At 63.6% G+C, this 56,370-nt stretch carries 52 protein-coding genes and 1 tRNA gene (2 of these 53 cut by a window edge); 23 read left to right on the top strand and 30 right to left on the bottom strand.

The annotated features are described in order from the left end of the window. From ACFELO_RS11305 to ACFELO_RS11370, 14 genes are all read right to left on the bottom strand, one after another. Positions 1-224, bottom strand: the 5' portion of a protein-coding gene (locus tag ACFELO_RS11305; protein WP_440957867.1) for an acetyl-CoA C-acyltransferase. Its footprint begins 979 nt before the window's first position; 224 of the gene's 1,203 nt are visible here — the first part of the coding sequence; its start codon is at positions 222-224; the stop codon falls past the left edge of the window. A gap of 35 nt (positions 225-259) precedes the next feature. Next, a complete protein-coding gene (locus tag ACFELO_RS11310) occupies positions 260-1,183 on the bottom strand; it encodes an SDR family NAD(P)-dependent oxidoreductase (RefSeq protein WP_440957868.1) in 924 nt (307 codons plus the stop codon). 95 nt (positions 1,184-1,278) lie between these two features. Next, positions 1,279-1,809 carry a hypothetical protein gene (locus tag ACFELO_RS11315; RefSeq protein ID WP_440957869.1) on the bottom strand — a complete coding sequence of 177 codons (531 nt, stop codon included), beginning with the start codon at positions 1,807-1,809 and terminating at the stop codon, positions 1,279-1,281. Positions 1,810-2,091: 282 nt separating this feature from the next. Further along, positions 2,092-2,964, bottom strand: a complete 873-nt coding sequence (locus tag ACFELO_RS11320) for a M23 family metallopeptidase (protein ID WP_440957870.1) — start codon at positions 2,962-2,964, stop codon at positions 2,092-2,094. Further along, positions 2,964-3,626 carry a hypothetical protein gene (locus ACFELO_RS11325; protein ID WP_440957871.1) on the bottom strand — a complete coding sequence of 221 codons (663 nt, stop codon included), beginning with the start codon at positions 3,624-3,626 and terminating at the stop codon, positions 2,964-2,966. Before ACFELO_RS11325 ends, ACFELO_RS11320 begins: the two co-directional genes overlap by 1 nt. Before the next feature lie 71 nt (positions 3,627-3,697). After that, a complete protein-coding gene (locus tag ACFELO_RS11330; protein WP_440957872.1) occupies positions 3,698-6,811 on the bottom strand; it encodes an efflux RND transporter permease subunit in 3,114 nt (1,037 codons plus the stop codon). Then, a complete protein-coding gene (locus ACFELO_RS11335; protein WP_440957873.1) occupies positions 6,795-8,039 on the bottom strand; it encodes an efflux RND transporter periplasmic adaptor subunit in 1,245 nt (414 codons plus the stop codon). The genes ACFELO_RS11330 and ACFELO_RS11335 overlap by 17 nt, the downstream gene beginning before the upstream one ends. Before the next feature lie 35 nt (positions 8,040-8,074). Then, the gene (locus ACFELO_RS11340) at positions 8,075-8,398 is read right to left on the bottom strand and encodes a hypothetical protein (protein ID WP_440957874.1); all 324 of its coding nucleotides are present in this window, start codon (positions 8,396-8,398) and stop codon (positions 8,075-8,077) included. Between the two features lie 93 nt (positions 8,399-8,491). After that, positions 8,492-8,568 (bottom strand) — tRNA-Arg (locus tag ACFELO_RS11345). A 172-nt stretch (positions 8,569-8,740) separates the two neighbouring features. Further along, a complete protein-coding gene (locus ACFELO_RS11350; RefSeq protein ID WP_440957875.1) occupies positions 8,741-10,435 on the bottom strand; it encodes a methyl-accepting chemotaxis protein in 1,695 nt (564 codons plus the stop codon). A 135-nt stretch (positions 10,436-10,570) separates the two neighbouring features. After that, a complete protein-coding gene (locus ACFELO_RS11355) occupies positions 10,571-12,568 on the bottom strand; it encodes a TonB-dependent receptor plug domain-containing protein (RefSeq protein ID WP_440957876.1) in 1,998 nt (665 codons plus the stop codon). 25 nt (positions 12,569-12,593) lie between these two features. After that, the gene (locus ACFELO_RS11360) at positions 12,594-13,097 is read right to left on the bottom strand and encodes a hypothetical protein (protein ID WP_440957877.1); all 504 of its coding nucleotides are present in this window, start codon (positions 13,095-13,097) and stop codon (positions 12,594-12,596) included. Between the two features lie 172 nt (positions 13,098-13,269). Then, positions 13,270-14,259 (bottom strand): P1 family peptidase, encoded by a 990-nt coding sequence (locus ACFELO_RS11365; protein ID WP_440959920.1) that lies wholly within the window; start codon positions 14,257-14,259, stop codon positions 13,270-13,272. Positions 14,260-14,458: 199 nt separating this feature from the next. After that, entirely contained in the window at positions 14,459-16,879 is a 2,421-nt protein-coding gene (locus tag ACFELO_RS11370) for a TonB-dependent receptor plug domain-containing protein (protein ID WP_440957878.1), read from the bottom strand. 172 nt (positions 16,880-17,051) lie between these two features. On the opposite strand from ACFELO_RS11370, the gene ACFELO_RS11375 reads away from it, so the two are divergent. After that, positions 17,052-18,002: a LysR substrate-binding domain-containing protein gene (locus tag ACFELO_RS11375; RefSeq protein WP_440957879.1), complete on the top strand. Its 951-nt coding sequence runs from the start codon at positions 17,052-17,054 to the stop codon at positions 18,000-18,002. A 44-nt stretch (positions 18,003-18,046) separates the two neighbouring features. Then, positions 18,047-19,789, top strand: a complete 1,743-nt coding sequence (gene ggt, locus ACFELO_RS11380) for a gamma-glutamyltransferase (protein WP_440957880.1) — start codon at positions 18,047-18,049, stop codon at positions 19,787-19,789. 55 nt (positions 19,790-19,844) lie between these two features. On the opposite strand, the gene ACFELO_RS11385 is transcribed toward ggt, so the two are convergent. Together ACFELO_RS11385 and ACFELO_RS11390 are read right to left on the bottom strand one after the other, a co-directional pair. Further along, positions 19,845-21,314, bottom strand: coding sequence for a RimK family protein (locus ACFELO_RS11385; protein WP_440957881.1), 1,470 nt, complete (start codon positions 21,312-21,314; stop codon positions 19,845-19,847). Further along, positions 21,311-21,790: a GNAT family N-acetyltransferase gene (locus ACFELO_RS11390; RefSeq protein WP_440957882.1), complete on the bottom strand. Its 480-nt coding sequence runs from the start codon at positions 21,788-21,790 to the stop codon at positions 21,311-21,313. The genes ACFELO_RS11385 and ACFELO_RS11390 overlap by 4 nt, the downstream gene beginning before the upstream one ends. 262 nt (positions 21,791-22,052) lie before the next feature. Between ACFELO_RS11390 and ACFELO_RS11395 the strand changes: the two genes are divergently transcribed. Beyond that, positions 22,053-22,238 carry a hypothetical protein gene (locus ACFELO_RS11395; protein ID WP_440957883.1) on the top strand — a complete coding sequence of 62 codons (186 nt, stop codon included), beginning with the start codon at positions 22,053-22,055 and terminating at the stop codon, positions 22,236-22,238. Positions 22,239-22,309: 71 nt separating this feature from the next. Next, positions 22,310-22,480 (top strand): hypothetical protein, encoded by a 171-nt coding sequence (locus ACFELO_RS11400; RefSeq protein WP_440957884.1) that lies wholly within the window; start codon positions 22,310-22,312, stop codon positions 22,478-22,480. A gap of 51 nt (positions 22,481-22,531) precedes the next feature. Here ACFELO_RS11400 and ACFELO_RS11405 read toward each other — a convergent pair whose 3' ends face one another. Genes ACFELO_RS11405 through ACFELO_RS11415 form a run of 3 tightly spaced genes read right to left on the bottom strand, consistent with a single transcriptional unit; the run spans position 22,532 to position 26,198 of the window. Continuing rightward, positions 22,532-23,998, bottom strand: a complete 1,467-nt coding sequence (locus tag ACFELO_RS11405) for a sensor histidine kinase (protein ID WP_440957885.1) — start codon at positions 23,996-23,998, stop codon at positions 22,532-22,534. Positions 23,999-24,024: 26 nt separating this feature from the next. Continuing rightward, entirely contained in the window at positions 24,025-25,446 is a 1,422-nt protein-coding gene (locus ACFELO_RS11410) for a dihydrolipoyl dehydrogenase family protein (protein WP_440957886.1), read from the bottom strand. Beyond that, on the bottom strand, positions 25,443-26,198 hold the full coding sequence (locus tag ACFELO_RS11415; protein WP_440957887.1) for a TVP38/TMEM64 family protein: 756 nt from the start codon (positions 26,196-26,198) through the stop codon (positions 25,443-25,445). Before ACFELO_RS11415 ends, ACFELO_RS11410 begins: the two co-directional genes overlap by 4 nt. 242 nt (positions 26,199-26,440) lie before the next feature. Here ACFELO_RS11415 and ACFELO_RS11420 point away from each other — a divergent pair, with 242 nt between their 5' ends. The 11 genes from ACFELO_RS11420 (at position 26,441) to ACFELO_RS11470 (ending at position 36,615) form a co-directional block, all read left to right on the top strand. Next, positions 26,441-27,115 carry a glutathione S-transferase family protein gene (locus ACFELO_RS11420; RefSeq protein ID WP_440957888.1) on the top strand — a complete coding sequence of 225 codons (675 nt, stop codon included), beginning with the start codon at positions 26,441-26,443 and terminating at the stop codon, positions 27,113-27,115. Positions 27,116-27,243: 128 nt separating this feature from the next. Continuing rightward, complete coding sequence (rpmH, locus tag ACFELO_RS11425) at positions 27,244-27,378, top strand: 50S ribosomal protein L34 (protein WP_022701434.1); 135 nt, start codon at positions 27,244-27,246, stop codon at positions 27,376-27,378. A 23-nt stretch (positions 27,379-27,401) separates the two neighbouring features. Further along, positions 27,402-27,797 (top strand): ribonuclease P protein component, encoded by a 396-nt coding sequence (gene rnpA, locus ACFELO_RS11430; protein WP_440957889.1) that lies wholly within the window; start codon positions 27,402-27,404, stop codon positions 27,795-27,797. A 15-nt stretch (positions 27,798-27,812) separates the two neighbouring features. Then, entirely contained in the window at positions 27,813-29,831 is a 2,019-nt protein-coding gene (gene yidC / locus ACFELO_RS11435) for a membrane protein insertase YidC (protein ID WP_440957890.1), read from the top strand. 96 nt (positions 29,832-29,927) lie between these two features. After that, positions 29,928-30,509: a ribosome biogenesis GTP-binding protein YihA/YsxC gene (yihA, locus tag ACFELO_RS11440; RefSeq protein ID WP_440957891.1), complete on the top strand. Its 582-nt coding sequence runs from the start codon at positions 29,928-29,930 to the stop codon at positions 30,507-30,509. Positions 30,510-30,548: 39 nt separating this feature from the next. After that, complete coding sequence (locus tag ACFELO_RS11445) at positions 30,549-31,526, top strand: DUF1036 domain-containing protein (RefSeq protein ID WP_440957892.1); 978 nt, start codon at positions 30,549-30,551, stop codon at positions 31,524-31,526. Beyond that, positions 31,523-32,239 carry a pyrimidine 5'-nucleotidase gene (locus tag ACFELO_RS11450; protein WP_440957893.1) on the top strand — a complete coding sequence of 239 codons (717 nt, stop codon included), beginning with the start codon at positions 31,523-31,525 and terminating at the stop codon, positions 32,237-32,239. The genes ACFELO_RS11445 and ACFELO_RS11450 overlap by 4 nt, the downstream gene beginning before the upstream one ends. Further along, entirely contained in the window at positions 32,236-33,066 is an 831-nt protein-coding gene (gene dapD, locus ACFELO_RS11455; RefSeq protein ID WP_440957894.1) for a 2,3,4,5-tetrahydropyridine-2,6-dicarboxylate N-succinyltransferase, read from the top strand. Before ACFELO_RS11450 ends, dapD begins: the two co-directional genes overlap by 4 nt. Positions 33,067-33,115: 49 nt before the next feature. Beyond that, positions 33,116-34,288 carry a succinyl-diaminopimelate desuccinylase gene (gene dapE / locus ACFELO_RS11460; RefSeq protein ID WP_440959921.1) on the top strand — a complete coding sequence of 391 codons (1,173 nt, stop codon included), beginning with the start codon at positions 33,116-33,118 and terminating at the stop codon, positions 34,286-34,288. Further along, complete coding sequence (locus ACFELO_RS11465; RefSeq protein WP_440957895.1) at positions 34,285-34,860, top strand: hypothetical protein; 576 nt, start codon at positions 34,285-34,287, stop codon at positions 34,858-34,860. The genes dapE and ACFELO_RS11465 overlap by 4 nt, the downstream gene beginning before the upstream one ends. Positions 34,861-34,908: 48 nt before the next feature. Next, positions 34,909-36,615 (top strand): amidohydrolase, encoded by a 1,707-nt coding sequence (locus ACFELO_RS11470; RefSeq protein ID WP_440957896.1) that lies wholly within the window; start codon positions 34,909-34,911, stop codon positions 36,613-36,615. Positions 36,616-36,732: 117 nt separating this feature from the next. Here ACFELO_RS11470 and ACFELO_RS11475 read toward each other — a convergent pair whose 3' ends face one another. Both ACFELO_RS11475 and ACFELO_RS11480 read right to left on the bottom strand, forming a co-directional pair. Next, complete coding sequence (locus tag ACFELO_RS11475; protein WP_440957897.1) at positions 36,733-37,542, bottom strand: SDR family oxidoreductase; 810 nt, start codon at positions 37,540-37,542, stop codon at positions 36,733-36,735. 113 nt (positions 37,543-37,655) lie between these two features. After that, positions 37,656-38,027 (bottom strand): Kazal-type serine protease inhibitor family protein, encoded by a 372-nt coding sequence (locus ACFELO_RS11480; RefSeq protein ID WP_440957898.1) that lies wholly within the window; start codon positions 38,025-38,027, stop codon positions 37,656-37,658. Positions 38,028-38,134: 107 nt separating this feature from the next. On the opposite strand from ACFELO_RS11480, the gene fmt reads away from it, so the two are divergent. After that, a complete protein-coding gene (gene fmt / locus ACFELO_RS11485) occupies positions 38,135-39,064 on the top strand; it encodes a methionyl-tRNA formyltransferase (protein WP_440957899.1) in 930 nt (309 codons plus the stop codon). Between the two features lie 2 nt (positions 39,065-39,066). Then, positions 39,067-39,828: a tRNA pseudouridine(38-40) synthase TruA gene (gene truA, locus ACFELO_RS11490; RefSeq protein WP_440957900.1), complete on the top strand. Its 762-nt coding sequence runs from the start codon at positions 39,067-39,069 to the stop codon at positions 39,826-39,828. Between the two features lie 3 nt (positions 39,829-39,831). On the opposite strand, the gene ACFELO_RS11495 is transcribed toward truA, so the two are convergent. Continuing rightward, the gene (locus ACFELO_RS11495) at positions 39,832-40,407 is read right to left on the bottom strand and encodes a hypothetical protein (RefSeq protein WP_440957901.1); all 576 of its coding nucleotides are present in this window, start codon (positions 40,405-40,407) and stop codon (positions 39,832-39,834) included. Continuing rightward, positions 40,407-40,934 carry a peptide deformylase gene (gene def / locus ACFELO_RS11500; protein WP_440957902.1) on the bottom strand — a complete coding sequence of 176 codons (528 nt, stop codon included), beginning with the start codon at positions 40,932-40,934 and terminating at the stop codon, positions 40,407-40,409. Before def ends, ACFELO_RS11495 begins: the two co-directional genes overlap by 1 nt. 125 nt (positions 40,935-41,059) lie before the next feature. Here def and ACFELO_RS11505 point away from each other — a divergent pair, with 125 nt between their 5' ends. Further along, positions 41,060-41,965: an alpha/beta hydrolase gene (locus ACFELO_RS11505; RefSeq protein WP_440957903.1), complete on the top strand. Its 906-nt coding sequence runs from the start codon at positions 41,060-41,062 to the stop codon at positions 41,963-41,965. Here ACFELO_RS11505 and rmuC read toward each other — a convergent pair. Next, positions 41,962-43,449 carry a DNA recombination protein RmuC gene (gene rmuC / locus ACFELO_RS11510; RefSeq protein WP_440957904.1) on the bottom strand — a complete coding sequence of 496 codons (1,488 nt, stop codon included), beginning with the start codon at positions 43,447-43,449 and terminating at the stop codon, positions 41,962-41,964. The genes ACFELO_RS11505 and rmuC overlap by 4 nt on opposite strands. 103 nt (positions 43,450-43,552) lie before the next feature. On the opposite strand from rmuC, the gene ACFELO_RS11515 reads away from it, so the two are divergent. Together ACFELO_RS11515 and ACFELO_RS11520 are read left to right on the top strand one after the other, a co-directional pair. Further along, positions 43,553-44,683, top strand: coding sequence for a GNAT family N-acetyltransferase (locus ACFELO_RS11515; protein ID WP_440957905.1), 1,131 nt, complete (start codon positions 43,553-43,555; stop codon positions 44,681-44,683). A 67-nt stretch (positions 44,684-44,750) separates the two neighbouring features. Continuing rightward, positions 44,751-45,875, top strand: a complete 1,125-nt coding sequence (locus tag ACFELO_RS11520) for a PQQ-dependent sugar dehydrogenase (RefSeq protein WP_440957906.1) — start codon at positions 44,751-44,753, stop codon at positions 45,873-45,875. Between the two features lie 18 nt (positions 45,876-45,893). Here the strand turns inward: ACFELO_RS11520 and ACFELO_RS11525 are convergent, their stop codons facing one another. The 5 genes from ACFELO_RS11525 to ACFELO_RS11545 all read right to left on the bottom strand — a co-directional run bounded on the left by ACFELO_RS11525 (position 45,894) and on the right by ACFELO_RS11545 (position 53,472). Next, a complete protein-coding gene (locus ACFELO_RS11525; RefSeq protein ID WP_440957907.1) occupies positions 45,894-46,853 on the bottom strand; it encodes a zinc transporter ZntB in 960 nt (319 codons plus the stop codon). Beyond that, entirely contained in the window at positions 46,850-47,848 is a 999-nt protein-coding gene (locus tag ACFELO_RS11530; protein WP_440957908.1) for a mechanosensitive ion channel family protein, read from the bottom strand. Before ACFELO_RS11530 ends, ACFELO_RS11525 begins: the two co-directional genes overlap by 4 nt. Positions 47,849-48,030: 182 nt before the next feature. Next, entirely contained in the window at positions 48,031-50,676 is a 2,646-nt protein-coding gene (locus ACFELO_RS11535; protein ID WP_440957909.1) for a TonB-dependent receptor, read from the bottom strand. A 339-nt stretch (positions 50,677-51,015) separates the two neighbouring features. Further along, complete coding sequence (gene ctrA, locus ACFELO_RS11540; RefSeq protein ID WP_306015501.1) at positions 51,016-51,717, bottom strand: response regulator transcription factor CtrA; 702 nt, start codon at positions 51,715-51,717, stop codon at positions 51,016-51,018. Positions 51,718-52,026: 309 nt separating this feature from the next. Continuing rightward, complete coding sequence (locus ACFELO_RS11545) at positions 52,027-53,472, bottom strand: KamA family radical SAM protein (RefSeq protein WP_440957910.1); 1,446 nt, start codon at positions 53,470-53,472, stop codon at positions 52,027-52,029. 354 nt (positions 53,473-53,826) lie between these two features. On the opposite strand from ACFELO_RS11545, the gene fliI reads away from it, so the two are divergent. The 3 genes from fliI (at position 53,827) to ACFELO_RS11560 (ending at position 56,358) form a co-directional block, all read left to right on the top strand. Continuing rightward, a complete protein-coding gene (gene fliI, locus ACFELO_RS11550; RefSeq protein WP_440957911.1) occupies positions 53,827-55,137 on the top strand; it encodes a flagellar protein export ATPase FliI in 1,311 nt (436 codons plus the stop codon). A 9-nt stretch (positions 55,138-55,146) separates the two neighbouring features. Next, a complete protein-coding gene (gene fliJ / locus ACFELO_RS11555; protein ID WP_440957912.1) occupies positions 55,147-55,566 on the top strand; it encodes a flagellar export protein FliJ in 420 nt (139 codons plus the stop codon). Between the two features lie 123 nt (positions 55,567-55,689). Next, positions 55,690-56,358 carry a hypothetical protein gene (locus ACFELO_RS11560; RefSeq protein ID WP_440957913.1) on the top strand — a complete coding sequence of 223 codons (669 nt, stop codon included), beginning with the start codon at positions 55,690-55,692 and terminating at the stop codon, positions 56,356-56,358. Positions 56,359-56,365: 7 nt separating this feature from the next. Here the strand turns inward: ACFELO_RS11560 and ACFELO_RS11565 are convergent, their stop codons facing one another. After that, a protein-coding gene (locus ACFELO_RS11565; RefSeq protein ID WP_440957914.1) for a CheR family methyltransferase crosses the window boundary here: on the bottom strand, positions 56,366-56,370 show its 3' portion. Its footprint extends 826 nt past the window's final position; 5 of the gene's 831 nt are visible here — the last part of the coding sequence; its start codon lies beyond the right edge, outside the window; it ends in the stop codon at positions 56,366-56,368.

Consider the following 56,370-nt stretch of genomic DNA (forward strand, 5'->3'; position numbering starts at 1 on the left):
GCGCGGATCGCGGCCTGGCGGCCAATGTTCTGGAAGGTCGAGCCCTGCTGCATGGCGGCGCCGATGATCACGTCCTCGATCTCGTCGGGCGCGACCTTGGAGCGTTCCACGGCATGCTTGATGGCGTGGCCGCCCAGTTCCTGGGCCTGGGTGTCGTTAAAGGCGCCGCGATAGGCCTTGCCGATCGGCGTACGGGCGGTGGAGACGATAAGCGCTTCACGCATGGTGAGGCTCCTTTGCTGGCTTAAAGGACGAGGACCTAGCCCAGGGCGAGGTCGAAATGCTTGGCGGCGTACTGGATGAATTTGAAGGTCTGGCGGGCGCCCTCTTCAAACTCTTCCTGGCCATGATCAGAGGTGATCTTGTCGATATTGGCGAGAACGTTCTCCGCCGTCTGGTCTTCCGGCGGCAGGTAGATGCCCGGCGTCTCATAGATCTTGGTGGCGGCGTAACCGCCTGCGCCGGCGCACAGAATGGTGCGCTCGGGCGCGTTTTCGGCGCACAGGGCGACCAGGCCCGCGGTGACGCTTTCGGGCGTCATCAGCTTGGCGGCCTCTTCAGGGATCAGCCCTTCGGTCATGCGGGTATGGGCGGTCGGGGACAGGGTGTTGACCTTGATGTTGTTCTTGCGCCCTTCCAGATGGAGGACGTTCATCAGGCCCACAACCCCCATCTTGGCGGCGCCATAGTTGGACTGGCCGAAATTGCCATAGATTCCAGAGGATGAGCTGGTCATCACAATCCGGCCATAACCGGCCTCTTTCATGTGATCCCACACCGCCTTGGTGCAGACGGTCGTCCCCCACAGGTGAACTTCCATCACCGCGCGGAAGTCATCCAGGGTCATTTTCGAGAAGCTCTTGTCGCGCAGGATCCCGGCATTGTTGACCAGGATGTCGACCTTGCCCCAGGTCTCGCGCGCGGCGTCGACCATGGCGGCGACTTCATCAGGCTTGGTGACATTGGCGCCGTTGGCGATGGCTTCACCGCCGGCGTCCTTGATCTCTTCAACGACGGTTTCAGCAGCGCTCAGCGAAGAGCCGGTGCCATCCACGGCGCCGCCCAGATCGTTGACGACCACCTTGGCGCCGCGACGCGCCAGTTCCAGTGCGTGAGAACGGCCCAGACCCGCGCCCGCGCCGGTTACAATGGCGACGCGGCCATCAAAACGAATATCGCTCATGGCAAAATGCCTCCCTGATCAATCGGTCTTTTCGCGTATGCGAACCGGTTTTGATCAGGAAAGCAATTGCTGCGGCGCCGCGCAAGGTACTTAAGCTATAAAAGAAAGGCCGGTTCAGACACAGTGTCAAAGCCGCTGCGGCAGATGAAGGCCTGCACGGAGGCGTTTGAAAGCCCTGAAATGAAAGCCGAATCGGTCAGCGGATGGCGACCGTCGGACGAGGGTTTCACGCTGCTGCGTTCATCGGACTTGCCGCCCACATGACGCTCCCAGTCATCGAGCGCCTCATCAACGATCTGCGGATCAAGATTGAGGGCGTCGACACAGGCGGACAGACGCGCGCCGGTCGTATGGCGCAGGTCGAGCACGATCTGCAGCTTGAGCACTTCATCAATCGGCCAAAGGCGCATCCGACCGCCATGGGGGCGAACGCCGTGAACGGCCTTGATGAAGCCCAGACGCTGAAGGTGGCGAAGGACACCCGTCGAGACGGGCCGGTCCACCGCTTCGGTGATCACTTCGTCATCGGTGAGAAGCTTGCGCAGGCGCCAATCGTAAACGAGCAGAGCGCCCAGGGCGCCCGGGTCCCGCAGGGTAAAGTCCGTCCGTTCTGCCAGTGCTGCCATATCAGCCCCCTATGCACACGCCTATTCAAATCTGAATGCGTATATTGAGTTCGTCTAATAAACATATTCGTCGAATTGTCTTAATGAATAATTTCGAGATTTTCTGAGACATATGAGAATAACTCGCAGAGGGATCCCGCAAGTATATGAATTATATATCTTTTGAAAATCGGCGTTCCGACCTGGCACATAGACCTTGGTAGAAGACGGGACCGCCTTCCCTTCAGGATTGCACTCAGCGAATCAATTCACCCAAGAACAGGGCAAACCGACTGAATGCAGTCAGCCGGCCTCACCATCCGAAGCTGACAGAAGCGCCTGATAACTTTCGACCAGCGCCAGATAGGGCGGGACATGGGTGTTCTGAAGCCCGCTTCCGGTCTCGACCGCCATGCGGATCTCGAAATGCAGGTGAATGGTGGTGGCGTTGCCGCCAAACTCGTTCGAGACATACCCGATCCGCTGACCGCGCTCGACCTCATCGCCGGGTGAAACCCGAAGCGTGTCCCGATCCAGATGCAGATAGGTGTAGCGCACGCCGTCCGCCGTCATCAGCCTGACCGAGTAGCTGCCGACCGAAGTGATCACGCCATCATCCGCCGCCACAGCCCAGTGCAGGGCGTCCTCGCAGCTGGCAGGGCGGATATCCTGCCCCTGATGCCCGGTTCCGGCCGGACACATGGGCGTGGCATAGCCCCGCGTCTCGCAGAAATTGTCCCGCCAGGCATAGCTGTAGTTTTCCGAGGCGCACTGCCCGCCTCCGGGACCCAGATAGCCGCCATGCCCATAAACCTGGGAATTGGCGTAGGCCTGCCCCGCCTCAAGCGGAAAGCGCATGCCCGGCGCATAATTGATCTGGGCGATCTGCCCCACCCCGCTCTCGGGGATCAGGTCTCCGGGCGGCAGGAAGGCGACCGGGGCAAGGCCCTCATCCATCAGGGGGCCATCAGGCTCGGGCTCGGGCTCGGACTCGGGCTCGGGTTCCGGTTCGGGTTCGGGTTCCGGTTCGGGTTCAGGATCTGGCGTAACGGGCTCTTCTTCCGCCGCAGGTTCAACAGGCGTTTGTGGCGGAGCCTCAAACGGCCAGAAGACCAGAAGCGCGCCGCCAAGACCTGCGACCAGGCCGGCAAGGATGATCTCGACAGGACGCGGCATCACGGTGCCTCCCTGTCCCGCGTGCCGGGCATGAGCTGCAGCGACGCGTAAAGGCCATCGCCATACGCCGGAGCGCTGCAACGCGTATCCGTCTCGGGCGCATCGCATTCCAGCGTGATCGAGTAGGCGGCGTTATAGCGGTGGAACGTGATCTCCCGGCCATACGCCGTCGGCGTGCTGCGATACCCCTCCTCGCCGGTCCCGCGCAGATGACGGGCGCTCAGAGGGTCAGGCGGCACGGCATGCGCCAGACGCGTGCCGAACACCTCGATCAGCATCCCCTCGGCTTCAATGACAAGGGTATAGAAATCTCCACGAGGGAACAGGCGCGCGTTCGCCAGAGCCTCAAACCCCAGCGCGTCCTGCGTTGGCGTCAGGATCGGCACTTCTGTCGCCACGCCTTCTTCGGCCGTGACATTGCCCGGCACGACCGGGCGCGGCACGGCGCGAACAGCGGTGAAGCTGGCGCGCTGACGCTGCAGAACATCCCGACGCACGGCCTGCCAGTCCACCTCGACGGCGACCGGAGCATCAGGCTGGGGTTGGGTTTGCTGGATCGCGCCCAGACGCGTGGGCTGAGCGCTGGCGGCGCACGTCATCACCCCCGCCAGACCGCATCCGGCGATGAGGATTGTCACGTGTCGCGCCACCAGTCCCAGCATGCGCCCCTCCCGAGCCTCGGACGCATTTTAATATATTATTAACGACGTGGCGACGCCTTTCAGAGCACGCGTCAAACTGCTTTGGGTTCAGGTGCTTGCTCTGGCGCAGGCGCAAACCAGGCGTAAACCGCGGGCAGGATGAACAGCGTCACCAATGTCGAACTGACCAGTCCGCCGATAACCACGACCGCCAGTGGACGCTGGACTTCAGAGCCCACGCCGCTGGCGAACAGCAAGGGCGCAAGCCCCAGCATGGTGGTCGCCGCCGTCATCAGGACCGGCCGCACGCGCAGCAGCGCGCCCGTCACGCTCAGCCGGTCCCGGTCCCCGCCTTCCAGCGCCAGACGGTCCAGGAAAGAGACGAGCACCATGGCGTTGCCCAGCGCGATGCCGAACAGGGCGATAAAGCCCACGGACGCCGGCACAGACAGGTTCAACCCGGCCAGCCAGAGCGCGACAAGCCCGCCCACCAGCGCCAGCGGGATGTTCAGCACGATCAGAAGCGCACTCATCATCCGGCCGAACGCGGCCAGGAGCAGCAGGAAAACCAGTCCCAGCGTCACCGGCACGATCACCGCGAAGCGGGCATTGGCCTGTTGCTGCAGCTCGAACTGCCCGCCCCATTCCAGAAGATAGCCGGGCGGCAGGTCGAGTTCTGACGCCACAGCGGCCTGCGCCTCCCGTACAAACGACCCTATATCACGGTCACGCACATTGGTCTGGATGGTGATGAACCGCCGACCATTCTCACGCGTCACCTGACGCGGGCCTTCGATCCGCTCCACCCGCGCCAGCGCCCCCAGAGGAAGACGCTCGCCATTGGGGCCTTCGATCAGGGTGCGGGCAATGCGTTCGGGCGTGTCCCGATCCGCCTCGGCATAGCGGGCGATGATGTCGAACCGGCGCACGCCGTCAAACACCTGGCCGGCTTGCGCCCCGCCAATGGCGTCCTGCACCGTTTCCAGAACGTCAGCGACCTGCAGCCCGTAGCGGGCGATGGCGGCGCGATCCACCTCGATGCTGATCTGCGGCGCGCCGCCAACCTGTTCGACCTGCACATCGGCGGCGCCACGAACAGAATTGACCACAGCCGCGATCTCACTGGCTTCCCGCGCCAGCACCTCCGTGTCTGGTCCAAACAGCTTGATGGCGATCTCGGCGCGCGAGCCGGTCAGAAGCTCGTCCGTTGCGGCCGCAATGGGCTGGGTGAAGTTGAACTGGGCGCCGGGGAAGTCCTCGAACGCTTCACTCATGTGCGCCAGCAAAACTTCCTGATTGCGCACCGCCCCCCATTCCGAACGCGGTTTGAGCGCCAGAAAGGATTCCGCATTGTTGACCGGGTCCGCATGGGCGCCGACCTCACCGCGACCCACGCGCGTCACCACGCGCTCGACCTGGGGGAAGCGTTCAAGCACCTGCTGCTCGAACCGGGTGACGGTGTCCCGCGCCGCATCAAGCGAGATCGAGGGCGCCATGGTCATACGCACCAGAATGTCGCCTTCATTGAGCCGGGGTGAGAATTCCGATCCCAGCCGGGTGAAAGCCAGCGCGCCGGTTACAAGCATCAAAGCCGCAAAACCGGCTGCAAGGCCGCGACGGGCCACGAAAAACCCGATGGCGTCTCCCAGACGGGACCGGCTTATCCCCGCGTCCTGCCCGTCCGCGGACACTCGCCCCAGAAGCCGGCTGGCGGCAGGCGCAATCAACACGGCGAAGACCAGCGATCCCGCCATGGCGAGGATCACGGCAAAGGCCAATGGCCGGAAGGTTTTCCCCTCCACCCCCTGCAAGGTGACGATGGGCAGGAAGACCAGCATGACGATGGCGATCGAGAAGCCGAGCGGTTTGATCACTTCAGACAGCGAGGCGGCCAGCACAGCCGTCCGCCCGTCCTGCGCACATCCGGCCAGTCGGCGGCGGGCGTTCTCCACGATCACCACGGCCCCGTCCACCATCATGCCGATGGCGATGGCGACGCCGCCCAGCGACATCAGGTTCGCTGACACGCCCAGAAGCCGCATGGCGATCAGCGCAAAGGCGACCGAGAACGGGATGGAGGCCGCCACGATCAGCCCCGGCCGCCAGCCGCCCATGAACACCATGAGCAGGACGACAACCAGCAGCGCCCCCTGCCACAGGGCCGTCGTCATGGTGGAGACGGCCTGGTTCACCAGTTCGGACTGATCGTAATAGGGCCGCGCCACCACGCCTTCGGGCAGGGCTGCATTGACCGCGTCGAGCCGGTCCGTGACCGCATCGATGACCGCATTGGTATTGGCGCCGGTAAGCTTCAGGACGAGACCGGCGACCACTTCGCCCTCCCCGTTCATGGTCGCAAGCCCCTGACGCGGCGCGCCGCCAACGGCGATGTCAGCGATCTCGCTCATCACCACCGGAACGCCGTTCACGGCCTTCACCACCACCTGACGCAGATCCGCCTCGCCATGCAGCAGGCCTTCGGCGCGCACGGTGTACTGCTCGTTATTCTCGACGATGTATTGCGCCCCGGCATTCAGATTCGCCCGCTCAAGCGCGGTGATGACATCGCGCATGGACAGGTCATACTGAATGAGCGCCTGGGGGCGCACATTGACCTGATACTGGCGCTCATACCCGCCCAGCGACAGCACTTCGGTGACGCCCGGAACCGTCTGCAGATCAAGCTTCACCAGCCAGTCCTGCACCGTCCGCAAGCCGATTAGGTCCGCATCCGCGCTTTCAAGATAATAGAACAACACCTGGCCGAGCCCGGTGGTGATCGGGCCCAGCTCGGGCTCGCCAAAGCCCGACGGAATATCCTCCCGCGCCGCCGACAGGCGTTCAGACACCAGCTGGCGGGCCAGATAGATGTCTGTCCCGTCCTCGAAATAGACGGTCACCACCGACAGGCCGAAGGTGGAGTTTGACCGCACCTGCCGAAGCCCGGGCAGCCCGCTCATCGCGGTTTCCACCGGGAAGGTGACATAGCGCTCCACCTCCTGCGGGGAGAGACCGTCCGTCACCGTGAAGACCTGCACCAAAGGCGGGGTGATGTCTGGGAAGGCGTCCACAGGCAGGCTCCGCCAGGAGACCGCACCCGCCAGCACCACGGCCAGAAAAGCGATCATCGCCACACCGCGCGCGGAAACGATGCGAACGGCCCAGCTCAGGCCGACCGCAGGGGAGGCGTTAGTGGTTATGGCCATCGCCGAACGCCCCCTTCTGGAGTTCAGATTTCAGGGCGAATGCGCCTTCAACAACGATCGGGTCGCCCTCGTCCAGACCCGACAGGATCTCGACATAGGCGGCGCCCCGCCGACCCAGCCGGACCGGGCGCGGCTCAAACCCGTCTTCTTCAGGCACAAAGACGACGCTCTGCCCTTCCAGGGTCTGGATCGCGCTCGTCGGCGCGCGCAATAACTGCCCGGCCGCGCCATCTTCGAGCTCCACGGTGACAAACGCGCCCGGCATCAGGCGGGACGCCTCGTTCTCCACAATCAGGCGGGCAAGACCCGTGCGCGTCTCCGCGCCGATCTGGGGCGCAACGAAGCTCACTTCGGTGTCGATATACGCGTCCGTCGACAGGCGGATTCGCGCGCGTGCGCCCGGCCGGACCCGCATCAGGTCCGGGCCGTAAATCGCAGCGTCCACCCACACCTGGCTGGCGTCTGCGATGGTAAAGGTGGGCATGACATCGCCAGCTTCGGCGAACTCGCCCCGCACGGCGTGCCGCTGGGTGATCACCCCGCTCATGGGCGCGCGCAGGGAATACCGGCTCAACGCCCCCGTCTCGGGATCGGCCAGCGTGTCGCGCGCCGCTTCATCAATGCCCAGGGCATCAAGCTGGAACTCGGCGCTTCGCACCGCGATCCGCGCTTCCTCGAGCGCCCGCCGCGCGGTCTGGAACCGGCTCTCGGTGGACACGCCGCGATCAAAGAGCTCCCGCTCGCGATCAAACTCGGGGCGGACCAGCTCCAGTGAAGCCAGAGCGGACAGATAGGCGGCCTTGGCTTCGGCCAGTTCCCGACTGTCGAGCACGGCCAGCAAATCGCCCGCCTCCACCTCATCGCCCATGCTGGCGTAAACCTCGCGGATCACGCCTTCCACAGGGGCGGACACGAGCGCGATCCGGTTCTCGTCAAACCGAACCTCGCCGGGCAGCTCGATCCAGCCGCCAACCGGGCCGGTGCTGACCTGGCCCAACGCGATGCCCAACGCCTGCCGCTCCTCGGGCGAGAGGCTGACAAGGTCATGGGTTTCGCCGTCCTCATGATCATGGGCGTGCTCGCCTTCATGGTCTGAAGCGGCGTCATCATGGTCGTGCGCTTCCGGCCCGGAAGGCGCATCCGTGCAGCCCGCAAGCGCGAGCGAGATCGCTGCAAGGCATGCAGCGAGGGGGAAGGCGAAACGCCCTCCGTCAATCTGGTAAGTCATGGGTATCCCTGAAGGTCAGTGCGTCGTGAAAAGGTTCAGACGATGACGCTCCGGGGCGGAGAGTAAGGGGGCGCAGTGGCGCGCGTGCTGAAGCCCATCGGCTGGTCAACACGCTCCAGCCCGCTCTCGGACAGGCCGGCAGGCTCGATCAGGCTCGGCAGCAGCACCAGGTGATGGGTGACGCAGGCGTCCTGACAGGGCGCTTCAGCGTCATGATGATCATGATCCGCATCCAGGTGATGGACGGAATGCCCCTCGCCCGCCTCGATCACCATGTCATCCACCGCACACGCCAGCTGCGCACTGACCATCAATGCGGTCAGCGCCAGAAGCACGGTATGGAAGAAGCGATGCGCCATGTTGCGAACGATACTCAACACCGCCCGCGCAAACAAGCGCGCAAGGTGCGGCGAAAAGCGCAAGCCCTGTTCTCGTCTCGATTTTAAGAAGAATGGCGCGCCGGGGAAGATTCGAACTCCCGACCCCCAGATTCGTAGTCTGGTGCTCTATCCAGCTGAGCTACCGGCGCCTGTTTCGTCGTCGGGACCGCGTCGGTCCTTGTCGGCGAGGCGCGGAAACTAGCCAAGGCTTGACGGATTGGCAAGCGTCCTGACTGCGCTTTTCTCACCTTTGATGCAGCGAGGCCGGAACCGCCTGAATCCTCAAGGATCAGGCGCAGATCCGGCCTCGTCGCGTCTTGCTTATGCGGCGCGAACCGCAGAGAGGAAGTCCCGCACACGACTGGCCAGACCGCCCGCTTCCTGGCGGACCGTGGCGGCGGTTTCCTGAACCGTGCCGGCCTGAGAGCTGGTCTCGTCGGCGGAGCGGCTCACCTGCTCGATATTGGCGGACACACGCTGGGTTTCGGCCGCAGCGCTTTGCGCCGAGCTGGCGATCTCGGTCGAGGCGGCGCGCTGCTCGTCAACGGCCGCGTTGATGGCCGAGGCGACATTGAGCATTTCATCAATCACGCCGCGCACTTCCTGCATGGCCGATTCCACCGCGCCGGTTGCGGACTGGATCTGGGTGATCTGATTGTTGATCTGTCCCGTCGCGCGGCCCGTCTGTTCAGCCAGCGTCTTCACCTCGCTGGCCACAACCGCGAAGCCCTTGCCGGCTTCGCCGGCGCGCGCGGCCTCGATGGTGGCGTTCAGCGCCAGAAGATTGGTCTGCTCTGCGATGTCGGAGATCAGCTTGACCACCTGGTCAATCTCGTTGGCGGCGGCTGTCAGTTGGCTCATCTCGGTGGAGGCGCGCTCCATCCGTTCCTTCGCCTGACCGGACACGTCGCTGGAGCGTTCAACCTGCGCCGCGATTTCAGAGACAGAGGCGGACAGCTCTTCAGCTGCAGACGCCACGGTCGCAACGGCTTCGGACGCCACCGCGCCTGCGCCCGACACTTCACCCGCGCGCGTCGTTGTGTTGGCGGATGCGCCCACCAGAACCTCTGCGGTTTCCTGAAGCGCGCTGGCGGACATGGTCACCGCCTCCAGCGTACGCTCCACAGCCGCGTCAAAGTCGGCGGCCAATTGTTCGATCTTGCGGGCGCGTTCAGCTTCCGCCTCGCTGGCGCGCTGGCTTTCACGTTGCAAGCGCGCGGCTTCCTCACCGCTATTGCGGAAGGTTTCCAGGGACTCAACGATCGCCCCCAGCTCGTCGGCGCGCTTGAGGTCGCTCACATCGACAGAGAAATCGCCCGCCGCCAGTAGTTGGGTGGCGCGTGCGATGGATTTCACAGACCGGCTGACGGCGCGCCCGAAACCGAAAGCGACAGCGGTCAGGCCCAGCGCCACAACCAGCGTGGCGACCGCGAACAACCATTTGGTCCGATCGGCGGAGGCATTGGCGGCCTCGGCGCGGGCATTCGCGCGGCTCACAGCGGTTTCGCTCAGGCTGACAATGTCAGCGTTCATCTGATCGAACACTGCGTCAAACGGCTCGATAAAGCTCACGGCGCTGGCGAAATCCATTTCCAGCATGGAGCCCACGACTTCAAGACCGCCGGAATAAAGCTCAAGCTGTTCGTCCAGATTGGCGAAGACCTCTTCATTGGCGCCGCCAGACCGCTGGTGAATTTCCGCAAAGCGAGAGCGCAGCTCACCTACCCGCGCCGTATAGCCGTCAAAGCGGGCGAACACATCCACCTGACGCCCTGCGGCGACGGCGGTCAGGGTCTGATAAACGTCCGCGTTCAGGGATTCCGTCTCGGTGCGCAGGGAATCCAGCTCGATCACATTGGTCAGACGCTCGACCGTCTCGCGCTGGCTGTTCGCGACGCCATTCAAGGCGAAACCGCCCATCAGGGCGATGCCGATCAGGGCCAGAACCGCAAAAGCCGGCGCAACGCCGAACTTCAACGAGAATGGCCAATCATTAAAACTCAGACGCTTGAACATCGTTTTGCGACCCCTTTAAATCCCAGCGTGAGCATATGGTTATTACCAACCTAAGCCTGATTGTTTAATAGGTTATGCATGCTCACCTCTGCAGTCCGCCGCCCCGCGAGAGCGAGGCGGCGGAACAGGCAGGCTCTAGAAATTCGCCCGCAGGCTGACCCAGTACCGGGCCTCGGTCTCGTAGACCGGCGTCGTCAGCTCGCCGTCATCGAAGTTGACGTTCTGGGCCGTGAAGGACAGGTCCAGATTGTCAGACAGCGCATAGCCAGCGCGCGCCGAGAACGAGATATGACCGTCAACATCCCGGGAAGCCACAGCGCCGAAAGCCGGCTGGAACGGCATGGTCGTTTCCGACACATAGTTCGCATAGCCATCCAGGTTGACGCGTCCGGAAGTCCAGCCCAGATGAGCGTTGAAGGTGTGCTCTGGCGTCACGCCTTCAAAGTTAAGCATATGGTCCAGAGCGAAGTCCGGAAGGCTGTCGTCCACCGACTTGTAGGTGTAGCTGAGGTCCCAGCGCACCGCCTCGCCAACCATGCCCGCCAGCGAGCCTTCAAAGCCCCACAGCTTGGTTTCGCCATGATTATCAAAGGTGTAGGCCGGAAGCGGCGCAGCTGGCGGCAGCATGTTCGGAGCCGTGCCGAACGCGCCTTTCACATCATCGGTATTCTGCCAGAACAGCGCCGTGCGCAACTGAACGCCATTGGACAGGCTGCGGTCATAGGCGAGCTCGATATTGTCAACGATGGACGGCTGAATGTTCGGATTGCCGATCAGAGTCACAGCGCCTGCGGGCAGCAAGAAGCCCATGTCAAACATGGTCGGCGCCTGCACGCCACGCGCGGCGGACAGACGAACCGTGCCGCCGAATTCAGGCTTGTAGACAAGCGCCGCGTTGTAGCTGAACTCCTCAAAGCTGGCGTCGTAGTCAGACTGGGCCCAGGGATAGAGCGCCGGGTTCGGAGAGCCGTCACGGCTCCAGTCCACCATGTCGTAGCGAACCGCCAGCGTCGTCTCGAGCGAGCTGGAGAATTTGTGGTTCCACATGCCCGAGAAGGCGAGCGTTTCATAGTTGAGGTCGCCGGCCGTCGGATCGGGGAAGGACGCCGTCTCGGCGGTGCGGAATTCGACCGCCACACGCACCGTGTCACTCGAGCCGATCTTGATCAGATCCTGCAGCTTGAACGAAGTCAGTTCGCCATTGAGATCACCGAAGCTGTAGCCGATCTCGGATTCATTGCGGTAGGCGCTCAGCGTGATGTAACCGAAATCGGTGTCCGCGCCGAATTCACCCTGATAGGACGTCAGATCATAATCCGTAGCGATCGAGGTGTAGACCGAGCCCAGCTCCAGCGTGGTCGCTTCAGACTGGGTAAACTCGAAGGTCAGGCCGATCTTGTCGGTGAACTTCACCGAACCTCCGAGTGCAAAATGCTCACGCTCGAAGTCAGGATTGGCCGCCCGCTGGTTGTTGGCTTCGATGGCATCCGGCTCCGCGTCAAAGTCACGGCCATCCGTACGGCCATAGCTGAAGCGCAGGGCGATCTGGTCATTCAGCGCGCGGCCGCCGGACAGGCGATACTGCTGATAGCCATTGGTGCCGTATTCCGCGGCGCCATTCGCGTAATCGCCATAGGCGGGATTGCGGGTGATGATGTTGATGACGCCAGCCACCGCGTTGAAGCCGTAGAGCGCCGATTGCGGGCCCTTGACCACTTCGATCTGCTGGATCTCATCCAGGCTGACCGGTAGGGTCGACCAGGCGGTATAGCCATAGCTGTCGAGATAGACTTCGCGGCCGTTCACCAGCACCAGAAGACGCGGAGTATACGGCGCCGCTGCCGAGCGGATGCCCACTTCGCCCTGCCCCATCGAGAACCGGGCGACATCAATGCCGCTGTAATGGCGCAGAATGCCCGGAATGTCGTATTCCGGCGCGCGGGCGATCTGGTCCTGGGTGATGATGATCATCGTCGCCGGGACATCGGTGGACCGCTGCGGGGCGCCCGTGGCGCCGGTGGTCACCGGCTCGCCGAACATTTCGCCCATCACCTGATAGTCGATGGACTGGGCGTTGGCGGCTGCGGAAGTCGCGATCAGCGCCGCCGCGGAATAAAGCAGAGTGTTTTTCATCGTCTCGAATCCTTCCGAGGCAGCGTTAGATTTCTTCGACCATCATGGCGAAGGCGGTGGAGAAGCTGACCGAGGCGGAGCTCGCCGCCGCGCTGTTCACCACGATGCGGACGGAGGGCTCGCTCTGGACGCCCATCACACAATTGCCCGCCTGCACGCAGGCCATGTTTGTGGAAACGGTCATGACGCCTGCAGAGGTTGCGGCCTGAACCGCCCCGGCATTCGTCGCCGCGCCGCCCAGGAACAGGGCGGCGTCAACGCCGCTGACAGCCTGACCGACCGGCACCAGCTGGCCGTTCAGCGTGACGCGGCCCGCGCTGAGACCGCCCGCCATCGCGGCGTTCAGGACCTCGGCTTCCGCCGCACTGGCCGGATCAAAGACGATAGCGACCGTCCGGTCCGTGCCGGACGCGCCTTCAAGGAAGCTCAGCGCCCGACCGACGACCGCCAGGTCACGCTCTGTGGTCTGTGCAGACGCTGCGCTGCTGAGCAGGACGGCCAGGCCGACTGCGCTTAAAATGCGGATCATTCTCATACCCCAACACAAGTATAGTGAACTCGTTCATTGGGACTGATGCAGCTTAAGCCGTGAATGACCTCTTAATCGTGTGTTCCCCACACGCGAGAAATGAATATATTCACCAATAAATTCAGTAGTTTAAAAATATGCTTTTTCTTTTGGTGAGTTATTGTCGCATTCCTCAAAGTCGCGCCGCATGCACCGCACGCGCGATTGAACGCGTTAAGCAATCTGCGGCCAGACTTCCGAGGCGAGTCAGACTGATCGCGCGCGGGTCCTGGATCTCGTGTGCGCCTGTCGACAATCCGAAGACGACATCCCCGTCCACGGGCGCGTGAACAGGCCGGATCGCGCGCGCAAGACCATCCTGCGCCATCACCGTCATGCGCCTGGTTTCATCGCGGGTGAGCGCCGCATCGGTCGCAACGATCGCCAGCGTGGTTTGCGTCCGGACGCCGGGATTGAGCTTGGCCGCGCCCCAGTCTTCCAGCTCGGCCATCTGACCGGGGTCAGGGCGACGCCCGCCGAATTCCTGACCCACTTCAAAGGGCCAGGCCCAATAGACATCCTCCTGTCCGGGCATGGTCACAGACCCGAAACAGTTCACCGCCACCAGCGCCGCCACCGTCACGCCATCCTCGCCGCGCCAGCTGGCGGAGCCGATCGCGCCCGGAAGCGTCCCGGCGCTCGCCCCATGCCCCGCGCCATAGGCGCCCAGCATGACCGGGCCGCCGCGACGGGCGTCTTCAAGGGCAGCAAAGCCGAGATCGCGATAGGGCGGCGTGCGCCCCCAGGTCTTGTCCCCGCCATTGGCGAGATCATACAGACACGCCGCCGGCACAATCGGGGATGCGGGGATGCCCGGCATGTCAAACAGGGCGAAGCCGCGCCCCTGATCGCCCAGCGCTGCGGTGACGGCATCCGCCGCCGCCAGCCCGTACACCGATCCGCCGGACAGGACGATTGCATCCACGGTTTCAACAAGGCCACCCGGATTCATCACATCGGTTTCCCGCGTGCAGGCCCCGCCCCCGCGCACATCCACCGCCGCCGTGAAAGGCTGGTCGCACAAAAGGACGCTGACGCCGGTCCTGGAGCCGTCATGTTCGGCGCGCCCGACCCGCAGTCCGGCGATGTCGGTAATATCGTTTCGGCTGGCCGGTCCGCCCATGGCGCTGGCTCCTGTAGTGGCGACGCACGCCAGCGCGGGCGCGAGCATCATGAATGAACGACGATCAAACTGCGGCACAGGCTCCCCCAGAGCGCTCGGAACGCAACCTCGCCATCTTAACCACGCCTGACGCCCTGCCCACAAAAAACGACCCCCGCCAGCGCGCCGGCGGGGGTCTGATGATCACAGTCGCGTCAGCCTACCAGGTATAGCGGATGCGGCCGTAGACATAACGTCCTGAGAAGCCAAAGGGACTGAAGCCCGAGAACGGGAAGATGTCCGAGAACGTCCCCGCAAGGTTCGGGTCTTCCGAGGTGGCGTCCGGATACTCGTCAAACAGATTGTTGGCGCCGAACGAGACGGTCAGCCCTTCAACCACGTCCGCAGAGAACTCCGCGTCCACAATCGTCTTGGCGTCGAGCACCTCATCGCCAGAGCCATCCGCCGCCGAGCCCGGATCCACGGTTTCACCAAACCGGGTCGCGCGCAGCACGCCGCCAAAGGCGCCGCGGCTCCACGTCATCGACGCGATCAGCTTGTCGTCAGGCTGCCCCTCTTCGAAGCGGGCGATCTCACGACGGGCAAACAGGGTGACGCCCGGAAGCACTTCAGAGCTCGGCGCCTGGGTGACTTCGGTCTCATTGCGGTTATAGCCCAGCGTGAAGTCGAAATCGCCGTAACGTTCCGTGCCCACGCCATAGGTGGCGACAATGTCGATGCCGCGGGTTTCGGTCTCAACGCCATTGATGAAGAAGCGTGCGCTGGTCACGCCATTGATACCCGCAGTCTGCAGGAGATTTTCAACGGTCGCGCCCGACAGGTTTTCAGACAGGACAATGCGATTGTCGATGTCGATGGCGTAGGCGTCCACCGTCAGGCTGAATGCGCCCTGAGTGAAGACCGCGCCGCCCGAATAGTTCATCGATTCTTCGGCATCGAGCGCCTCACCGCCCAGCGCCGCAGCCACCGGGCTGTCCGCCGGGAAGGTGCCCACTTCAACCGGGGTGGGTGGCGTGCCGGTGAACACTGTCGAGGTCGATGTGAAATAGGCTTGCTGCAGCGACGGGGCCCGGAACCCGTTGGAGATCGCGCCACGCAGAGCAAGGGACGGGGTCAGCTCATAGCGGGCGGACACCCGTCCGGTGACGGTTTCGCCGAAGTCGGAATAGCTTTCCGCCCGCACCGCGCCCGTCAGAAGCAGGCGATCGGTGACGTCCGCTTCCAGATCAAGATAAACGCCAAAGGAGTCGCGATCCTCGTCGATCTCATTGCTCGGCTGGAAGCCCGGGAAGACCTGGCTGCCGCCCGGCAAGGTCGGATCACCCGTGATGTAGCTGGCTTCCTCGCCGGCTTTGATCTCATAACCTTCGAGACGGTATTCCGCGCCGAAAGCAACCGAGAGCGGGCCCGCCAGACCGTCCAGGTCATAAGAGCGAACGAAATCAAGATTGGCGGTGATCTGGTCATAGATCAGAGAGCCCGCATCAAACGAGGTCGGGCTTGAAGCGCCCAGCGAGGTGTTGAGCGAATTTTCAACGCCATAGCCCAGCTCGTTGCGGCCATAACCCAGGGACGCATCCCAGTCCCAGCCGCCGACCACGCCGCGCGCGCCGCCAACTGCAGAGAAATCCTCGATGTCGGTCGTGATCATCGGCAGGAAGCCGTCCGGATAGATGGCCAGCACATTGCGGCTATCCTGAGCGCGACGATAGAAACCGGCAGCTTCACCCTCACGGCTCTGATAGCCCGCCCAGCCGTAAAGCTCGGTCGTGGCGTTGATGGGCAGCCCCGCATTGGCGAAGAAGGAGAAGGCCTCCGCTTCAGCCAGACCAAACCGGTGATTGATGCGATCAAAGGTCAGCTCGCGCGGATCCAGACCGCCACCGGGCAAGCTGGGATATTGCTGGCGTGGATCCGGGCCGGCCCGATTGGTGGGCTCGCGATCCAGATACTCAGCAGACAAGGTCAGAAAGCCGTCACGCCCGAGCGGCAGGCCGACCCAGCCCGAGACATTCAGGGTGTCCCCGTCACTGGCGGAACGCTCACCCGTGGTCAGCGGAATATCCGTGGCGTACTGGCCATAGGTCGCGCTGACCTGACCGCCTTCACTGGCTTCGCGCAACTGGACATCGATCACGCCGGCAATGGCGTCCGATCCGTATTGCGCCGAAGCGCCGTCGCGCAGGACCTGAACGGACCCCACGGCGGAGGTCGGAATGGTGTTCAGGTCCACCGCTGCCGAGCCGCGCCCCACAGAGCCGCCCAGATTGACGAGCGCGGAGGAGTGACGACGGCGCGAATTGACCAGAACCAGCGTCTGATCCGGACCAAGGCCCCGCAATGTAGCCGGACGCACATGGTCCGTACCGTCCGTGATGGACGGGCTCGGGAAGTTGAATGACGGCAGCGAATACGCCAGCGCCGCGTTCAGCTCGGTAATCCCGGTGTTCTCAAGTGCGCTGACATCGACAACATCAACAGGCGCAGTGGTTTGCAGGGCCGTGCGCCCTTCGGACCGGGTCCCTACCACCACGATGATGTCATCATTGTCGGCTGATTGTGCATAGGCCGTCGCAGCCGTCAGTGCTGCTAAGGAAACGGCGCCAAGAAGCTTCTTCATTGTGTCACACCCCAATTGCTGAAAAGACACAGAACCAAGTGCACCCCTCTCTGCACACTCGCCCTGACCATAAAAACACCCGTTAATTCAATGATTGGGATAGACTATAGAGCCAGGGACGAGCGGGACGCTGGCTGATGTTGCGCCACAACACAATTAAGAAGCACTCAATATGGATTTAGAAAAACTAACACTGGAACCAGCTTCCACCTTGCCACTCAATGCCTTGCGGACGTTTGAGTGCGTTGCACGTCACGGAAGCGTGACCCGGGCCGCGGCTGAGCTGGGCGTTACGAGTGGTGCGGTTTCGCAACAGGTCCGCCTGCTGGAAGAGCTGATCGGCGCCAAGCTGACCGTCCGCGCCGGCAGGGGCCTTGCCCTGACCGCTCAAGGGCGCGCCACGGCTGAGATGGTCCACGACGCCTTTCAGCATCTGCGAGAAGCCAGCATTCGCCTGAGCGCGCATCAGGACCCGGGCCTCATTCGGCTGGGCGCGCCCGGAGCATTTGCAGCGCGCTGGCTGTCGCCCCGCATCAATACCTTTGAAGCCGAGCACCCCGAATACCGCGTTCAACTGGTGACCGACCCTACCCCGGAAAGCCTGCATCGCTTTCAGCTCGATATGGAAATCCGCTTCTCAGAAGCCCCGCCACAGGGCGTTCAGACTGTGGAGCTCTTGAGCGAAAGCCTGACGCCCGCCGTTGCTCCTGACCTTCTCAAACCGGACGCCCGGCGCGTGAACTGGCGTGCGGCAGCCGAAGCCTTGCCCCTGGTCCATCATGAGCGCACAGGCGGTGAGCCTGTCGGCCCCAGCTGGGCGCAATGGCTCGATCAGCGCGGCGTTCGGCGGCAGGATACGTTGAGCGGGGACCGCTATAACCGGCATGACCACGTCCTTGAGGCCGCGGCGCATCATCGCGGTCTGGCCCTCGCGCGACGCAGCCTCGCCGAACCGGACATCCTGTCCGGGCGACTGGTTTTCTTGATCGACGCGGGCGCCACCCCACTTGGCTGGGGGTATCATTTGCTCTGGCCGGAAGGCCGTGCACTTCACACGGCTGCACGCCGTTTGAAAGATTTCTTGATGGAAGAGGCCCGTCCGTTTGAAACTCCGGGCCTGTGACGGCCCTGACGAGAACCGGCCTTAGAAGGCTGTGAAAGGATAGTATGACCCGCATCGCCCTGCTCACCGCCGCCTCCGCCTTCGCCCTGGTCGGGTGCAATGCGCCGACCGAATCTGAAACCGACGCCCCTTCCCCCGCGGAGCCGACTGAAAACACCGCTCCCGTTGGCGGCATGGTGGCCGCCGCGAACCCGGATGCCGTGGAAGCCGGCCTCGCCGCGTTGCGTGCTGGGGGCGACGCCGTGGACGCCGCCATTGCGGTGCAGACTGTGCTGAGCCTGGTGGAGCCGCAAAGCTCCGGCATTGGCGGCGGCGCCTTCATGGTTCACTACGACGCCTCCACCGGCGAGGTGAACGTCTATAATGGTCGCGAGCGCGCGCCCATGGGCGCGGACGAGAACCTGTTTATCAACCCCGAGACCGGCCAGCCCTACCCCTATGTGGAAGCCTGGCGCTCGGGCCTGTCCACGGGCGCGCCCGGCGCCATCGCCATGCTGGCTATGGCCCATGCCGAACACGGCCAGCTCGATTGGGCGGACAATTTCAGCTTCGCCATCGACCTTGCGGACAATGGCTTTGAAGTCGCCCCGCGCCTGTCCAGCATTTCCCAGCGCATGGCGGGCTTCACCGACATGGAAGAGACCGGCCCGGCGGCGAGCTACCTCTTTGACGAAAACGGCGCGCCCTGGCCGGTCGGGCATGTGCTGACCAACCCCGACTATGCCGACAGCCTGCGCCTCATCGCTCAGGACTGGCGCAACTTCTATGAGGGCGATCTCGCTCGCGCTATCGTCGCGGCGGTCAACGAAGCGCCCCGCCCCGGCTATCTGACCGAGGAGGATCTGGCGACGTACGAGCCGGTCAAGGTCGGCGCCCTGTGCTCGCCCTATCGCGGCTATCAGATCTGCTCGGCCCCGCCGCCCGCCTCTGGCGGCATCGCGGTGGGCGCCATCATGGGCATGCTCGAAACCTTCGACATGAGCGCGCACGGCCCCGACACGCCTGAAGGCTGGGCGCTGTTCATCGAAGCCAGCCGCCTCGCCTATGCTGACCGCGACCATTATGTGGGCGACACTGACTTTGTGGACGTGCCGGTCGAGGGTTTGCTCGATCGCGACTATCTCGCTTCGCGCGCCGCGCTGATCAATCCGGCCCAAGCCATCCCCGAGATCAGCCACGGCACGCCGCCGGGCGCTGAAGACCGCCCCGAAGACGCCACCGATGACCGTCCGGGCACCAGCCATTTCGTCGTGATGGACGCAGACGGTGATGTGGTCTCCATGACCACCACCGTGGAAAGCCCGTTCGGGTCGGGCCGCATGGTGGGTGGTTTCTTCCTCAACAACCAGCTGACCGACTTCTCCTTCACCGCGCGGGATGAAGAAGGCCGCCTGCTGCCCAACGCCGTGCAGCCGGGCAAGCGTCCGCGCTCGTCCATGTCCCCGACAATCGTGCTGGATGCGAATGGTGAGTTCGAACTGGCCACCGGCTCGCCGGGCGGCAACTCCATCATCGCCTACACCGCCAAAACCCTGGTGGGCATGCTCGACTGGGGGCTGAGCCCGCAAGAGGCGGCGGCACTTCCCAATGTGGTGGCACGCGGCGACACGGTGAATATCGAGGAAGGCTTTAACGAAGCCATCATGGCCGAGCTGCGCGCCCGCGGCTTCACCATCCAGGGCGGCCGCGGGGAAAACTCCGGCATCCACATCATCCGCGAGCTGGAAGACGGCTCGCTGATCGGCGCGGCGGACCCGCGTCGGGACGGCACAGCGGAACAGCCGTAAACGTTGCTCCAAACGCCAACGAAAAGGGCCGCGCGATGCGCGGCCCTTTTTTGTTTCAGCGCCCGGCGGAGAGGCGTTTTTCAAGCCGGGTCGAGAACCAGTCCACAATGGCGCGCCACAGCGCGTCCTTGAGAACCGCGCCTTCCACGGACTGTTCCAGATTGGGGTTGTCATTGATCTCCATGACCACGACCCCCGCCTCGGTTTCTTTGAGGTCCACCCCGTAAAGCCCGTCGCCAATCAGGCGCGCCGCGCGCACGGCGGTCTCCACAACCTCTTGCGGCGCATCCTCGATGGCCAGCGTGGAGGTGCGGCCCGCCGTCATCTTGCCGTTCTCGCCATGCTTGACGATCTGCCAGTGCCCGCGCGCCATGCCATAGCGGCAGGCAAACAGCGGCTTGCCGCCCAGCACGCCGATGCGCCAGTCGAACGTGGTGGGCACAAAGCCTTGGGCGATCAGAAGCGCGGTCTCGGCAAACAGGCGTTTCGCGCCCGCTTCCAGCTCTTCCAGCGTCTTGGCCTTGACCATGTCGAGCCCGAACGAGCCATCCGGCGTTTTCAGGATCACGGGCGAACCCAGCCGTTCGAAGACTTTCTTGAGATCAGACTTCTTGTCGATCACTTCGGTGGGCGGGATCGGCACATGGGCTTTTTCCAGCAATTCCTTGAGATAGACCTTGTTGGTGCAGCGGATCATCGACACTGGATCGTCGATCACCGGCATGCCTTCCTGATCGGCGCGGCGGGCGAAGCGATAGGTGATGTTGTCGATCGAGGTCGTCGCCCGGATGAACAGCGCATCAAACTCGGCCAGGCTGGGCAGATCATTGGTGTCGAGCACTTCCACATCCACGCCCATCTTGCCCGCCACATCGATGAGACGGTTGATGTCGGACGGCTGGGAGGGCGGGGTCTTCTCATTGGGATCGACCAGCACCGCCAGCGACCATTTGGCGTGCGCCTTGGCTTTCGGATTGCGCACAGTCGTGCGGGTATAGCTCGCCAGCGCGCTCAGAAAGAAGGCGCGCTGCTCCGCGCTCATCCTGTTCAGGGGCACCGGGCGGATGCGGGTGATGCGCGGCGTGCGCTCATGACTGATCTCAAGCTCGAGCGCCGGCGTGCGGAACCAGTCGCTGACCTCACGCGCCAGCCGCTCATAGCCGGTCTGGGCCGTCTTGGAGAAGGCGATGAAGACCTCTTCAACCGGCGCGACACCCTTGGCTAGCGTGTCCGCCAGGCGGGCGTTCAGGTCCGGCAAAGCGTGGGCATACAGATCCTTGCGCGACAGCTCGACCATGGTCTGCACGGTCGGGCTGACCCGGTGACCGCGCGCCTCGGCCAGCAGCGCCGCGTAATAGCCTGCGCCCTGATAGGCGTAAGAGCGCGCCAGATTGAGCACATAGGGGCGCCGACCGGCGAACAGGGTCGGGTTCGCCAGATAGTCTGACACCCGCATCACCTTGTGCGGGGTTTCGGTCTGTTTGAGGTCGGATTCGCTTTCGACCAGAATCAGCCAGTCCGTCATTGTTCAAAAATCTCCGCAGCCCTCTGAGGGACTGCTCTGTCCATAACCAGCGCAGACGTCCCGCCTGCGTAATGATCGGGTTTGATCCCGCGTTCCACAAAGCCGCATTTGCGATAAAGCGTGCGGGCCGGGTCATTGTCGGGCCTGACTTCAAGGTTCAATCGCTTGCACCCCTCCAGCGCCGCGAAAGCGAGCGACGCCTCGACCAGCGCGCGCCCGACGCCGCGCCCCTGGGCGCGTTCGTCCACAGCGAGTGAGTAGATTCGCGCGGCTTGACCGCCCTTGCGAACCAGCACGACCACCGCGCCCAGTATGCCATCCCCGGATTCGGCGACCTGCACGCAGCCTTTGCGCGTCAGGAACCGCCGCCAGCTGCGCACGGAAATCCGGTCTCCCGGAGCAAACAGGCTCTCAAGATGCATCAGGGCCAGAAGGTCTGAAATCGTCGCCGAGCGAACACTGACGCCGTGCGTCATGGAAGCGGGGGCTCCACAGGAAGACAGTCTGGTCCGCGCGCCCTCGCGCGGCTCTGTCATCGCGGCGGTCAATACGCCCGAAGGGCGTCAGCTGCAACCGGAAACAAGGGCAGAGCCCGGTTTGTAACAATTTGTTTTCAGTCGCCGCAAAACTCCACTTGCCGAAAACAGAATTCAATCGCCATCTATTGCGTGTGGCGCGGATTGCGCCGCGACGCCCCAGCATTCGCCGGCGCCTATCTTGTTATGGAGAGTGTGCGCAATGCGCACGCAGTATCAGTCCTCAATCGCCAGCTCGGCCCGTTCGGCCATGTTTGGTGGTGAAGCCGCCTCTCTTTACAGACCCAGCAGCTCCGATGCTCACCTTCATCCCGGCGCGGACAAGCCGCGTCCGCACAAGGTTCGCGCACGCGATCTCTGGGCCATGCTGTCCGCTGTCGGTCGCTAGACCGCGCGGACTTTCCGGGCGGTCCTCAAGCCGCCCGGCTTCACACTCCATCAGTATCAGGATCTACGGCCATGGCCGGATTGAAAAAAACGGGCCCCGCCCAGAAAGCCAAGAAACGGCGCGCCACTGCGCCCTGGGCTCCCAGCTATCCTTTCGACACGAGTGATCGCGCCTCGCGCTTTCACCCCCATCGCTGGGACAATGACAACCATCGTTATGATGGAGAGTACGAGGAGCGCTAGGCGCTGACTCAAGGCTTTCAGGCCGGGCCGGACGGGGTCGCCCTCGTCCGGCTAGTTTGCCTTGGCGCGCAGCCTCACCTCGAACACGGCGCCCGCCTGCGAATTGTCGGCCAGGCGCACATCGCCGCCCATCACCCGCGCCAGCTCGCGCACGATGGACAGGCCCAGTCCTGACCCGCCCTTGGAGCCTGTGCGACCAAAGGGTTCAAACAGGGTCTCGGCGATCCGCGCCGGCACGCCCGGCCCGGTGTCACACACCTCGACACAGACGCTCTCGCCGGACGCCATCAGACTGGCGCGCACATGGATCAGGGGCGCCGGGCTTTTTTCCATGGCCTGAAGCGCATTGCGGAACAGGTTCAGGAAGATGCGGTGCAGATGGTCCGGGTCAGCCTCGACCAGAAGCAGCTCATCCACCTCATTGCGCCAGTCCGCCGCGCCGGTCGCCGCAAACGCGTCCCCCGCCGCGTCATCCAGCGCCGCGCGCAGGCTGACGGGCTGAAGCTCGGGCGGGCGCTCTTCGGAGCGGCCATACTGTAGCGTGTCCTCACACAGGCGGATGCCACGATCGACCGCGCGCACCAGACGCGATCCCATGGCCGCCACCCGCTCATCCGCGTTGGATGACAAGCGATCCGAAATCAGCTGGGCGCTGGTCAGCACGTTCCTGAGATCGTGATTGATGCGCGCCACCGCCCCGCCCAGCGCCGCCAGGCGTTCGCGTTGACGAAAGGCGGTACGCACCTCGTCCTGCATGGCCGCGAGCGCGCTTTCCGCCTCGCCAATCTCGTCTGACCGGCGCGACAGCGCCACAGTGCAGGCCGGATTGCCGGGGTCCTGCTGGAACTGGGTCATGGCGTGCGCCAGCTTGCGCATGGGCCGGACGAACATGAACATCAGGCACAGATAGATCAGCCCGCCCGTCATCACCGCGATGAAGATCGACAGCCACAACACCCGGCCCGAATAGGCAAACAGGTCATGCTTGAGGCCCGCTTCGGGCACCACCACGCTGATCAGCCCCGCCTCGCCCGCCATGGGCTCGTCAATGATCAGCAGATACCGGCCCTCAGGCGCCAGGAAGACGCCGATGGTGTTGAAGATGCGCTCGAAAAGATGCTCTTCGGCCAGCATCACCTCGACCACGGGGGCCGCGCCAATCCCGCCCGGCCGCGCCAGCAGCGGCACGTTCATGCCGTCATAGACCCGGCCCACAATCACCGCGTCTGCACTGGTCAGCAGGTTGGCGATCATCTCGTCGCCCAGCCCCATCTCGTCAGCCGTCTCCACCGCCAGCGAGGCGAGATAGGCGTCATCGGTGCGTTCCGACAGCCAGTCCGAGCGGTAATTGGCGGCGGAAGGGAAGAAGATCAGGATTTCGGCCAGCAGCACAAAGCCGATGGACAAGCCCAGGAGCTTGCCCGGCATGGACAACAGCGCCTTGCGAACCGCCTGCATCGCCCCCAGGGGGGCGGCGCGGTGTTCGGCGCTCGTCTGGCTGTCCACCCTGATATCCACTCCGCCTCCCCAGCCGGACCTTGGCTTTAGTGAAACGCGCTCAGGATCCGGGCGAGCATTTTCGCCATCGATCCGAACACCACCGGTTCATAGTAAGAGCCCGCCGCGCGCTTGAAGATTTCACCGCGCGTGGGATAGGGCGCAACGGGGCTGGTGAGGTCGCGGACCGTGCCGCCCTTGGTCATCACCGCGCCCGCAATCTGGATCAGGTCATCAGCGCGTGCGCCAGCCGCGTGCGCGCCCAGCACCTTGCCGCCCTTGCCCAGAACCAGCTTCACGCCGCCGCGCACATCACCCTCGGCGATCGCGCGGTCATTGTCGTCAAAGCCCCAACTGGCGATTTTCACCTGATCGCCATGCGCTTCGCGCGCCTGGCTTTCTGTGAAGCCGATCTGGGCGATGGGCGGATCGGTATAGACCGCCGCCGGTATGGGCTGGGAGGACTGGGTGGTGCTGAGCCCGTAATAGAGATTGCGAACGATGACGCTGCCATGCCAGCCCGCCAGATGGGTCAGGCCGCCCTTGCCCGCGATGTCGCCCGCAGCGAGCACGCGCTTGTTGGAGGTGCGCAGGCGATCATCACAGACAATACCGCGCGCATCGGTTTCAACACCCGCCGTCGCCAGCTCCAGACCGTCCAGTACCGGCTTGCGACCCGTCGCCACCAGAAGGTGGCTGCCGGTGACCACATCGCCATCTGACAGGTGCAGAATGATGCCCGCATCCGTGGATTCAACCCGAGCGGCGCTCTTGCCGGTGTGCAAGGTGACGCCATCCGCCATCAGCTGATCGGTGACCAGCCCCGCATGTTCAGGTTCGAACCGCGCCAGCGGCGCGCCGGCCTCGACAATGGTGACATGCGAGCCCAGACGCCGGAAAGCCTGCCCCAGCTCCATGCCGATGGGCCCCGCGCCCATGACGATCAGATGCTCGGGCAGGGTTTCGAGCGACCAGACGGTCTCATTGGTCAGATACGGCGCCTCGGCCAGTCCATCGACCGGCGGAATGAATGCACGGGTGCCGGTGGCGACCACAATGCGCTTGGCTTTCACCTCGACGCTGTCAGAGGCGACCGTGTCTTCGCTGACAAAGTGGGCGTATTCGCGCACGACACGGACGCCGAAGCCCTCAAACCGCTCCTGACTGTCATTGGGCTCGATGGTGGTGATGGCGGCCTTTATGGTCTCGCGCACCCTGGCGAAGTCCACGCTCGGTTCGCCGACACTGATGCCATGCTTGGCCGCGTCACGGATGGCCTGGACCTTGTGGGCGGCGGTCAGGATCGCCTTGGAGGGCACGCAGCCATAGTTCAGGCAATCGCCGCCCATCTCGCCGGCTTCAAACAGAACGACCTTGCGGCCCAGCTGGGCGGCGCCCGAAGCGGTCACGAGACCGGCCGCGCCCGCGCCAATGATGGCGAGATCCGCCTTGATGCGTTCGCGGCTCATGCGGCCTCTCCCTTGTCCTTGCGCACCCGGCGCAGAACCATCGGCAGCAGCGCCAGCACGGCGAAGGCGACCATGGCGAAGATCAGTTCAGGCGTTAAAAGTGCGCCAAAGCTCGGCACGCCTTCCGCGGCGGCGCGTTTGATGGTCGCGCCCAGCGTTGCATACACATAGGCGCCCGGAATGACGCCCACCAGCGTGCCTAGCGCATAGGCGCGCACCGGCACGTTCAAAAGAGCGGTGGCGATATTGATGCCAAAGAAGGGCAGCACCGGGATCAGGCGCAGGATGACGATGTAGGTGAAGGCGTCGCGCGAGAAGCCGTCCTGCAGCTTCTGCACATAGCCGGGGAATTTCGCGCGCACCCAGTCCGCAAAGGCATAGCGTGCGGCGAGGAAGATGATGGTCGCGCCCGTGGTCGAGCCGATCACCGCCACGCCCGTGCCCAGATAGGCCCCGAACAGGAAGCCCGACCCGATGGTGAACCACAAGGCGCCCGGCACCGAGATCGCCACCGCGAGGGCGTAGAACACCGTGTAGGCGATGACCGCGAGCAGGAGATTGTCCTGAACCCAGCCATCCATGTCCTGCAACACGGCCTGCGCCCGGTCGGCGTCCAGATATTGCTGACCTCCCAGCAAGAAGAAGGCGGCCAGACCTGCAATCAGAACCACAAGCGGGGCCAGACGCCGCCAGAGCGGCTTGGACGGCGCTTGTTCAATCGCGTCTTCAGACATGTTCGGCTCGGCGTCCATCCGGATACCCCTTCAGCGTTCGTGTAAGTGTTGTGACCGGATATAGACCGCCCCGTCGAGTAGGGGAAAACCACATCCCCACGCGCCAGCTTCACCATGGCGTGAAAGTTTATTTCAAAATCACGGATTTATCGCGCGCCTAGGTATTTTCCCGTGCGGAGTTAACCCGATACCGCATCCCCCAGAGAGCTGGCAGTCCGGTTGCGATGGGCCTTTCGCGCCCTCTGACAAGGACTTACGCCATGCCCGCTTCTGACATCACCCTTTATACCGCCGCGACCATGAATGGCTGGAAACCGCTGGTCTTTCTGGAAGAGGCCGCGATCCCCTATACGCTTGCCGCCGTCGATTTTGGCGCGCGCAGCCACAAGACGCCCGAGTTTCTGGCGCTCAATCCCAATGGCAAGATTCCGGTTCTGGTCGATCACTCCAATGACGACTTCGCCGTCTTCGAATCGGGCGCGATGCTGTGGTATCTGGCCGAGAAATACGGACGCTTTCTCTCTGAGGACGCCAAGCTGCGCTCTGAAACCCTGCAATGGCTGATGCTGCAAATGGGCGGTGTGGGTCCGATGATGGGCCAGACCATGTTCTTCCGCCGCTTCGCCCCGGACGCCGGACAGGCCAGCGACAGCGCGCTGACCCGCTTCACCAGCGAATCCCGTCGCCTTTTCGAGGTGCTGAACACCCGTCTCATGGGCCGCGACTGGCTGGCGGGCGATGCCTATTCCATTGCAGACATGGCGATGTTCCCCTGGGTGCGCTGCCATTCCTGGGCGGGGGTGTCGATTGACGGGCTGGATGCGCTTGCAGACTGGATCGTCCGCATTGATGCCCGGCCTGCGGTTCAGCGTGCGCTGCAACTGCCTGCTCCGGCGCCGCGTTTTCTGGCGGAATACGAGCTGGAAGCGTGCTAAAACGTCTGCGAACCGCCGCATTCGGGGGCGGTGAGGCGCTTGACTCAGGGCCTCACCTCCCGTATCCACCGCGGCTCGAATTTTGAGCCGCCGGGAGACCGGCCGCTGATCCCCATGGGAGCCGAACCGTGAAACGTACATTCCAGCCGTCCAATCTGGTCCGCAAGCGCCGCCACGGTTTCCGTGCCCGCGCAGCCACCAAAGCCGGTCGTCAGGTTCTGGCGCGTCGCCGCGCCAAGGGCCGCAAGCGCCTGTCCGCCTAATTCAGGCGTCAGACGACACGACGATGTATCCAGATCGCGCCGCACGGATAACCGAGCGGCGCGATTTTTTGCGCGCGCGCGAAGCGCCGCGTTCCGCCAAGCCCTCCGTGGTCATTCAGATGCTTGCGCGCAAGGATGATTCCGACGGGCCGACCCGGGCCGGGTTCACGGCGACCAAGAAAATCGGCAATGCTGTGGCGCGCAATCGCGCCAAGCGTCGATTACGCGCAGCCGCTCGCCTGTTGCTGCCCCTCCACGGACAGCCCGGAACCGACTATGTGTTCATTGCGCGCGCCCAGACAGGGGCCCGGTCATGGCCGGCCTTGCTTGACGATGTTAAAGCCGCGTTGATAAGCCTCGCGCGGCGTGAACGCGGACCGACGGGCGGTTCGCGCAATCCTACGCCCTCAAAACCGTAAGGGATCGTTCCTCCCATGGGTGAGAACCGCAACTTCCTGCTCGCGGCCGTCATAGCGATCGGCATCCTGTTTCTCTATCAGGCGTTCATCCTCGACCCGATGGCGAGAGACCGTGAAGCAGCCGAGCAGGCTGCGGCTGAAACCCAGGTCCAGGAAACGGGCGATGACGCGCCCCAGGCGCCCGATGCCGCCTTCGCCGCCGGTTCGGGTCAGAACGGCATGAGCCGCGAAGACGCGCTCGCCCAGTCCCAGCGCGTTCAAATTCGCACCGAGGCCCTGTCAGGTTCACTGTCTCTGACCGGCGCCCGGATCGATGACCTGCAATTGCTGCGTTACGAGACTGAAGTGGATTCCGGCGAGCCGGTGACGCTGATGAGCCCTGAAGGGTTTGACGGCTATCAGTTCGCCGCCAGCGGCTGGCTGGGCGGCGCCAATGCGCCCCAGGGCCTGCCGGGCCTGAGCACGCAATGGACGCTTGTGAGCGGCAATGTGCTGAGCGAGGACAGCCCGGTGGTTCTGGAACACACCGCCGGCGAGCTGACCTTCCGCCGCACGATCTCGGTGGACGAAAATTACCTCTTCACCGTCAATGACAGCGTCATCAACAACGGCTCCGCCGCCGTCTCCCTGCGCCCGTATGCTCTCGTGCGCCAGCATGGCGTTCCGGCAGACCTGCAGAATTTCTTCGTCCTGCATGAAGGCGCGGTCGGCGTCGTGGACGGCACCCATTTCGATCGCAAGTTCAAGAAATGGGAAGAGGATGGCCTGATCGAGCGCAACGGTCCCGGCGGCTGGATGGGCATTACGTCCAAATACTGGCTCGCCGCTGTCGCCCCTGAAGGCCAGCCCAATGTGCGCGCCCAGTTCCGTGTGGTCTCCCGCCCGGACCGTCCGGTGTTTGAATCCAACTATCTCAGCGACGCCGAAACCCTGGCTCCGGGCGCAACGCTCGAAAACACGAGCTATGTCTTCGCCGGCGCCAAGAAACAGCCCATTCTCGCCGCTTATGAGAACGAGCTGGGCATTGACCGCCTGACCATGGCCATCGACTGGGGCATGTTCTGGTTCCTGACCCGGCCCTTCTTCGCCGCGCTGCACTTCTTCTACGGTCTTCTGGGCAATTACGGTCTCGCCATCATGGTCGTGACCCTGCTGATCAAGCTGGTGCTGTTCCCGCTGAACAACCGCGCCTTCGCCTCCATGGCCAAGATGCGCTCGGCGGCGCCGAAAATGACCGAGATCCGCGAGCGCTACAAAGACGATCCGCAAGCCCAGCAGAAGGCGATGATGGAGCTCTATCGCAAGGAGCGCATCAACCCGGTCGCGGGCTGTCTGCCCATGCTGCCGCAGATCCCGATCTTCTTTGCGCTCTACAAGACGGTGTTCATCTCGCTGGATGCGCGCCATGCGCCCTTCTTCGGCTGGATCCAGGACATGTCCGCGCCCGATCCGACCATGATCGGCAATCTGTTCGGCCTGCTGCCCTATGATCCGTCCGGCCTGCCCATGGTGGGTCAGATCCTGGCCATCGGCGTCTGGCCGCTTCTGATGGGCGTGACCATGTGGGCCCAGCAATCGCTGAACCCACCGCCCGCTGACAAGATCCAGCGCCAGATCTTCGCCTTCATGCCGATCATCTTCACGATCATCATGGCGCCCTTCCCGGCCGCCCTGATCATCTACTGGTCCTGGAACAACACCCTGACCATCGGCCAGCAATACCTGATCATGCGCCGCCAGGGCGTGGTGACCGAGCTGGATCGCAACTTCTTCAAGCTGCGCTCCAAGCTGACCGGCAAGCCCGTGCCTGTGAAATACCAGGGCGAGGACACCCCGACCGCCACCAATCAGGTGATCGAGGGCAAGGTGGAAAAGGCCGTCACCGAACTGGCCGATGACGCCAACGCCGATCAGGCCGTGACCGAGGGGGAAACCCCGGCGGACGCTGCAACCGAGACCAAGCCCGCAACGACCGGCCGTCGGGTCAGCTCCAACCCCGCCGCCAAAAAGCCGCGTGGCGGCAAGAAGAAATAGGAGGCGGCCCTGACCGAGCCCTCTCCGGAAGCCCAGGCAGAACAGGCGGCCCGTCTCGCGGCGGGCCGCAAGCTGTTCTCCGGCCAGATCGACTTCATGCTGGGCGTGGTGTCCATGGACACCCTGCCCGACACCCATATTCCCGAAGTGGCCTTTGCGGGCCGCTCGAATGTGGGCAAGTCCTCGCTGATCAATGCGCTCACGGGCCGCAAGCAACTGGCGCGCGCCTCGACCGAGCCGGGCCGGACGCGTGAGCTGAACTTCTTTGACATGCATGGCCGTCTGCGGATCGTCGACCTGCCGGGCTATGGCTTCGCCAAGGCCCCCAAGGAAGTCGCAGCGCGCTGGACGCGCCTGACGCAGAACTATCTGCGCGGCCGGGTCAATCTCAAGCGGGTCTTCTTGCTGATCGACTCCCGTCACGGCATCAAACCCTCTGACGAAGCGATCATGAAAGTGCTTGATAGCGCCGCCGTGGTATACCAGATCGTTCTGACCAAGACCGACAAGCTCAAACCTTCCGAGGCGCTCAAGCGTGTCGAGGAAACCCAGGCCAAGGTCGCCCGGCGGCCCGCCGCCTTTCCGGTGATCTCGGCCACCTCCAGCGCCAAGCGTGACGGGCTTGATGAGCTGCGCGGGGAAATCTCCACCCTGGCCCTGCCGGCCGGGGATTCGTAACCGGGGCCCTGACACGCCCCGACAGACGGGACTGTCGACATGCTGAACCGGATGCTGATCGCCGCCTTCATCGCCCTGGGTTTCAGCGGCGCGGCCCAGGCCGGACAGGTCTGTAACGAGACAAGCTTCATGGTGGAGGCCGCCAAGGCCTGGCGCACGCCCACAGGGCTCGCCGTGGAAGGCTGGGCGCGGATCGCGCCGGGCGGCTGCGCCGATATCGGTCCCTCCACCAATACCGAGCAATATCTGTATGCCCGCACCACCCGCGCCTATCTGGGCGGGGTGCGCGAATGGCGCGGCAGCCTGGACATCTGCGTGGACGAAACCGACTTCGCCTTCGAGGGGGTCGCCGATTGTGAAACCCTGGGGCTGGAGACCCGCAAGTTCCGCCAGTTGACCGAGGCTGAACGCGACCATGCCGTGCTGGTCGAAGTGGCCGATTTCGGCGACCGCGCCGAAGAGGCCGGGCTGCAGCGTCTGCTGCAATCGGCAGGCTATGACATCAACGTCATCGACGGCTATGCCGGTCGTCGCACGCGCCGTCAGGTCGAAGCCTTTGAGGAAGAGGTCGGCCGCAGCTTCGGCGCGGATCGCGCCGCCCTGATCGAGGCGCTTCACGAGCGCGCCATGACGCGCAACACCTCGCTCGGCCTTCAGGTCTGCAACGACGCCAACCTGCCCGTGGGCGTCGCCGTGGCGCGCGCCAATGGAGAGGGCTGGGAGACCCGCGGCTGGTGGCGCATCGCGCCGGGCGGCTGTGCGCAGACCCTGTCCGCCCAACTGACCAGCAATGAGACCTATGTCTACGCCCAGCTGATTGATGAGGACGCTCTGCGTCCGCTGGCGGGCGGGACCGAAGCCTTCTGCATCACTCCGGCGCGCTTTACGAGCCAGACCCGGAGCGAGTGTACGAGTTCGGGCTTCCAGCCGGCTCTGTTCCGCGCGGCGCCGGCGCCTGAAGAAGGCGGCGCTGTGATGCGGCTTGATCTGGATGACTTTGAGGAACCGCTTCCGTGAACCGACCCCCCGACCTCTATCATGTGGACACCTGGGTGTTCGATCTCGATGAGACGCTTTACCCGTCCGACGCCGCCGTGATGAGCCAGGTCATCGACAAGATGACCGACTGGGTGCAGCGCGAATTTTCCCTCACCCGGGAGGAAGCGCACGCCATGCAGCAGCATTACTACACGACCTATGGCACCACGCTGAACGGCCTTCTGGCGAACAACCAGGTGCGCGATCTGGCGAGCTTTCTCGACTTCGTCCACGACGTCGATCATTCCGTGATCACGCCCGACCCCGAACTCGCCAGCCATGTGCAGGCGCTCGACGGGCGCCGCATCGTCTACACCAACGGCTCGCGCAGGCACGCCGAGAAGGTGATCGAGCGGCTGGGGTTGAACGGCCTGTTTGACGATCTCTATGGCATCGAGGCCGCCGACTATACGCCCAAGCCGCACCGCGAAGGCTTTGACCGCTTCACCGGCCATTTCTCGATCACCCCGCAAAGCACGGTGATGTTCGAGGACTCGATCAAGAACCTTCAGACCGCGTATGATGTGGGCTTCACGACCGTGCTGGTGCATCCGCCGGTCGAAGCGCTCGCCGATGGCGCAAAGCCCGAACCCTTGGTACATCCTCCCCACATCCATTACGCCGTGGACTGCCTGCGCACCTTCCTGGGCGACTGGCACGCCGCCGCAGACAAGAAGAAGACGACGCCATGAACCGTGATGCTCTGAAATCCGTCATCGACGCCGCCTGGGACACCCGTGACCAGCTGACCACCCAGACCGAGGGGGATGTGCGCGACGCTGTCGCCGCCGCCCTGAACCTTCTCGATAGCGGCGAAGCCCGCGTCGCCAGCAAGGATGAGTCCGGTCAGTGGATCGTGCATGAATGGCTGAAGAAGGCGGTCCTTCTGTCCTTCCGCCTGAACCCCAACCGCATCATCCCCGGCGGCGCTGATCACGGCCCGTGGTGGGACAAGGTCGCCTCCAAGTTTGAAGGCTGGGACGCGGACGAGTTCGAGGCCGCCGGCTTCCGCGCCGTGCCGCCCGCCGCCGTGCGCCGGGGCGCCTTCATCGGCAAGGGCGTGGTGCTGATGCCGTCCTACGTCAATATCGGCGCCTATGTGGATGAAGGCACGATGGTGGACACCTGGGCCACCGTCGGCTCCTGCGCCCAGATCGGCAAGAATGTGCACATTTCCGGCGGCGCCGGGATCGGCGGCGTGCTCGAGCCGCTGCAGGCCAATCCGGTGATCATCGAAGACAATTGCTTCATCGGCGCCCGCGCTGAAGTGGCTGAAGGCGTGATCGTCCGTGAAGGCGCCGTGCTGGCCATGGGCGTGTATCTCAGCGGCTCCACCAAGATCGTGGATCGTGAAACCGGCGAGATCTTCCGCGGCGAAGTCCCGCCCTATTCCGTCGTGGTGCCGGGCAATCTGCCGGGCGAAGCGGGCAAGCCGGGGCTCTATTGCGCCGTCATCGTCAAACGCGTCGACGCCCAGACCCGCGCCAAGACCTCCATCAACGCCCTGCTGCGCGACTAAGACGCGCGGACGATAGTCAGGCATGGCGCCAGAGGCGAAAACGCCCTAAATCTGCGCCATGCTTGATCTGTCTGCTCTCACCGATCCGATCCCCCTCGCCCGACGCCTGATCCAGGCGCCGTCGGTGACGCCTGCCGACGCTGGCGCGCTCGACGTGCTGTCCGAGGCGCTGGAAGCTCTGGGCTTTGTCTGCACGCGCTTCCGGTTTGAAGAGGTGGACAATCTCTACGCCCGGCTGGGCAAGGCCGCGCCGGTCTTTTGCTTTGCCGGTCATACCGATGTGGTGCCGCCCGGCGACGAAGCCGCCTGGAGCCGCGGGCCGTTTGAGGCCGAGATCGCCGACGATGTCTTGTGGGGGCGCGGCGCGTCAGACATGAAAGGCGCCATCGCCGCCATGGTCGCCGCTGTCGCGCGACACCTTCAGGCGTCGGGCGAGCCTGCCGGCTCCATCGCCTTCCTGATTACGGGCGACGAGGAAGGCCCCGCCATCAATGGCACGAAAAAGCTGCTCAAGGCCGTCACGGACAAGGGCGAGCGCTTTGACCATTGCCTGGTCGGCGAGCCGACCAACCCGCACCATCTGGGCGACACCATCAAGGTGGGCCGACGCGGTTCGCTCAATGGCGTGGTGACGGTGACGGGTCAGCAGGGTCATGTGGCCTATCCCGAAAAGGCCGAGAACCCGATCCCGGTGCTGATCGACTTTCTCAACCGGATCACGGCGCATACGCTCGATGAGGGCGCGCCGCACTTCCAGCCCTCCAATCTTGAAGTGACCACGATCGATGTGGGCAATGCGCCCCATAACGTGATCCCGGCGAAGGCGACGGCGAAGTTCAATATCCGCTTCAACACCGCCCACACCGGAGACGGCCTGAAGCAATGGCTGCGCGAGCAGGCCATCGCCGCCGAGCAGGGTTTTTTCGGCGATTTCGACCTGGACCTGACCGTCACCGGCGACGCCTTTCTGACCGAGACCGGCCCGTTCACCGATCTGCTGCGCGCCGCAGTGAAAGAGCAGACCGGCCATGACCCGGCGCTGACCACGGGCGGCGGCACGTCTGACGCCCGCTTCATCAAGGATTACTGTCCTGTGGCCGAGTTCGGCCTTGTGGGTGAAACCATGCACCAGGTTGATGAGCGCGTGCCGGTCAGCGACGTGACCCGCCTTGCGGCCATCTATGCCGACGTGTTGCAGAGGTATTTCAAGACTTTCGCATGATGAGACAGGCTCTTCAGGACATGCGCTCCGGCGTTGTCGGCGTCTTTGCGCTGCTGATGTTCAAAAAGGACTGGCGCAAGCATTTCGATGTCAGCGCAGAGGGTGTGGCGCGCTCGTTCTCGGGCGTCATTCTGGCCCTGCCGGCCTTCGCTTTCCTGATCTATGGCGTGAATTATTTCTACGCCGAGAACGCCGCCGCCTATAGCAGCGAGATGCGGTTCACCCTGCTGGACGCGGTGATCAGCTGGGCGCGGTTCTGGCTGCTCTTCCCGGTCGTCGCAGCGGGCGTCGTGATGGTGATGGGGCTCAAGGACCGCTTCGCCAGCTGGCTGGTGGTGCATAACTGGACGGTGTTCGTGCTGGTCCATGTCCAGGCGCTCCTGCTGGCGCTCTATCCCGCCGGGCTTGCTGATCCGGGCGCGATCAGCCAGGCCATGTCGCTCTACGGCATGCTACGTCTGTTCGTGCACTGGCGCGTCGCGCACGGCTCCATGGCCCTGCCGCCTGTCATGGCGATTGTCGCGGCGGGCATCCCGATGATCATTGACCGCCTCATCCTCTCCGTGACCTGAGCATCACAGCGCGCTAGATTCCTCCCAAGCATATCGGGGAGGACCCTCATGATCCGTTCAGCGTCGCTGACCATCTTGTCGCTTGGCGTTTGCGCCATCGCGCTTTCAGGCTGCTACGATCCGCAAGCCGTCAATCCCTCAGCGGGCGACATGACCGCAGACGCCGTCTTCACCGGCGGTCCGATCTATACCGGCGTGGACGCCCAACCCACCGCCGAGCTGATTGCGGTGGATGACGGGCGCATCGTCTTTGTGGGCAGCGCAGCTGACGGCGAAGCCTATATCGGCGAGACCACCCGGACCGTGGACCTTGGCGGCGCCGCCCTCTTCCCCGGCTTTACCGATGCGCATGCCCATATCCTCGGCGTGGGAGAGCGTGAGCGCTCCCTGAACCTTGAAGGCACAGCCTCGATCGAGGACCTCAAGGCGCGGGTGGCCGAAGCGGCGGCCGATGAGAGCGCCTCGATCATTTCCGGACGCGGCTGGATCGAGACCCATTGGCCCGAGGGCCGCTTCCCCACCGCCGCGGATCTGGATGAGGTGGAGGCCGAGCGCCCTGTCATTCTGGTGCGCGCGGACGGTCACGCCCTGGTCGCCAACACCGCCGCGCTGGCCGCTGCACAGATCACCGCCGACACGCCGGATCCTGAAGGCGGGGCGATCCTGAAAGACGAAACCGGCCAGCCCAATGGCATGATCATTGACGCCGCCATGGCGCCCTTTGCGGCGCTGGCCGGGCAGCCGACACAAGAAGAACGTCAGACCCTGTACCGGCTAGGCGCGGAGGTGATGGCGTCCCAGGGCTGGACCAGCGTACACGATATGAGCGTGGCCTATGCCGATGTGGACATCATGGAAGGGCTTGCCGAGGACGGCGCGCTTCCGATCCGCATCTCGGTCTACGCCAATCCCGAGGATTATGACGCGGTCGCCAGCCGCGCCCCTCGCATGGACGCGGATGGCCGGGTCATCGCGCGCGGCGTGAAATTCTACATGGATGGCGCGCTCGGCTCACGCGGCGCGGCGCTTCTGGAGCCCTATGAGGACGCGCCGGACACGAGCGGCCTGTTCCTGTCCGAGGAAGCGCGCGCCGAGGCGATGATGCAGCGTGCGCTGGAAGACGGCGTGCAGCTCGCCATCCACGCCATTGGTGATGCGGGCAATCGCAATGTGCTCGACTGGATGAGCGACAGCTTTGACGCTGTTCCCGCCAGCGAGCGCGCCGTGGCCGAACCGCGCTGGCGCGTCGAACACGCCCAGATCCTGCACCCCGACGACATTTCCCGCTTTGGCGAAATGGATGTCATCGCCTCCATGCAACCTAGCCATGCCATTGGCGATCTGCACTTCGCCGCCAGCCGGATCGGCCTTCACCGGCTGGAGGGCGCCTATGCCTGGCGCTCGCTGATCGAAAGCGGCGCGATCATCGCGGGCGGCTCTGACGCCCCGGTGGAGCGCGGCGAGGCGCGGATCGAATTCTACGCCGCCGCAGTGCGCCGCGATCTCAATGGCTTTGCCGACGAGCACTGGCATCTCGAACAAGCGCTCGACCGGGAGACCGCGCTCAAGCTCTTCACCATCTGGCCTGCCTACGCCACCTTCCGCGAGGATGAGCTGGGCACGATCGAAGTGGGCAAGCTGGCGGACTTCTCCGTCTTTGACCGCGATCTGATGACCGTGCCCGACAGCGAGCTGGCTGACGCCCGCCCGGTGATGACCGTGGTGGATGGCGAAGTGGTCTGGCGCGCGCAGTAGCGCAGGGTCTGAATTCCCGGGCGAGCATCGCGAAGACCCGGGACCTCCCGCCGCGTAAAGCGCCCTATCCTGCACGAGGCCCCGACTCGGCGCTGCGCTTGGCCGGGGTTTCAGTTTCTAGTCCTCAGCCCGTCTCGGCGAGGATGCAGCCCCCGCAAGGATGCCGCCATCGAGATGCAGATCCGTGCCGGTCATATAGCTCGACGCATCCGAAGCCAGAAACAGCGCGGTTTCGGCCACTTCTTCGGAACGTCCGAACCGGCCCATGGGAATGCCCGCCTCCACGTCGGCGACCGCGTTGTCGCGCGCTTCACCCTCGCCCAGCATATCCTCCCACATTGGGGTCAGAACCGCGGCGGGCAGGATGGCGTTACAGCGGATGGCATAGCCTTGTTGCGCGCAATAGAGCGCCACGGTGCGGGTATGGTTGAGCACTGCCGCCTTGGACGCGGCATAGGCCGCTGCAGCGGGAATGCCCACCACGCCCGAGCGCGAGGACAGATTGATGATGGAAGCGCTCTGACGCGCCTTCATCAGGCGGATCGCCCATTGGCAGCCCAGCATGACGCCATCGGTATTGACCCGATGCACGGTGCGCCAGGCCTCCAGTGAGACATGTTCAGGATCATGCAGTCCCGGCGCCTGGGCGAAGCCGGTAATGCCGGCATTGTTGACCAGCACATCCAGCCCGCCCCAGCTCTGCTCGACCCATTCAGCGGTGGCCGTCCAGGCCGCCTCGTCGCTGACATCCAGCGTCCGGGCATGCGCGTGCGCGCCGAGTTTGGCGGCCAGCGCCTCAACGCCCGCGCCATCAATATCGGTCAGAAGCACCTCTGCCCCTTCGCGCACGAACAGTTCGGCGATCGCCGCGCCAATGCCGCGCGCCGCGCCTGTGACCAATGCCTGCTTGCCTGACAATCGCGCCATGCCGTCCCCCCTTCAAAGAGACCGGCTATGTAGCCGTATCCGGCAAGGGCAGGAACCGGGAAATCCCCGCAGAACCCGCCACAGGCCTGTCATATCCGGACGATAGCCCCCGCCTAGCGCCCCGCGACACACGCCCCGGCGCTAACCACGCTGACGCCAGCCGCGGCCGCGGTGCACGAATTGCCATAGGTCTGGCCGTCACAGCCGCAGACCGGGCGATACTCCCGCGTACACATTTGCGGGCGCGCCGTGCAGGTTCCCATCTGGTCCGCCGCGCCGCACTGGGCCGTCGGGGCGTAGGAGCAATAGGCGGCGCCCGTCTGTTCGCCTTCGCACATGATCCCGGCCATGCCGCCGCAGGCTTCACCCAGCCCCACAACGCGCCAGCTATTATCCGGCTCGCCTGGTCCCGGCGCAGGGTCGCCGTCAGTAGTGCAGGCGGCAAGCGCCAGAACGGACAGGATCGTGACGAGAAGTGCGCGCATGATATCAGGCTCCGGTGTGGTCAGACGGTTTCCAAAAGCGTATCACACCGCCCCGGCCCGCCCCTAGGACTTCGCGGCCAGACTGCCCGTTTCGGAGTGAACCTGAGATGACTTTGCGCCTCGCCTTCATGGGAACCCCTGACTTCGCCGCCGCCTCGCTCGCCGAGATTGTCGGCGCGGGTCATGAGGTGGTTGCGGTCTACACCCAGCCCGAGCGCCCGCGCGGACGCGGTCAGGCCAAGGTGAAAACCCCGGTCCATCAGCTGGCCGAGCAGTTCGGGCTCACCGTGTACACACCCGAGAGCTTCCGCGACCCTGACGTCATCGCGCAGTTTGAAAGCTTGGAGCTCGACGCGGCCTGTGTCGTCGCCTATGGCCAGATCCTGCCCCAGCAAGCGCTCGACGCGCCGCGCCTCGGGTGCCTGAACCTGCACGCTTCGCTGCTGCCGCGCTGGCGCGGCGCCGCGCCCATCCAGCGCGCCATCATGGCGGGCGACGAGATGACGGGTGTCCAGATCATGCAGATGGAGGCCGGTCTGGATACGGGCCCCGTCCTGATGAGCGAAGTTGTCCCGATCTCCGAGACCGACACCTCCGCCAGCCTGCATGACCGGCTGATGAGCACGGGCGCTTTGCTGTGGCCCCGCACCCTTGCCGCGCTGGAGCGTGGTTCGCTCAACGCTGTGCCGCAAAGCGAGGAGGGCGTCACCTACGCCAGAAAGATCACCCGCGAGGAAGCGCGCATCGACTGGTCGAAACCCGCGGGCGAAGTCGCCGATCACATTCGCGGCCTCTCCCCCTTCCCCGGCGCATATTTCGAATTGCCGGGCGACAAGCCCATCCGCGTGAAGGTCCATTTCGCCCAGCCTGAAAAAGGCGAAGGCGAGCCGGGCGAGGCGCTCGATGACAAGCTGCTGATCGCTTGCGGTCGCGGCGCCGTGCGCCTGATCCGCCTTCAGCGCGAAGGCAAGGGCGTGATGGACGCCAAGGCGTTCCTCAACGGCGTGGACGTGCCCATGGGCACGGTGCTGGCCTAGTCATGCCGCGCTACAAGCTCACCATCGAATATGATGGCGGCCCGTTTGTGGGCTGGCAGAGACAGGACAATGGCCCCTCTGTGCAGGGCGCGCTGGAGGTCGCCGCTTCAAAACTCGATGGCGGCCCGCGCGAGGTCTATGGCGCAGGACGGACCGATTCCGGCGTGCATGCGCTCGGTCAGGTCGCCCATGTGGACCTTGAGAAGGATCTGCCCGCCGACAAGGTGCGCGACGCCATCAATCACCACCTCAAACCCCACCCCATTGCGGTGGTCGAGGCGGTGCGCGTCAGCGATGACTTCCACGCGCGTTTCAAGGCGCACCGGCGCGGCTATATCTACCGCCTGCACGCAAGGCGCGCGCCTTTGACCCTGACCCGCGGACAGGTCTGGCGCGTCTATCAGCCGCTTGATGTGGACGCGATGCACGCCGCCGCCCAGCATCTGGTCGGCACGCATGATTTCACGACGTTCCGAGATTCCCAGTGTCAGGCCGACAGCCCGATCAAGTCGCTCGACCAGATCGCGGTCTTCCGCTCGGGCGAGGAAATCCATGTGACGGTGGAGGCCATCAGCTTCCTGCACCGGCAAGTGCGCTCGATTGTCGGCTCACTGGTGGAAGTGGGACTGGGCAAATGGACGCCGGACGACTTCAAGAGCGCGCTCGACGCCGCTGACCGCAAACGCTGCGGCCCCGTGGCCCCGCCGGACGGGCTCTATCTGTCGCTGGTGGCGTATCCGGACGGGTTCGAGCTGGTGGAGTAACCCCTACTCCGCACCCCAGGGCGCAGGCGGGGTATCGACCGGTTGGGTCAAATCAAACTCGACCGCGAAATGCCGGTTCGGACGATCAAGTGCATAGGTGAAGCTGTCGTCTGTCAGCGTGATCGACCAGACATTCTCCATTGAGACGGGAATGTTCTCACGCTCGAACAGGGCCTGGCTTTCTGCATCGGCGGGGAAGTCTGCACGGACGGGGCCCGCTGCGCCTTCCGTGTCGCCGCCATACCAGGTCAGCACGTCTTCAGAGCCATCTTCGTGGCGGTGATCATGCTTGAGGCGCAGCCCGCCTTCGGGCAGGCGCGAAATCACCCAGGTCCGCGAACGATCCTCGCCCACATGGAAGGGCACGCGCATCTGTGTCTCGCCGCACTCACGCACATGCATGACAAGGCGCTCGGACGCGAACGCCTCATCTCGCGGGTCGTCAGAGGTGACACGGCCTTCAAAGGCCTGACCGCAATAGGCGCTCAAACGCTCAAACAGATCCGGTTCGGGCTGTGCAGCGGGCGTGCAGGCGACCAGCGCCAGCGGCGCGCCCAGCAAAAGGGTGCGAAGCGTCATTATTCTGCCGCCTCCGTCGGGGCGCCGCGCTGTTTGACCAGCTTCTGGACTTTCTTGACCGCACGGTCGCGCTTCAGGCGGGACAGATAATCGATGAAGACCACGCCCTCGAGGTGATCCATCTCGTGCTGGATGCAGACCGCGAACAGATCCTCGGCGATCTCCTCGCGCGTCTCGCCCTCATAGTCGAGATACTCGACCTTGACCTTTTTGGGCCGCTCGACGCTGTCAAACACGTCAGGCACGGACAGGCAGCCCTCCTGATAGGGTTTGAGGTCTTCGGTCAGCGGGGTGATCACCGGATTGACGTAATAGCGCGGATCATTGCGCTCGTCCGACAGGTCCATGACGATGACGCGCTTGTCCACACCGATCTGGATGGCCGCCAGGCCAATGCCGTCGGCGGCGTACATGGTCTCGACCATGTCATCCATCAGGGCGCGAAGCGCATCATCCACACCATCGACCGGCTTGGACACCAGCTTCAGACGCGGATCGGGAACGGTGAGTATCTCTCGAATAGCCATACTGAGTAGGTAATCGCGCAAAGCGTTTCGTTCAAGTTTTCCACGCGGCTGTCGCGGTATGCGAATACGCTGGCGCGCATCCCCTGACACGCTAGGCTGTCCCCGTCATTCGCAGGGGAAACACGATGAAATCAGTCTGGATCGCCGCCATACTGGCGCTTGGCATTGCGCAAACAGCTCTGGCGCAAGCCCCCGCCCCTGTCTCTCAAAACCCGATCATCACAGGTGAGAGCTTTGTTCTGGACGCACCGAGCCTGGGGGACGAGCGCGAAGTGAATATCTGGGTTCCGCCCTTCCTTGATGAGCTCGAACAGCCGATCAATGTTGTCTACCTGATCGATGGCGGCCTTGAGCAGGACTTCCAGCACATGGCCGGTCTGGCCCAGCTGGGCGCGCTGAGCTGGCAGTACGAACCCTTCATGCTGGTCGGCGTCCAGACGAAGAACCGCCTGTTCGAGCTGACCCGGCCCGCAGACGATCCGCGCTACCAGACCCAGTTTGAGGAGCAAGGCGGCTCGGAAGCGTTTCTCGCCTTCCTCACCGAGGAGGTGATCCCCTTTGTCGAGGCGCGATATCCGGCTTCGGATCGCCGCACCCTGATCGGGGAATCTCTGGCGGGGCTGTTTGTGACGGATACGTTCCTGCACGCGCCGGCGAGCTTTACCGACTATATCGCCGTCAGCCCGTCGCTCTGGTGGGATGATCAGGCCGCCGGCAAGGCCGCAAGCACGCTTCTGACCGCACAGGATGATGCTCCGCGCCGGCTCTATCTGACCATGGCCAATGAAGGCGGGACCATGCAGAACGGTCTGGATCAGCTCGTTTACGCCCTGCGCCAGAACGCCCCGCAAACGCTGGACTGGTTCTATGTGGACCGGTCAGCCACCGAGACGCACTCGACCATCCTTCACCCTGCAGCGCTGGACGCCTTCCGCACCCTGTTTGCCCTGCCGCCCTATGACTATGGCGAGACGCCCTGGTATCTCATCGAGGGCGGCGAGCCATCGGCGGAGGACGACAGCGAAGGCTAGGCCTTCTCTTCGTCCGGCCCGGTCAGAAGCCGGGGGGCTTCATCGACCTGGGCGGGGGATTCGATCTGCTTCATCTGGCCATTGAGCTGGGCCATATCGCGCGCCTTGGGCAGCACCCGGCTGTCAAATGAACCTACTGCCTTGTTGTAATTGGCGGTTGCGGACTTCAGGCCCGCCCCGACCCGGCCAAGGTGATCCGAGAATGTGTTCAGGCGCGTGAACAGCTCGTCGCCCAGCGCCGCGACCTTCTGGGCGTTCTGCTCCAGCTTCTCCTGACGGAAACCGTAGGCGACAGCCTTGGCGAGGGCGAGCAGGGTTGCAGGCGTGGTGATGATCACATTCGCCTTGATGGCGTCGTCAAACAGGGCCGGATCTTCCTCGATGGCAGCGGAATAGAAGCTCTCGCCGGGGATGAACAGCGCCACAAAGTCGATCGCGCCATCCACGCTGGCGGCGTATTCCTTCTTCGCCAGCTGTTTGACGTGGGTCTTCACCTGCTGGGCGTGACGACGCAGGGCGTCGCGGCGCGTCGCCTCGTCCTCGGCTTCCACCGCATCGAGATAGGCGGTCAGCGCCACTTTTGAGTCCACCACAAAGCGCCCGCCGCCGGGCAGCTTGATCACGAAGTCGGGTCGCAGCGCCGCCCCGTCCGTATCGCGGGTCTGATGCTGGGCGTCGTAATCGATATTCTTGGTCAGGCCCGCCAGTTCGAGAATGTTCTCGACCGTGCGCTCGCCCCATTGGCCACGGGTGGTGGATTTGCGCTGCAGCGCGTTCACCAGCTTGGCGGTTTCCTTGTGCTGGTCATTCAGGCCCTGGCTGAGCTTGGTGATCTGCTCGGCGATCGCGCCGGAATTGCGGGCGCGATCCTGCTCCATCTTCTCCACCTGCTCGCGGAATTTATCGAGCCGCTCGCGGATCGGATCGACCAGCGTCTTCACCCCGCCCTGGGCTTGCTCATGCTGAGCCTTGAAACTCTGCTGGGCCTGTTCGAGCAGCTTCTTCGACGACACGTCCAGCGCCTCGCCCGCAAGCGTCTTGAAGCGGTCCTGCATCTCCTGGCTCAGCGCCGTCAGGCGCTCGCGCTCGGCTTTCACCGCCTCTTCGCGCTCTTCCAGCCGTTCACGCAGCGCGCGCAATTCCGATGAGGCGCGATTTTCCGCCTGACGGGTCGCTTCCAGCTGCTCTTCCAGACCCTCGACCCGGTTGGCGGTAGTGCGCGCCTCGGCCAGCGCCTTTTCCGCCGCGTCGCGCATGGCGCGTTCGCTGGCGAGTTCCGCCTTCAGCTCATCCACGCGGCGCGCCTCCGTCTGCGCTTCACGCAATTCAAGCTGCGCCTCCGACAGCTCCGTCTGCATCTCGCCCAGACGGGCTCGAAGCGTATCGGCTTCCCCCCACGCCTTGCGCAGAAGCACCACGCTCACCCCGCCCAGAATGAGACAGGCGCCGCCGAGCGCGATCAGAGCAAGTGAAACGGGATCCATGGCTTTCCTCGGACTCAGACCAGAACGAAACGGGACCATACATGAGTCCCGTTCGGCGCGCGCCTTGCATTTTCACCTGAAAGACGACTTTCGGGGGATGAATATGCGCCTGTTTGATACGCCTTTGTCGGCACTCGGCGTCCGGGATCTGGATCTGTGGCGCGATCTGGCGCGCCATGACGGCCGTCTGGTCAGCCCGTATCTGCTGCCCGAGTTTGCCCAGATGGTGGACGCCCAGCGCCATGATGTGCGCGTCATCATCGCCGAGGAAAACAGCGCCCCCATTGGATATTTCGCCTATCACGCCCCGCAGGGGGGCATTGCCCGCCCGGTTGGCGCGCCCCTGTCGGACTATCAGGGTTTTGCGGCCCGCCCGGGCTTCAAGGTGGACGAGAAAGACCTGCTGAGCGCCATGGGCGCGGATGTGCTGGTTTATGACAACTGGATGGGTCAGCCGTTGGGCAAAACCCGCGCACAGACCCGCTCCTCCATCATCGATCTCAGCGAAGGGCTCGACAGCTGGATGGCACGCAAGGAAGCGACCCAGCACAAGCATTTCAAGAAGCTGCGCCAGCGTCAGCGCAAGGCCGAGCGCGAGTTCGGCCCGATCCGCGTGGTGTTCGGCGATCCGCTGGGCGACCGCTTTGAAACCCTGCGCGCGTGGAAGAGCCAGCAATATCGCGATACGGGCCTGTTGGACCTGTTCGACATCGCTTGGGTGGATAACGTCATCCGCAATTGCGCCGCGCGCAGCTTCGGCCCGTTCCGCGGCCTCGTCGCCTCGCTCTATCTCGGCGACCGGCTGGCGGCGGTGGAGATGGGCATTGTGTCCGGTGATGTCTATCACTCCTGGATGCCCGCCTATGACCCGGCCTTCAGCGCCGTCTCGCCCGGCCATCTGCTGCTGCAAGGCATCATCGAGGCCGCACCCAATATGCGCATCAACCGCATCGATCTTGGCGGCGGGGACTACGCCTACAAGACGGCCTACACCGATTATGAAGTGACGTTGTCGGGCGGACGGGCCATGAAGCCCAGCGCCGCCATGGCCAATTTGCTCGCCTGGGACAGCGCGGAATCCCTTGCCCGCATCCTGCCCGGACCGCTGTCGCATGCGCCGCTGAAACTGCGTCGCCGCTGGGCGCACACGGCTGCGGCGGAGCCGGTCCTGACCCGTCGGGTCCAGCGTATGGGCGAAGCCTTCCTCAAGGCGCCGCAACGGCTGAGCGCCTAGGCTTTAACGGTTCCATTCCGCGAGTGATCACCTATCTTCCCGGCAAGCCATAACCGGGGAGACACTTATGATCCGCACCACCGCCCTCGCCAGCCTGAGCCTTCTGGCCCTGTCCTCAGCCGCCTTTGCTCAAGACGTCGTTGAGAGCGAACAGGCCGACTTCATTGTCGAAACCGTGGCGGGCGGGCTGGAATTTCCCTGGTCCATCGCCTTCCTGCCGTCTGGTGAAATGCTGGTCACAGAACGCGAAGGCCGCTTGCGCGTCATTGATGCGGACGGCCTGCGCGAGACGCCTGTCTCCGGCCTGCCCGAGGATATCCTGATCGAGCGCCAGGGCGGTTTGCTCGATGTGGCGCTGGCGCCCGATTTTGCTGACAGCCGCACGATCTATTTCAGCTATGCCGAAGGCACGGCGGAGGCCAACAACACCGCCCTCGCCCGCGCCACGCTGAGCGCAGACCTGACCGCGCTCGATAATGTCGAGGACATCTTCCGCGTCAATTTCGAGAAGGCGGGCGGCTTCCACTTTGGCGGACGCATCCTGTTCAATCCCGATGGCACGCTGTTCCTGACGCTCGGGGAAGGCGCGCGCTATTCCGAAGAATCCCAGAACCCGGAAAACCATCTGGGCGCCGTGGTGCGCCTCAATCTCGACGGCTCCATCCCGTCCGACAATCCGGTGATCGAAAACGGCGCGCCAGGCGTTTTCACCTATGGCCACCGCAACGCCCAGGGCATCGCCCGCAACCCGGCCACCGGCTCGATCTGGGAAATGGAACATGGGCCGCGTGGCGGCGACGAGATCAATATTCTTCAGGCCGGGACAAATTATGGCTGGCCCGAGATCACCTATGGCATCAATTACGATGGCACCATCATCACCGAAGAGCGCGAACGCGAGGGTCTGGCCCAGCCGATCTGGTACTGGAACCCCTCCATCGCCCCCTCCGGCATGACGTTCTACACTGGCGACCGCTTCGAACACTGGCAGGGTGATCTGTTCGTCTCCGCCCTTGCTGGCAGCAAGATTGAACGTCTGGAAATCGATGGCGACCGGGTGATCAGCGTCGAACCGTTGCTGGAAGACCTCGGCCAGCGCTTCCGCGATGTGCGCACGGCTCCGGATGGCGCGATCTATGCGCTGACAGATGACTTCGAAGGATCGGTCCTGCGGCTGGTTCCGGCGGAATAAGGATCAGAAGGGCTGGCGTCAGAGCCAGCCCTTTTTCCTGAACCACCAGATCAGACCACCCGCCACCCCCAGGCACATCACGCAGACAAAGGCGAAGGCGTAAGGCCAGTTCGCGCCGGGCAATCCGCCCACATTGATGCCCAGAAGGCCCGTCAGGAAGCCCAGCGGCAGGAATACCGCGGCCACGACTGAAAGCAGCAACATGGCCGAGTTCATCTCCTCGGCCCGGGCATCGACAATCTGGTCATTCAGGATCGAGCTGCGGTCGCGCACCATATCGAGCTCTTCCACCAGCCGTGTCAGCTGATCGGCCACCTCTCGCAGGCTGACCCGGACCGCCGGATTGCGCAAAGGCCCGATATCCTCGTGAGACAGACGAGCCAGAACATCACGCTGCGGCGCCAGATACCGGCGCAGCGCGATGGTCGTGCGCCGCACATCCGCCAGCTGTCCCCGCAGTCCCGACGGCTGGTCAACGCTGCGCTCTTCCAGATCGTCGATCTCGTCCACCAGTTCATCCAGAACCGGCTCCATCCGCGCGGTCAGTCCCTGCGCCAGCGCACAGATGAGATCAGAGGGCGTGGCGGGGCCCTGCCCGGCCCTGAACCCCTCGGCAATCTCGGCGACCGCCATCAGCCGGCGCATGCGCGTGGAGATCACGAGCGTATCTGTCACCCAGAGGCGGATGGAGACCATGTCTTCGGGGTCCGAATTCGGGTTGAGGTTCACCCCGCGCATGATCACGATCGCGCCGTCTCTATGATCCGCCAACCGGGGACGGGTGTCCTCCCGGATCAGCGCACTGGCGACGACGGCGTCGGCCTGCGCCTCGATCCAGTCGCTCACGCCCTCGGCCTCGCGCTCCAGGTGCACCCAGCGATAGACCACATCCGGCCCCTTGGCGGTTCCAAGATCGGTCACCGGACGGGCAGCGCCGTCCTGAAGAATGTCAAAGGCGTGAATGGGCGTCGGGGTCATGAGCGGGCCTCCGGCTCTATCGCGTTCGTCGCGCCGGGCATGATGTGCAGATCACGCTGCGGGAATGGAATGCGCACGCCGTGTTTCTCGAACAGATCGACAATGGCGAACATGACCTCGCTTTGCGGTCCCATGCGCCCCTTTGTGACGTCCGCCACCCAGAACCAGAGGGTGAAATCGATCGCGCTGTCGCCAAAGGTGCGCAGGACACAAACCGGCGCCGGATCCTCGATACACAACGGATGAGCCTTGGCCGCGTCCAGCATCAGGGATTGCGCCAGATGCAGGTCAGAGCCATAGGCGACGCCCACCTTGATTTCGACCCGGCCGCGCGAATTGGTCAGGGTCCAGTTGATGACCCGGCCGGTGATCAGCTCCTCGTTCGGGATCAGGATGTCCTTGCCGTCAAAGGTCTCCAGGAGGACATAGCGGGCGCTGGTGCGACGCACGAAGCCGGTCGTGCCATCGGCCAGCTCCACAAGGTCATCCTCCTCCACCGAACGTTCGACCATCAGGATGATGCCGGAAATGAAGTTCGAGGCGATCTTCTGCAAGCCAAAGCCCAGGCCAATTCCCAGCGCGCCCCCGAACACGGTCAGCGCGGTCAGGTCGAGCCCCACCACATCCAGCGTGATCAGGCCGGCGATGATGTAGATGGCGATGCGGACAATCTGGGCGATCAGCGACCGCGTGCCCGATTTGAAGGCCTTGGCGTGGCGGATGCGGGTGTCGAGCACCCCGGCGACCACAGCGGCCATCCAGTACACGAGCGCGAGCACCACAATGACCCGCGCGACCATGTAGGCCGTGATGGTGAAATCCCCGGTCGAAAAGCTCAGCCGCTCATCACTCAGCGCGCGCTCTACCGGGTCAAGCCAGCCGGCGACCCCCGCGACCAGGATGGCGCACAAGCCCAGGAACAACGCCCAGAGGATGAACGGGCGAAAGCGCGACTGCGCCTGCTTGTCTTCAATCGTGTCACTCTCTTGGGTCATGATCCGTGTGTACCGCCACCGCAAAGCTCCCACCAAAATGCGCCAGGACTCGCCGTCAGACCAGCGCCCAGACACAGGCCGGTTTGCACATATGATGAGCCAGCTGAAAAGGTAGCGCGATACGCCATAAAAAACCCCCGCCGGTTGCCCGGCGGGGGGAGATACGGGTTCCTCACAGGATCCTAGAACTGTTTGCGCAGCGTGATCCCATAGGTCCGAGGCTGGTTTGGATAAGCGGAGAAGGAGCCCGCTTGCAGCGTCGTCGGGAAGCCCGAAGTGTAATACTCGTCCTCATTGAGATTGCGCGCCCACAACAAGGCTTCGAGGCCATTGTCGAGGTTCACGCCCAGGGACGCATTGATGGTGCTGACGGACCGGGTGATGTCGTCAGGCAGGTTGTTGAGCAGCTCGACCTCGGATTCGTACTGGTAGTCGGCCCGCACAAAGGCTTCGCCGCCATTGAAATCGCGACGGTACTGAATGCCGAAGGAACCGGCGAACTCGGGAATGCCCGCGACGTCAGCGCCGCTGAGATCACCCACGCCGTTGGCGACGCCGTCCGCAAGGTCCGCGGGGCTGCCGGTGACCACCGGCGCACCGGGATAGCTGTCATACTCGGCCTGCATCCAGATGCCCGACAAAGTCAGGGTCAGACCCGGAATGGCGGGCGGGTTGATCGTGCTGTCAAACTCCAGACCCCGGCTGGTTTGCTCACCGGCATTGACCACCGCGAATCCAGCGCCCTGGAAGATGGAGGACTGGAAGTCCTCGATGGTCTGATCAAACAGCGCCACATCCAGCGAGCCCCAGGAGAAGCGGGTCTTGAAACCGACTTCGAGGGTGGTGGTGATTTCCGGACGCGCGAAGCGCTGGTTGCCTGCCACCCCGAGCGCTTCCGCCGTATTCACGACCGTGGGCAAGCCCAGCGCGTTGTCCGCAGCCAGCTCACCCGCCGCGCGCAGCGCGGCGACGTCCGCCGTGTTGGGACGGGTGTCCGGCGTCAGGTTCCAGGACGAGGCCTTGAACCCCCGCGCATACGAGACATACACATTGGTGCGGTCCGTGGCGTCATAGGCCAGACGCAAGGTGTAGGGCCAATCTGAATCGTTGGTCGTGCCGTCTTCCACCGAGTTCGGGAACGGGGTCAGCGCGCCCAGCGGCTGCAGACCCAGCTGGAAGAAGTCCAGCAGCGGGTTGGCCAGCGGCAGGCCCGTTTGCGGATCCACCACGACGCCATTCACCAGCACGCCGCCATTGCTCAGGGCCACCGAGTTGAACGTGCTCGACGCGTTGACGAAGGCGTTGAAAATCGCCGGCTGGGAAGCGGCAAACGCCCCCACTTGCGTCGGATCATTGGGGTTCACCCCTGCGCTCTGCAGGAAACTGCCCAGACCAAGCTGGACAAAGTTCAGGTCCGAGAACGGGTTCGTCCGGATGACATTGGTGAAGTCCACGCTCTTGTTGGTTTCAAAATAGGCCAGGCCCGCCGTCAGGATCAGGCGCTCGGTCAGATTGAAGTCCACCTGACCGAAAATCTGGAACTGCTCGTCGGTCTGTTCGGCCGTGAACCGCGTGCCGCCGCCTTCGGCGTAGAAGGTGCCCGGCGCAAAGCCGAGCGGCGCTTCAAACATCGCCAGAGCGCCGCCGGTGAGGATGTCCACATAGGCGCGGGAGTCCGCGCCATAGATGCGCGCATCCTCCACCGTCATGTCCTCATCGGAATAGAACGCGCCGAGCAGGAAGAAGGCCCGGTTGCCCCAATCGCCGGTCAGGCGGAATTCCTGGGTGAAGGTGTCGACGTCCAGACCGCGAATGTTCTCGCCCAGGATATCGAGGTCGGTGAAATCGCCCTCATAGTCGACAAAGTCATTGTACTGGCGCAGCGCCGTGATCGAGCTCAGGGTCAGATTGTCATTCAGCTGCCAATCGGCCTGCAGAGAGACCCCGGAATTTTCGATCTGGTTGCGGTTGGGCAGGTCGGTCGCGATGCGGTAGGCGAAGTCGCCCTGCGAGGTCTGCCCTCCCAGCAGGCCGCGAATGGCGGGTCCTGCCGCGCCGTCCGTAACGCGATCGGTGCCGCAGCACTGTTCATCGATCTCGTCATAGTCAGCGATGATCCGCAGCTCGAGATTGTCTGACGGCAGCATCAGGAGCTGGCCGCGAATGGCGTAGCGGTCGCGATCGTTGAAATCACCGCCCGGGCCGCTGTTCTCGTAATACCCGTCACGCTGGTTCATGCTGCCCGACAGGGAAAACGCCACATTCTCGTTCAAAGGCCCGGAAATGGAGCCCTTGAGAATGTTTGCGCCAAAATTGCCGAACGTGACCTCACCCGTGCCTTCCCATTCAAAGGACGGGCTTTCGGTAATGATGCTGACCACGCCGGCGGTAGCGTTCTTACCGAACAGGGTGGATTGCGGCCCCCGCAGGACCTCGACCCGCTCGATCCCCATCAGGTCAGACAGGACCGAACCGGCGCGCGGACGGAACACGCCGTCGATATAGACCGCAACAGACGGTTCAATGCCCGGATTGTTCGCGCCATTGCCCTGGCCGCGAATAATGAAGGTCGTGTTCGAGCTGCGCTCCAGCTGGCTCACCCGCAGGGCCGGCACAACCGATTGCAGATCAATCGCGTCAATGATCTGTGCGTTCTGGATGGTCTCGGCCTGAACGACGGACACCGCGATCGGCACTTCCTGAAGCGTCTGCTCGCGCTTCTGGGCGGTCACGGTGATGACATCCGGCTGTTGAGCGTGCGCCAGTCCTGTCAGGCCAGCCGCAAGCGCGGTTGCGCCCAGCGCAACGGACTTGATGGATTTCTTCATTGCTTCTCCCCCGACGCCTCGCAGCTTGGTTGCCGCAGTTTCTGATCAGGCGTTCCAGGACAGGTTAGTGAAGCCAATGCAGACTACGCAAGTACAGACTTGATAAGATGCCAATATAACCAATTGTGCACCGCATCAGAATTTATATCGCAGCGCGCTCGTTTTGTGCTGCATATGCGAATGCATCAATCGTCAAGCGTAATGAAAATATGCTTTTATCTGAGCCAGCGCAGACAAGATGGCAGACGCTAAACCTGCTGCACTGCACGCGCGTGTTCGCACAAAGAAAAACCCCCGGAGCAGAGCTCCGGGGGTTCTGATCTTGCAGGTGTCGCGGGATCAGGCGCTGGCGGCGCTGATCTCGTCAGACGGGTCACGCAGCACATACCCACGACCCCAGACCGTTTCGATGTGGTGATCGCCAGCGGTGGCCGAAGCGAGCTTCTTGCGCAGCTTGCAGATGAAGACGTCGATGATCTTCAGCTCCGGCTCGTCCATGCCGCCATAAAGATGGTTGAGGAACATTTCCTTGGTCAGGGTCGTGCCCTTGCGCAGGGAAAGCAGTTCCAGCATCTGATATTCCTTGCCGGTCAGATGCACGCGCTGGCCATTCACTTCGACGGTCTTGGCGTCGAGGTTCACAGCGATATCGCCCGTCTTGATGATCGACTGGGAGTGACCTTTTGAGCGGCGCACCACGGCGTGGATACGTGCGATCAGCTCTTCCTTGTGGAAGGGCTTGGTCATGTAGTCGTCAGCGCCCGAGCCCAGACCGCGCACCTTGTTATCGATGTCGGCATTGCCCGAGAGGATCAGGATCGGCGTATCGACCTTGGCCACGCGCAGGGTTTTGAGCACGTCAAAACCGGGCATGTCCGGAAGATTCAGATCCAGAAGAATGATGTCGTAGTCATAGAGTTTGCCGAGATCGACACCCTCTTCGCCCAGGTCCGTCACATACGTGTTGAAGCCCTCTGACTTCAACATCAGCTCGATACCCTGCGCTGTAGCGCGATCGTCTTCGATCAGCAGAACCCGCATCGGTTCCCTCCCATGGCCGACGCACGAATCACCACCTCCGCGCGACGTCACAACCGTTAACCTTATTCGCTATGAGAGGCGAGAAACCCTTATGGGAAGTTAACGACTGTTTGACTCCCGCGGCAGAATCGAGTCCTGCGGCACGAATCACGAATTAAAGGCTATATTAATCATGAGCTTGGTTTCGCCTGAAAAAATTCACGAATCTTAAAAAAGCCCCCGCCGACTCACCGGCAGGGGCCTTTCAAAGCCGTGGAAAACTCCGAAAAATGCAGCGGTTTTCAGGGCCTGATTTCAGCCCCTCAGAACCTACTCCGCTGCCTGCAACAGCGCCGGGGCAAGCGCGGCCAGAACCGGCGCCCATTTGTCATCCGAACCCTGCACACGGCCATCATACAGGATGCGATCCTCATAGCCGCTGATCCACAAGGCCTCGGGATTACGACGCGCGATGACAATGTCGCTTTGACGATCTGAATAGGGCGTGCGGTGCAGACGGAAGACGACCAGCCCGTCCGCCAGGGCCTCGCCCAGCTCCCCGCCCAGAGACCGCAGACGCTCGTCGCCGTCGATGACCGAGACCATCTCCATCTTGCCCGCCTCTGTGGACAGGGCGAAACGAGAGCGCTCGATGCCTGACAGGCCATGCTGGCTCTCGGCGTGCAGCTTCCAGGCTTTTTCCACCGGCACGGCGAAGGCGCGGAAGCCCTCGATCTCCCGGCACTGGAAGTAATAGTGATTGTTCACGCCCATCCGCTTGAGCTCCTGCTGCATCAGGCGCAGGGCGTCCGCATCATCATTGACCCCGTCAATGATCGGCGTCTGGTTTTCCAGCGTCACGAAAGGACGCGCGCGCAGACGGGTCGCAGCCTGTTCAACCAGCGGGTTGCGCAGCGGACGACCGCGCTCATCGCGCACATACTCGCCCTGCGCATCCAGACGCAGGAACTCGTCGGGGTGGGTGAAGTGAACCATGAAGGCCACCAGCACTTGCGGATGCACCTCATGAAAGAGGTCGAGCATGCGGAAGAAATTGTCGTCAAAGCGCTCGGGATAGAACGCCATCTCCTTGGTGCCGATGCGGATCACCTCGACGCCCGCCTCGGCCAGGCCATTGAGATAGTCAAACAGGTTGCGGTTCGACAGCACCATCGGATCACCGCCCGACAGCAGCACTTCACGCACTTTGGGCTTATGGGTGATCTCGCCGCGTTCGACCTTGGCGTTATGGGTCTCGATATAGTCCTTCACCTCATGGATGGAGGCGGTGTCCTTGCCCGTCTTGCCGGTCAGGAAATCGGAGCGGTAGCAATAGCGGCACCAGCTCGAACAGGTGCGCACCACATACACAAGGCACAGCTCGTATTTGTGCAACAGGCCCGGAATGGGGCTGTAGCGGAGCTGGTTTGACGGATCGGCCTCGCCCGAGAGGTCTTCCATCTCTTCAGGACGCGCCTTGATCAGGTTTTTGACAGCCTCTGAGCGCTTGGCGAGATCGAGATAATAGCCCGTGGCGCGCGGCGGCAGGCGATTGGAGACCCCTGCCGCTTCCAGCTCATCCAGCTCTTCAGCCGAATAGATCTCGGCGCCGCCCTCATCGAGATATTTGCGATAGCGCGGCAGATCGTGAACCACATAGCGGTTAAATTTGCTCTCTTCGATCTGGCCGTACAGATTATCTTTGTTTTGACGCGAAATGGCTTTTTTCTTCGGGCGCGATCCAGCGATGCGCACAGATTGGGCGTTGAGCGACATAAGGCTCCCTCGTCGTCGAATACTCGGCGGCGGCGCTTGCGCCAGCGATGTGAATCTAGGTGAGAAACCGGATTTCAGTTCCTCGACGCGCCCTGGACCTTCGTTCGAAGGCCACCCCTTGCTGGCGCGGAGGCTCGGATCCGGGCGCGTGAGCACGCTGTCAGGCGGCTGCAGCCCGTCGAGCCGAAGGGGAACATAGCCATTCGCACTCAAAAGAAAACCGGCTTACGGAAGTTTATTGTGGTCGTCATAAACTGAAGAACGTGCAGCGACGTTTACGCGGCTGAAACCGCGTTTGGGTTAAACAAGGGTTCCAAGCGGGCAAAAGCCCTGCGCAACAACGCGAGAAGAGCGGTGGATAGCCTGATCGACCGGATCTCCAATCTGGAGACCCGAACGTTCAAAGGCCGCGTGTCAGCGGTCAACGGCCTTCTGGTCGAGGCGGAAGGGCCAGCGATGGCGCTGACCCTTGGCGCACGCGCTCATCTCGACGGTCCTGTCAAAGCCAGTTTCGAAGTTGTCGGCTTCAGGGGCGAGACCGCCCTGATGATGGCCTATGACGATCTGACCGGGGTCCGCCCCGGCGCGATCGCGACGCTCGATCCGCGCGGAGACGCCATCCGCCCGCACAAGGCCTGGCTGGGCCGGGTGATGGACAGCTTCTGCCGCCCTCAGGATTCCATGGGCTTCCTGCCTGAAGGGGATGTGGAATACGCCCTCAAGGGCCGTCCGCCGAGCGCGCATAGCCGCCAGCGTCTGGGCGAGCGCCTGGATCTGGGCGTCCGCGCCATGAATGTCTTCACCCCGATGCGGCTGGGTCAGCGTCTGGGCGTCTTCGCCGGCTCTGGCGTGGGCAAATCCGTGCTTCTGTCCATGCTGGCGCGCGGCTCAGAAGCCGATGTCATCGTCATCGGCCTGATCGGCGAACGGGGACGTGAGGCTCGCGAATTTGTCGAGGACGTGCTGGGCCCGGAAGGCCGCGCACGCTCTGTCGTGATCACCGAAACCTCGGACGCCCCCGCTCTGGCGCGGCGCCGGGCCTGCTACACCACCATGGCGACGGCGGAATATTTCCGCGATCAGGGCCTGAACGTCCTGTGCCTGATGGATTCGATCACCCGCTTCGCCCTCGCCCAGCGCGAGATCGGCCTTGCCGCTGGCGAGCCGCCGACCACGCGCGGCTATACGCCGTCGGTCTTCGCCGAGCTGCCCGCATTACTGGAGCGCGCCGGCCCGGGACCGCAAGGCACGGGTACGATCACCGGCCTGTTCACCGTTCTGGTGGATGGCGATGACCATAACGAACCTATCGCGGACGCCGTCCGCGGTATTCTGGACGGCCATATCGTGATGAGCCGTTCGATCGCCGAGCGCGGGCGTTTCCCTGCGATCGACGTTCTGAAATCGATTTCTCGCTCCGCGCCCGAAGTCTATGCGCCCGAAGAGGCGCCGCTCGCGCGTGAAGCTCGAAAACTCCTCGCCGCCTATGCGGACATGGAGGAGCTGATCCGACTGGGAGCCTATTCCAGCGGATCGAACCCGGAGGTGGACCGGGCGATTGCGGTCAATGAACCGCTGGAAGCATTCCTGGGACAGGGAAAAGACGAGACCTCATCCATTGGAGAGAGTTTCGCACACCTGGCCGGGATTTTGGGTGATGGATAGGGATAAGACATGGCGACACGTTCACACGCACCGCTGATCCGGCTGGCCCGGTTCAAGGTTGAAGAACTTCAAAAACAGATGGCCGAGATCGAACGCGCGCGCGCCTCGATCAACGATCAGATCGACCGGCTCGAGGAAAGCGTTCCTGAAGAGCAGGCGATCGCCGAGGAAAACCGCGACGGCTATCTCGCCTATGGCAGCTATGCCCGCTCGGTGATCCAGCGCAAGGACAAGCTGCGCACCTCCCTGAGCGAGGTGGATGCGCAGGCTGACGAACTTCGCGGTCGGCTGGAAGCGGCTTTCGCCGATCTCAAGAAGTATGAGCTGCTCGAAGAGCGCCGCCTGTCGCGCATCCAGGATGCGCTCAAGGCGGCCGAGCAAGCGCAAATGGACGAGATTGCAAGCCAGGTGCGCCGCCGCGCTCAATAGGCGTTCGCCACTCCCCTTCTCTTTCCGAACAGGCGCAGCAGCGCCTGACAGGAGAGTTTCGGCTTGATCGAGATCCTTTACAGAGTATGAATCCCCGCCAAAGAACAGAATCTCGGGGGGGATATGACGGGGCGTCGCATACTGGAGCTAAGTCTGGCCGCATTGATCGCCGGCGCCGGACTGTTTTCCGCCTTTGCACCGGGTGCGGCGTCAGAAAGCCCGCAGCATGATCTCAGCCCGTCGCTGACGGGCCGGGACTTGCCGACGCCGCGCGTGAACCCCGCACACCTTCGAAACCCCGATTTCTATCAAGACTTGCGGATATCAGAGACATCGCGGCGGGTCGCTGCGGCGATTCTGGCCCGTGACGTCTCACCTCCGGTCCAGACCCTCGCTCTTCGCGAGACCGCGCCCAACATCGCCATGGAAGGCTTCGCGGTTTCCCCGCGCGCGGAGGCGGAATCCGGCGATGGCTGGTCTGCGACCGCACTGGGCGTTCAGGTCCGCGTCACGCCTGACACCGGCAGTTCAGACCCGCAATGGTGGATTGTCGGCGGCGCAGGCCGGGAAAGCTATGCGCTTTCCCCAGGCAACCTGAGAGAATTCACCGTAGCCCCGTTCTCGTCAGAAACAGTGATCGGCGACACCCATGTGGGCGTCGCGTTGAAACTCTCAGATCGCGCCCATGCGAGCTTCGGCTATGTCCGGGAAAAACGGGAGTTTCACCTGGGGCGTGAGGACTGGGAAGAAGACGAGCACTTCCTCGGCTTCGGCCTTCACGCCCGCTGGTAAAACCGGATCAGG

The sequence above is a fragment of the Oceanicaulis sp. LC35 genome (assembly GCF_052055585.1).
In the GTDB taxonomy this organism is placed as follows: Bacteria; Pseudomonadota; Alphaproteobacteria; order Caulobacterales; family Maricaulaceae; genus Oceanicaulis.

What these genes read in the sequence shown, in the direction of transcription:
- ACFELO_RS11310 (WP_440957868.1), bottom strand. Translation starts at nt 1,183, where the DNA reads ATGAGCGATATTCGTTTTGATGGCCGCGTCGCCATTGTAACCGGCGCG.
- ACFELO_RS11315 (WP_440957869.1), bottom strand. Translation starts at nt 1,809, where the DNA reads ATGGCAGCACTGGCAGAACGGACGGACTTTACCCTGCGGGACCCGGGC.
- ACFELO_RS11320 (WP_440957870.1), bottom strand. Translation starts at nt 2,964, where the DNA reads ATGCCGCGTCCTGTCGAGATCATCCTTGCCGGCCTGGTCGCAGGTCTT.
- ACFELO_RS11325 (WP_440957871.1), bottom strand. Translation starts at nt 3,626, where the DNA reads ATGCTGGGACTGGTGGCGCGACACGTGACAATCCTCATCGCCGGATGC.
- ACFELO_RS11330 (WP_440957872.1), bottom strand. Translation starts at nt 6,811, where the DNA reads ATGGCCATAACCACTAACGCCTCCCCTGCGGTCGGCCTGAGCTGGGCC.
- ACFELO_RS11335 (WP_440957873.1), bottom strand. Translation starts at nt 8,039, where the DNA reads ATGACTTACCAGATTGACGGAGGGCGTTTCGCCTTCCCCCTCGCTGCA.
- ACFELO_RS11340 (WP_440957874.1), bottom strand. Translation starts at nt 8,398, where the DNA reads ATGGCGCATCGCTTCTTCCATACCGTGCTTCTGGCGCTGACCGCATTG.
- ACFELO_RS11350 (WP_440957875.1), bottom strand. Translation starts at nt 10,435, where the DNA reads ATGTTCAAGCGTCTGAGTTTTAATGATTGGCCATTCTCGTTGAAGTTC.
- ACFELO_RS11355 (WP_440957876.1), bottom strand. Translation starts at nt 12,568, where the DNA reads ATGAAAAACACTCTGCTTTATTCCGCGGCGGCGCTGATCGCGACTTCC.
- ACFELO_RS11360 (WP_440957877.1), bottom strand. Translation starts at nt 13,097, where the DNA reads ATGATCCGCATTTTAAGCGCAGTCGGCCTGGCCGTCCTGCTCAGCAGC.
- ACFELO_RS11365 (WP_440959920.1), bottom strand. Translation starts at nt 14,259, where the DNA reads ATGGGCGGACCGGCCAGCCGAAACGATATTACCGACATCGCCGGACTG.
- ACFELO_RS11370 (WP_440957878.1), bottom strand. Translation starts at nt 16,879, where the DNA reads ATGAAGAAGCTTCTTGGCGCCGTTTCCTTAGCAGCACTGACGGCTGCG.
- ACFELO_RS11375 (WP_440957879.1), top strand. Translation starts at nt 17,052, where the DNA reads ATGGATTTAGAAAAACTAACACTGGAACCAGCTTCCACCTTGCCACTC.
- ggt (WP_440957880.1), top strand. Translation starts at nt 18,047, where the DNA reads ATGACCCGCATCGCCCTGCTCACCGCCGCCTCCGCCTTCGCCCTGGTC.
- ACFELO_RS11385 (WP_440957881.1), bottom strand. Translation starts at nt 21,314, where the DNA reads ATGACGGACTGGCTGATTCTGGTCGAAAGCGAATCCGACCTCAAACAG.
- ACFELO_RS11390 (WP_440957882.1), bottom strand. Translation starts at nt 21,790, where the DNA reads ATGACGCACGGCGTCAGTGTTCGCTCGGCGACGATTTCAGACCTTCTG.
- ACFELO_RS11395 (WP_440957883.1), top strand. Translation starts at nt 22,053, where the DNA reads ATGCGCACGCAGTATCAGTCCTCAATCGCCAGCTCGGCCCGTTCGGCC.
- ACFELO_RS11400 (WP_440957884.1), top strand. Translation starts at nt 22,310, where the DNA reads ATGGCCGGATTGAAAAAAACGGGCCCCGCCCAGAAAGCCAAGAAACGG.
- ACFELO_RS11410 (WP_440957886.1), bottom strand. Translation starts at nt 25,446, where the DNA reads ATGAGCCGCGAACGCATCAAGGCGGATCTCGCCATCATTGGCGCGGGC.
- ACFELO_RS11415 (WP_440957887.1), bottom strand. Translation starts at nt 26,198, where the DNA reads ATGGACGCCGAGCCGAACATGTCTGAAGACGCGATTGAACAAGCGCCG.
- ACFELO_RS11420 (WP_440957888.1), top strand. Translation starts at nt 26,441, where the DNA reads ATGCCCGCTTCTGACATCACCCTTTATACCGCCGCGACCATGAATGGC.
- rnpA (WP_440957889.1), top strand. Translation starts at nt 27,402, where the DNA reads ATGTATCCAGATCGCGCCGCACGGATAACCGAGCGGCGCGATTTTTTG.
- yidC (WP_440957890.1), top strand. Translation starts at nt 27,813, where the DNA reads ATGGGTGAGAACCGCAACTTCCTGCTCGCGGCCGTCATAGCGATCGGC.
- yihA (WP_440957891.1), top strand. Translation starts at nt 29,928, where the DNA reads ATGCTGGGCGTGGTGTCCATGGACACCCTGCCCGACACCCATATTCCC.
- ACFELO_RS11445 (WP_440957892.1), top strand. Translation starts at nt 30,549, where the DNA reads ATGCTGAACCGGATGCTGATCGCCGCCTTCATCGCCCTGGGTTTCAGC.
- dapD (WP_440957894.1), top strand. Translation starts at nt 32,236, where the DNA reads ATGAACCGTGATGCTCTGAAATCCGTCATCGACGCCGCCTGGGACACC.
- ACFELO_RS11465 (WP_440957895.1), top strand. Translation starts at nt 34,285, where the DNA reads ATGATGAGACAGGCTCTTCAGGACATGCGCTCCGGCGTTGTCGGCGTC.
- ACFELO_RS11470 (WP_440957896.1), top strand. Translation starts at nt 34,909, where the DNA reads ATGATCCGTTCAGCGTCGCTGACCATCTTGTCGCTTGGCGTTTGCGCC.
- ACFELO_RS11475 (WP_440957897.1), bottom strand. Translation starts at nt 37,542, where the DNA reads ATGGCGCGATTGTCAGGCAAGCAGGCATTGGTCACAGGCGCGGCGCGC.
- ACFELO_RS11480 (WP_440957898.1), bottom strand. Translation starts at nt 38,027, where the DNA reads ATGCGCGCACTTCTCGTCACGATCCTGTCCGTTCTGGCGCTTGCCGCC.
- fmt (WP_440957899.1), top strand. Translation starts at nt 38,135, where the DNA reads ATGACTTTGCGCCTCGCCTTCATGGGAACCCCTGACTTCGCCGCCGCC.
- truA (WP_440957900.1), top strand. Translation starts at nt 39,067, where the DNA reads ATGCCGCGCTACAAGCTCACCATCGAATATGATGGCGGCCCGTTTGTG.
- ACFELO_RS11495 (WP_440957901.1), bottom strand. Translation starts at nt 40,407, where the DNA reads ATGACGCTTCGCACCCTTTTGCTGGGCGCGCCGCTGGCGCTGGTCGCC.
- def (WP_440957902.1), bottom strand. Translation starts at nt 40,934, where the DNA reads ATGGCTATTCGAGAGATACTCACCGTTCCCGATCCGCGTCTGAAGCTG.
- ACFELO_RS11505 (WP_440957903.1), top strand. Translation starts at nt 41,060, where the DNA reads ATGAAATCAGTCTGGATCGCCGCCATACTGGCGCTTGGCATTGCGCAA.
- rmuC (WP_440957904.1), bottom strand. Translation starts at nt 43,449, where the DNA reads ATGGATCCCGTTTCACTTGCTCTGATCGCGCTCGGCGGCGCCTGTCTC.
- ACFELO_RS11515 (WP_440957905.1), top strand. Translation starts at nt 43,553, where the DNA reads ATGCGCCTGTTTGATACGCCTTTGTCGGCACTCGGCGTCCGGGATCTG.
- ACFELO_RS11520 (WP_440957906.1), top strand. Translation starts at nt 44,751, where the DNA reads ATGATCCGCACCACCGCCCTCGCCAGCCTGAGCCTTCTGGCCCTGTCC.
- ACFELO_RS11525 (WP_440957907.1), bottom strand. Translation starts at nt 46,853, where the DNA reads ATGACCCCGACGCCCATTCACGCCTTTGACATTCTTCAGGACGGCGCT.
- ACFELO_RS11530 (WP_440957908.1), bottom strand. Translation starts at nt 47,848, where the DNA reads ATGACCCAAGAGAGTGACACGATTGAAGACAAGCAGGCGCAGTCGCGC.
- ACFELO_RS11535 (WP_440957909.1), bottom strand. Translation starts at nt 50,676, where the DNA reads ATGAAGAAATCCATCAAGTCCGTTGCGCTGGGCGCAACCGCGCTTGCG.
- ctrA (WP_306015501.1), bottom strand. Translation starts at nt 51,717, where the DNA reads ATGCGGGTTCTGCTGATCGAAGACGATCGCGCTACAGCGCAGGGTATC.
- ACFELO_RS11545 (WP_440957910.1), bottom strand. Translation starts at nt 53,472, where the DNA reads ATGTCGCTCAACGCCCAATCTGTGCGCATCGCTGGATCGCGCCCGAAG.
- fliJ (WP_440957912.1), top strand. Translation starts at nt 55,147, where the DNA reads ATGGCGACACGTTCACACGCACCGCTGATCCGGCTGGCCCGGTTCAAG.
- ACFELO_RS11560 (WP_440957913.1), top strand. Translation starts at nt 55,690, where the DNA reads ATGACGGGGCGTCGCATACTGGAGCTAAGTCTGGCCGCATTGATCGCC.